This is a genomic window from Zhaonella formicivorans (assembly GCF_004353525.1).
GTDB lineage: Bacteria > Bacillota > DUOV01 > DUOV01 > Zhaonellaceae > Zhaonella > Zhaonella formicivorans.
In genome coordinates this window covers 1-57671 of record NZ_CP085524.1, presented here as the reverse complement: position 1 = coordinate 57671, position 57671 = coordinate 1, and the positions used below count along the sequence as shown (strand labels likewise).

The following is a 57671-nucleotide window of genomic DNA, read 5'->3' as shown; positions in this document are numbered from 1 at the left end:
GTTATGCGATGAAGCAACATCAGCCTTAGATCCGCAAACCACCGAGTCTATCCTGAAACTGCTGAGGAGCATCAACCAGCAGCTCAAGCTGACTATTGTAATCATTACTCACGAGATGTCGGTTATCAAGTCAATCTGCGACTCGGTAGCAGTGATTGCGGACGGTAAAATTGCTGAAACCGGGCCGGTTTTGGAGCTGTTTACCAATCCCAGAACTGCAACCGCCCGGGAATTCGTAAAAAGCATAATTAACACAGAAATTCCCGAAGTTGTGACCAAGCGGCAAAACGGTGAAAAAGCAAACAGCCAGTTAATCCGGATTTCCTTTATTGGCGATTCAGCAGGGGAACCGGTAATATCCAACCTGGTGCAAACCTTTAATATCAAAGCTAACATCCTTTATGGCAATATTGACCATATTAAGGATACAATTTTCGGCACCTTAACGGTGCAGCTTGCCGGCCAACCGGGGAATACCGCTCAGGCTATCTCCTACTTAAAGCAACAGGGGTTGAAAGTAGAGGTGTTAACCAATGATTGAATCTCTCATGCAGTATCTGGCCGATATCGGCCCTCAAGTAGCGGTTGCCTTTGTCCAAACGCTTCAGATGGTAATTTTGTCAGTCATTTTTTCCCATATTCTTGGCATACCGCTGGGGATCATTCTGGTAACAACCTCGCCGGGCCATATTCTGGAAAATAAATTTGTCAATCTGGTGCTAGGCGCTGTCATCAACGCAGCCCGCTCCCTGCCATTCATCATCTTGCTGGTAGCAATCATTCCATTTACGCGGGCAATTGTAGGCTCATCTATCGGCACCATGGGGGCAACTGTTCCACTGACGGTGGGAGCAATTCCATTTGTGGCCAGAATGGTGGAAACATCCCTGAAAGAAATTGAATGGGGTATTATTGAAGCAGCCCTGTCCATGGGGGCCACTCCATGGCAGATCATTACCAAAGTGCTGCTTCCGGAAGCAATGGCTTCGCTGATTCTAGGAGCTACAATTACCACCATCACTTTAATCGGTTATTCAGCCATGGCCGGTTTTGTAGGCGGAGGCGGTTTAGGGGATTTAGCCATGCGCTTCGGATATTACCGGCGTGAAGACGGCATCTTGCTGATCACAATTATCATCTTAATTGTAATGGTTCAACTGATTCAAATGTTGGGTGAAAGCCTCTCAGGCAAAGTAAATAAAAAATAAAAGAATTGTAAGGGGGAAAAACAAAGTGAAAAAAGCGTTGCTCATTATTTTAATCCTGGGTTTGTCTTTGGGTTTACTTGCTGGCTGCGGAGATAAGCAAGAAACAGTTAGCCAGGAAACAGAAAAGCAAGAAACAACTAAATTGGTGGTAGGAGCCACTCCTGTACCTCATGCTGAAATTCTGGAAAAAGCCAAAGAACTGTTGGCTGCAAAAGGCATTGAACTGGAGATCAAAGTTTTCACCGATTACGTAACGCCTAACACAGCCTTAGCCGATGGCAGTCTGGATGCCAACTTTTTCCAGCACGTGCCTTATTTAGAGGATTTCACCAAAGAAAACAAATTGGATTTGACACACACTGTAGCAGTACACTATGAACCAATGGGCCTATACTCCCAGAAGATTAAATCTCTGGACGAGCTGAAAGACGGGGATAAAATCGCCGTACCAAATGATGTAACCAACGAAGCCAGAGCGCTGCTGCTTTTACAGGATAACGGCATCTTGAAATTAAAGGATGCAAATAACCTGAAAGCCACAAAAAATGATATCGCCGAGTACACTGTGAAAGTAGAAATAGTGGAGTTGGAAGCAGCCCAGCTCACCAGGGCGTTGCCTGACGTAACCGCTGCCATAATTAACGGCAACTATGCAATCGACGCAGGCTTAAGCCCTGCTAAAGATGCTATCATCTCTGAAAGCAAAGATTCTTTAGCTGCTAAAACTTACGCTAACGTTGTTGCTATCCGCAAAGGCGACGAAAACCGGGAAGAAATCAAGGCTTTGAATGAAGTACTGACTTCCCCTGAAATTAAGCAATTTATCGAAGAAAAATACCAAGGCGCTGTAGTGCCTACTGCAGAGTAAAAAAATAAAAGACATCGGCGGGTTTCCGGCGATGTCTTTTATTTTTGCGATATGCTTTATAAAGCCCTGTAGCCGATATCCTTTCTGTAATGCATATCGGGAAAGTTGATTTTTTCTACAGCCCGGTAAGCTTTGGATAAAGCCTCCCGTACATCAGCACCTAAGGCAGTTACTCCCAGGACTCTTCCCCCTGATGTGACAACTTGGCCGTCTTTAATGGCAGTGCCTGCATGAAAAATTTGTACATCCGGATCCTGAATGCTTTCCAGCCCGGTGATGGACAATCCTTTCCGATAGCTGCCGGGATACCCACCCGAGGCGAGGACAACACAGGCTGCAGCTTCATCCCGCCAGGTAACGGAGGTTTCTGCCAGCCTCCCTTCCAGGATGGCTTCGATTATGTCGACTAAATCCGTCTCTAACCGCATTAAAACTGCCTGGGTTTCGGGGTCGCCGAAGCGGGCATTGAACTCCAGCACTTTTGGACCACCTGCAGTCAACATCAATCCGGCATAGATGACACCCTGATAAAATCTGTTTTCCCAGGTTAAACCTTCGATTACAGGCTGTAAAATAGTTTCTGTTATTTGTTTGTCTAACTCAGGGGTGTACATTTTGGGCGGCGAATAGGCCCCCATCCCTCCCGTATTAGGCCCCTGGTCACCGTCGTAAACCCTTTTATGGTCCTGCGCCCACACCATAGGCTTGACGGTTTTTCCATCGGTAAAAGCCATGACGCTGACTTCTTCTCCGACCAAAAACTCTTCAATCACCACTTTGGAACCGGCTACCCCCAAACTTAGCTCATTCATGAAGGAATCAACTGCCCGACAGGCTTCCTCCATGGTCATAGCTACAATTACCCCTTTACCGGCAGCCAGCCCATCAGCTTTCACCACGCATGGAACTCCGTTATCTCGGATGTAGAGTTTGGCCATTTCCGGCTCCTCAAAGACGCCGTATCTCGCCGTAGGAATATGGTACTTGTACATTAAATCTTTTGCCAGACCTTTACTTCCTTCGATGGCAGCAGCCCTGCCGGTGGGAGCAAAAATACGCAGGCCATGGGCTTGAAAAAGTTCAGCGATCCCTAAAACCAACGGAGCCTCTGGTCCCACCACGGTCAGGTCTATCTTCTGCTCCAGAGCAAAGCGGACCAATCCCTCTATATTTTCGGCAGCAATAGGGACACATTTCGCAGTTTGGCAGATCCCTCCGTTTCCAGGAGCACAGTAAATATTGGTTACTTTAGGGCTCTGGGCCAACTTCCAGACCAGCGCATGCTCCCTGCCACCGCCACCCACAACTAGTATTTTCATGTTAAACCTCCTTTGTTGTAATAGGCCACTGGCCGTCAGCCATCGGCTTTCAGCTCAAAAAATGAGTCAGGGGACGGTTCTCTGACTCACTATTCAAGCACTAATGAGTCAGAGAACCGTCCCCTGACTCATTAGTGCTTGAAGTGTCTCATGCCTGTAAAGGCCATGGCTATGCCGTGCTCGTTGCAGGCTGCAATTGATTCCTCATCCTTCACAGAGCCGCCGGGCTGAACTATAGCAGAGATACCGTACTTTGCTGCCAGGTCCACCGTGTCGCGGAAGGGGAAAAAAGCATCGGAGGCTAAAACTCCCCCCCTGGCTTTATCCCCGGCCTGCTCCAGCGCAATTTTCGCCGCTCCTACCCGGTTGGTTTGGCCAGGTCCGATACCCGTTGTAACTCCACCTTTAGCCGTAACAATGGCATTGGATTTAACGTGTTTCACCACTTTCCAGGCAAATTCCAAATCCTTAATTAAATCAGGAGAAGCTTTCTTCGTAGTTACCCACTTCCAGTCACCGGAATAAAGTTCTATATCTTTATCTTGGACTAAAAAGCCGCCGCTGACCTTTTTAATATCCAATTGTAACTCTCGTCCCTGTCCGGCTGGTACAGACATTACCCGCAGGTTAGGCTTCCCGCCTAAAATCTCCAGTGCCTCCGGAGTATAACCCGGTGCGGCAACAGCTTCTAAAAATGTTTTAATTAACTCACTGGCAGTGGGGCCGTCAACAATCCGGTTAAAACCCACAATACCTCCAAAAGCTGAAACAGGGTCGGCCTCATGAGCTTTTGTATAGGCCTCAGCCAATGTTGCCGCTATAGCCACACCGCAGGGGTTGGTATGCTTGATGATAGCGCATGCCGGTTCGCTAAACTCCTTAACTATATTCCATGCCGCCTCTAAATCCATGATATTGTTGAAAGACAGCTCTTTGCCCTGCAGCTGCTTGGCCGCAGCCAGCCCCGAGTTTTCTGTGCGGTAAAAAGCCGCATTTTGATGCGGGTTTTCCCCGTAGCGCAGGTCCTGAACTTTTTCGCCTGTTAAACTGAAAATGGGTGGGAATTTTTCGCAACCAATTAAATCTCCCAGATATTGGCTTATCATCAAGTCATATTCAGCGGTGTGCCGGAAAGCCTCATAGGCCAACTCCCGTCTTAAAGCCAGGGATACTTCTCCCTGCTCCCGCAGCTGGGATAAAACTTCGGGATACCTGGCCGGGTTAACGATGACAGTAACATATTCGTGGTTTTTGGCAGCAGCTCTGACCATGGCAGGGCCGCCGATGTCGATGTTTTCAATAGCTTCTTCTAATGTAACATCGGACCTCGCAATGGTCTCCTTAAAAGGATAGAGGTTGACTACTACAATATCAATAGGCTCAATTTCGTTTGTAGCCAATTGTTTCAAATGGTCCGGTGTGCGCTTGGCCAGGATTCCTCCGTGGATTTTGGGATGCAAAGTCTTCACTCTGCCTTCCAGTATTTCAGGAAAACCTGTAGCCTGGCTGACAGGAGTCACCGGTATATTGTGTTCCTGCAATGTTTTTGCTGTTCCTCCGGTGGAAAGAACCTGGTAACCCAAACTCACCAGTTCCCTGGCCAACTCTACAATTCCGGTCTTATCAGATACACTTAAAAGCGCGCGCATTTTATCACCTCCGCATTCTTAGCTGTCAGCCGTCTGCTGTCAGCTATTACTCTAGCTTAAGTATTTTTCAAAAAGATATTTAGCCACAATTCTTTTTACTACCAACTACCTACCAACAACCAGCAAATATTCAAGGCTGACGGCTGCAGGCTGATAGCTAATAGCTATTCTTCAACAAGCACTCTTCTCCCAATAACCCTTACCTTCCCCCGAGCAATCCACCGCACCACTTGGGGCAGCAGACGGTGCTCTTCTTCCAAAATCCGTCGGGCTAAACTGTCGGCATCATCATCCTGTTTCACAGGGACAACAGTTTGGGCGATTATGGGACCACCGTCCATACGTTCGTCAACAAAATGCACCGTACAGCCAGAATACTTCACTCCGTATTCCACTGCCTGGGCCTGGGCATTTAACCCCGGAAAAGCCGGCAAGAGCGAAGGGTGGATATTGATCACTCTCTCCGGAAAAGCGGCCAAAAAGGTTGAAGTCAAAAGGCGCATATATCCGGCCAGCACCACCAGCTCTACATTCCGGGCTTTCAACTTTTCTACCAGGGCCTGATCATAAGCGTCTTTGGAATTAAAGTTTTCGGGCGCCACATATTCCGCCGGAACGCCGAAATCCCCGGCCCTTAAAAGGGCCTGAGCTTCAGCCCTGTCGCTCAGCACCAGGACGATCTCAGCTCCTAAACTTCCGTCCCTAGCCGCCTCCAGTAGGGCCTGCAGATTGGAGCCCCTGCCAGAAACAAGCACACCTACCTTTAGCATCGGTACTCCATAACCCCGCTTCCGGCAACAATTTCACCGACGGGAAAGGCCTGCTCCCCTTGCTGCTCCAAAAAATGAATAACAGCTTGTTCCTGTTCTTCAGGGACCACCAGTACTATTCCGATGCCCATGTTAAAGGTGCGGTACATTTCTTCCGTACTAACATTGCCTAGTTCTTGAATTAAGGTAAAAATTGGCGGAATGGGCCAACTGCCCAGGCTTATTCTGGCATTCACTCCCCGGGGCAAAATGCGCGGAACATTCTCCGTCAGCCCTCCCCCTGTAATATGGGCCATACCCTTGATCTGGTACATTTCCAGTAACTTCAGCACTGGGCGGACGTATATTTTTGTAGGGGTTAAAAGTTCATCTCCCAAAGGGCGGCCTACACCCCGGACCACCTGGTCCAGTTTCAGTCCTCCCGCTTCCAAAAGCACCTTGCGGGCTAAAGAATACCCGTTGGAATGGAGGCCTGAGGAAGCTATGCCGATTATTTTGTCACCGCAGATTATATCTCTGCCATCAATTATTTTGCTCTTCTCAACAATACCTACGGCAAAGCCGGCCACATCGTACTCTTCTTCCGCGTAGAAACCAGGCATCTCCGCCGTTTCTCCCCCGATCAGGGCACAGCCGGCCTCCCGGCAGCCGCTGGCGATGCCGCCCACAATGTCCGCCACTTTTTCAGGAACAAGTTTTCCTACCGCCAGGTAGTCCAGAAAGAATAAGGGCTCCGCCCCTTGGACCAGAATATCGTTGACACACATGGCCACAGCATCGATCCCGATGGTGTCGTGTTTGTCCATCAGCATGGCTACCCTTAACTTTGTACCGACACCGTCAGTCCCCGCTACCAGCACAGGCTCCTGATATTTTCCTTTATTTAAGGCGAAGAAACCTCCAAAGCTGCCTAAATCACCCAATACCTCCGGACGCCACGTCTTTTTGACATGGCTCTTCATTAACTCCACAGCCTTATTGCCCGCTGCGATATCCACTCCGGCATCCTGATATGTCAGAGATTTCTTCTCCATCACGCCCGACCTCTTTCCAAAGCAAATTTTCCTTCAATATTTTCCGGTATCTCAATGGGATAGCGGCCATTAAAACAAGCCACACAGAAATTATCCTTGGAGCCGCGAGCTGCATTTAACATACCTTCCAAGCTTAGGTAGTACAGGCTGTCTGCTCCAATAAATTTCCTGATTTCTTCTAAATCGTGTTGGGCAGCAATCAATTCCGCCCGGGCTGAAGTATCAATACCGTAATAACACGGGTAAAGAATAGGCGGTGAGCTGATCAGGAGGTGCACTTCCTTCACCCCGGCTTCACGCAGCATCTGGACAATTTTCCTGGAAGTAGTACCCCGCACAATGGAGTCATCAACCAGTACCACCCGCTGTCCCTGCAAAACCTGGCGAATGGGGTTGAGCTTCAAGCGGACACCAATATCCCGCATTTTCTGCACAGGCTGGATAAAAGTCCTGCCTATGTAGCGGTTCTTCATCAATCCATCTTTAAAAGGAATCCCTGAACTTTCAGCATAACCAACTGCCGCAGCCGTACCCGAATCAGGGACAGCCACTACCATGTCTGCCTCAACTGCTTTTTCCCGGGCCAACTGCCTGCCCATTTCCCTGCGGACCTCATTCACTACTTCGCCGTCAATGACGCTGTCAGGGCGGGCCAGGTAAACCAATTCAAAAACACATAAGGCCCTGTCAGGGTGAGCTTTAGTCTGGACGGAGCGCGGCCCGTTATGGTCGATAACCACAATTTCGCCCGGCTCAATGTCCCGGAGGAAGACAGCTCCAATGGTATCAAGGGCACAGGACTCGGAAGCGATGACAAAAGCTTCTCCCAATTGGCCTAAGCACAGGGGGCGTACTCCAAAAGGGTCCCGCATGCCGATCAATTTGTCTTCTGTCATGATTACCAGAGAATATGCCCCTTTCAGGTCGATCATGCATTTCATCAAAGCCTCTTCAATGGTGTTTTGACCGTAACGGGCGATTAAATTGACTATCACTTCCGTATCTGAGGTAGACTGAAAAACAGAGCCTGTGGCGCCCAAAGAGTACCTGAGATCATTGGCATTAGTCAAATTCCCATTATGGGCCAAGGCGACCATTCCCCGCAGGTAGCGGAAAGACAGGGGCTGCGCATTGACCAAAGAAGTGGAACCGGTGGTAGAATAGCGCACATGACCGATGGCTATATGCCCTTTGAGCTTTGCCAGGTTCTCTTCATTAAAAACCTCAGCCACCAGGCCCATGTTCTTATGGACGTCGATATATTTACCGTCGGATACGGCGATTCCGGCGCTTTCCTGGCCGCGGTGCTGCAAAGCATAAAGACCGTAGTAGGTCAAGGTGGCTACCTCCAGGCCAGGTCCATAAATGCCAAACACTCCGCACTCCTCGCGGGGCTTGTCTTCTAAAAAGCAAGGCATTTAAGCCGCCCCCTTAACTTCGCAATCTCTGTAAGACTTCCGCATAGGCTTCTTCAACTTGGCCCAAATCCCTGCGGAAACGGTCCTTGTCCAGCTTCTCCTGAGTTTTAGTGTCCCAAAAACGGCAGGTATCCGGTGAAATCTCGTCGCCTAACAGCACTTGTCCCTGATAACGGCCAAATTCCAGTTTAAAATCCACCAAAGTAAGCCCGTAACCTGCTAAGTACTGACTTAGGAGTTGATTTACCTCCCAGGCAATTTTTTTAATTTGCTGCATCTCCTCATCAGTAGCTAAACCTAAAGTTGCAATATGATAATCATTAACCATGGGGTCTCCCAGCTCATCGGACTTATAGCAGAATTCCAGGACCGGTTTAGCCAAAACAGTCCCTTCCGGTAAGCCTAAACGCTTCGCCAGACTTCCGGCAGCAATATTTCTGGCAATTACCTCCACCGGAATGATGTCCAAGGCTTTAACCAGCATCTCCCGTTCGCCTAAGAGCTCCACAAAATGGGTGGGAATTCCCTGTCTTTCCAGATACTTGAAAAGGATGGCTGAAATCTGATTGTTATAGTAACCTTTTCCCTGGATAGTACCTCTTTTTTTACCGTCAAAAGCGGTGGCATCATCCTTGTACTCCACCCAGTACAGCCCCCCATTATCTGTCTTAAAAACTTTTTTGGCCTTTCCTTCGTACAACTGCTCAAGTTTTTGCACCACCGTTTTCTCCTCCTTTTAGTTTAAACCGGCCCGGTTAAAGATGTAATCTATATGCTTTAAGTGATAACTGTAGTCAAACAGGTCCTCTACTTCCTCCGGGGACAGCCTAGCCATTATATCCTGGTCAGCCAGGACCAGTTTTTTAAATTCAGTTTTAGTGCGCCAAGCTTCTAAGGCATTGCGTTGGACCCACTGGTAAGCAGTCTCGCGTAAAATCCCTTTATCCACCAGCGCCAGCAGCACCCGCTGTGAGAAAATCAGGCCCAATGTCTTTTCCAGGTTAGTCTGCATATTTTCTTTATGGATTACCAGGTTGTCCATGATCTCAATAAATTTAGCCAGCATATAGTCCAAAAGGATGGTGGAATCAGGCAGGATTACCCGTTCTACGGAAGAATGGGTGAGGTCCCGTTCATGCCAGAGGGCCACATTTTCCAGCCCAGCTAAGGCATTGCCCCGAAGCACCCGGGCCAATCCCGCCACCCTTTCAGCCGTAATAGGGTTCTTTTTATGAGGCATGGCCGAAGAACCTTTTTGTCCTTTGGCAAAGGCTTCTTCTGCTTCCAGGATTTCGGTCCGCTGCAGGTTGCGGATCTCTGTAGCAAATTTTTCCAAGGAACTGCCGATTACCGCCAAAGTAGATAAATAATAAGCGTGGCGGTCGCGCTGAATGACTTGGGTAGAGACCGGCGCCGGTTTTAAACCCAGCTTCTCACAGACATATTCTTCGACCTGCGGATCGATGTTGGCGAAGGTGCCCACCGCCCCGGAAATCTGTCCAACCCGGACATGCTCTTTGGCCGCTTTTAAACGTTCCAGAGACCTGTCCACTTCCGTTACCCACAAAGCCATCTTCAACCCAAAAGTTACCGGTTCGGCATGAACTCCATGGGTTCTTCCCATCATCAGGGTATATTTGTGTTCTTTAGCTAGCCTTACCAAAATTTCCCGCAGTTTTAAAAGTTTCTTTTCCAGGATATCTGCCGCTTCGCACAGCTGCAGACTTAAAGCAGTATCCAGAATATCGGAAGAAGTCATTCCCATGTGAATATATTTGGAAGCATCACCCACCTTTTCGGCTACTGCCGTTAAAAAGGCAATTACATCGTGCCTGGTAACTTCTTCGATTTCCGCAATCCGGTATAATTCAAAATCTGACTTTTCCTGAATGTCCCGCAAAGCATCAGCGGGGATTTTCCCCAGTTTGGCCTGGGCTTCGCAGGCCAGCACTTCGATTTTTAACCATTTCCTAAAGCGGCTCTCGTCACTCCAAACTTGACCCATCTCTTTCAGGGTATAACGCTCAATCATCACTTTACCTCCTACAAACCTGAATGCTTACTTAGTTATTATAAGCTATTCCCTGCCCTCCAAATAAGCTTTAATCCCTATGCGCTGCAGTTTTTCCGCCTTTTGCTGTACTTCCTCAGCCATCTTTTGTTTAAAAGCACGAAGTTTCTCTTGCAGTTCAGGATATTTTACGGCCAGAATCTGAGCCGCAAAAATCCCTGCATTCTTGGCGCCATCAATAGCCATGGTAGCCACTGGAATACCTTTGGGCATCTGCACAATGGAATATAAGGAGTCCATACCTCCCAAGGCTGCGGTGCGAATTGGGACCCCGATTACCGGTAAAGTGGTCAGTGCGGCAATAACCCCCGGTAAGTGGGCGGCAGCGCCCGCTCCGGCGATAATAACCTCCAGCCCCCGCTCCGCTGCACTCTCTGCGTACCGGGCTGTAACATGAGGAACACGGTGGGCTGAAGCTATAATCACTTCATACCCGATGCCGAATTGTTCCAAAACGTCGGCTGCCTCTTTCATAATTTTTAAGTCTGAATCACTGCCCATGACAATACCTACTTGGATATCTGCGGACATAATGAAATTCCTCCTCGTTCAGCTAATAGCTAATAGCCAACAGTCATCAGCTTTGAGCTTATTAAAATTAACCTTTAAAATAGTTTTTCCTGCAAATTATTTTTGTGTACAAATTTTCAGTTTCTGAATTAACAGTAATTAGTGAAAAGCCCAGTCGGGCAGGTTATAGCATAAGCTGAAACCTACCCGTCTGGGCTTTAATCCCTCCGGTGTAACGTGGCAACCACGCCTGTACCACTCGGACATGGACCTTTGAACGAGTCGTTAGTCGTTTGTCATTAGTCGTCAGTTTTTAAGCATTTTACTAAGGACTAACGACCAAGGACTAATGACTACGGAGGCGTAGCCTCCGTCTGCCCTAGGTATACTTTCGGCTTTTGGGACTTTGCAGATATTCTTCTCGCTTATCCTAATTTTAGCAGACATATTCCCGAGATGTCAACACATTTCACGAACATTTAAATAATGTTGGCATTCTTTTGTTCGTCTTTTTAGCTTAAACGTCATATCAACCGGATTCCGGACAGACGGGGTTGCAGTACCCGCACTTGCACCTTTTGTATTTCTTAACTATTCAAGCATTTTTAAAACTTAATTGTCGACAATATACAATGTTTGAAGTAAAATTAAAGAGTAGTATTATAATTTCAGGGGGGGCTATAGAGATGAATAATGAGAGTTTTAAACACAAAAGTTTAAGCTCCATTGTTGTTGAATATATCAGAAGCAAAATACTTTCAGGTGAATATAAAGAAGGGGATCATATCTTGGAAGCCGAAGTGGCTAAAGAGTTAGGTACCAGCCGGGCTCCCGTCCGTGAAGGAATAAAGGAGCTGGAAAACCAAGGATTAATAAAAACAATCCCCCGCAAAGGTAATTACGTTGTCAAATTAACAATGGATGATGTAAAGGAAGTCTTTGATATCAGGCTGCTCTTGGAAAACAGCGTGCTGGAAATCCTCATAAATGATAACAAATTAACCGAAGATGATTTCCAAGAGCTGGAACGTATCATCGACGACATGATCGCCATTTCCCAAGAGGAAAAAGACGAAATACACAAAATCCTGGGCATTAACAAAAAGGATATGGAGTTTCATAAATTCCTATGGCAAAAATCGGGCAGCGCCAGGCGTTTTAAAATCCTCTCCGATCTCTATTCTCAGCTGCAGATGGCTATGGTCATTGATACCAAATTGACAGGGAGCCTAATTAAAACTGCTAAGGATCATTATAACATTATTAAGTATTTACGGGAGAAAGATTTAGAAAATTGTAAGAAAGCGCTAAAAGAACATATTGTAATCTATAAGGATGAAGCGCAGGCGAAACGGCTACAAAACCCGCCGGCGTAATTGCCAAAATATAGAGCAGGTACTGGTTTACCTGCTCTTTTTATTTCTACATGCATATATTGCAACTTAGCCCAGGGAATGTTGTCCCCCATCAGTTTGTATAAAATTATCATTCACAAACAGAGCAGTAATAACAATGGCAATTAAACAAACCACCAGTGCAAACAGGTAGGTTATCTGCACACCTCCCAGTTGACCCAATATGCCTGCCAAGGCAGTTTGGATGATCATCCCTAAAGCAGCCGTCAGTTCCATAAAACCCATATCAAAACCACGGTAGCTTGGCGAAGCGGAATCCGCAATTAGTGCAACTGTCAGAGGGTACATGATCCCTGTTCCAATACCCCCTAATACAGCGGCAGCAGCAATAAGCCAGAACTGTCTAGCCATTAAAAACATGGCCGCAGCCAAAGCCGCCAGTGCAATCCCAGCCAGCAGCACCGGTTTGCATCCGATCCTGCCTGCTGACCAACCTGCCCCTACAAATGCAATCAGGCGACAGCACCAGAATAGGGCAAAAATCACCCCGATGCCCAGGTAAGAAACATTGTAATGGACAGCAACCAGCGATAACAACCCGGAAAGTGAGTAAAGAAATCCGGAGTAAGCAAATCCCACAAAACAAATAGGCCAAATCCTTTTAATTTCTTGCCAGGCAATGCTTCCCGTTTTTAATCTTTTATGGTATGCTGCTTGCTGCGCCACTTTATTTTCATTAAGAAACCACGAGACCAAAAAGAATGCCGCCAAAGACAGGAAAGGGTAAAAGGGAAAAACTGCTTTTAAATCTACATACTGCATTAAATATCCCCCCCAGAGATTCCCCAACGCCACACCTGTGCCGTAAGCGGCAGAAAACCTGCCAGCAGCTAAATTGCTATCTGCTGACGTAGTATTATCAGCTAAGAGGGCCCCTGCTACAGGCCAGAAAATCCCCCTGCTCATCCCTTCCAACGCCCTGAAAAGCATTAAAAGCCAGGCATTTGAAGCAAAGTAATAGCCGGCAGTTGCTGACATAGCTACCGCAGTGCTAAAAAGCAATAATCTTTTCCTCCCCAGGTGGTCCGACAATCTGCCGGCAATAATTGTCATCAAAGCATAAGCAAAAGCATAACCGGTCATGAAAAAGCCGATATAACTGTAGGAAGCGCCCAGCTTTTGTCCCAAAAGTGGAATAGCAGGGGCTGTTAAGCCCTCGCCTATGGACAACAAAAAAATAAGCAGTTCCAAAAGGCGAAGCGTTGAATTTGTACCAGTGCTTGCCTTAATCATTTTAAGCATCCTATTGTTCTTCCCATACAATTTTTTAAACGATTTTTTGCCGCGCAATTTCTATTCTTCTAAAAAAGCCACTGCCCGGACGGGAGAGCCGTCGGCTCCTTCAATCTTTAAAGGGAAGCAGTTGAAGATGAATTTCCGGTTAAGTAAATGCTCCAGGTTTTTTAGATTTTCAACAATGATAATATTTTGGCTCAAAAGCATTTTATGGATAGGAAGCATCGAGGCATCAACCGAATCTACTGAGATGGCGTCAATCCCCACTCCTTTAATCCTGAATTCCAACAAGAATTGAACCGCTTTTTCCGTCAGCACGGGAAAATCCTTGTAATATCCGGCATGCCCCCATTTATGGCTCCAGCCGGTGTAAAAGAGCACAAAATCCACCTGGGACAATTCCTCCCGGTATAGGAGTATCTGTTCCAAATTAATCTTCTGTCCCAGGGCTAAACCGGAACAATCAACGACAATGCCCTTACCTGTAAAATGCCCGATGGGGAACAAATCCACAGTCAGCCCACCCGGAAAAATGTGGGCTGGACTGTCCAGATGGGTGCCCGTATGAGTATACAACCTAAGGGCCATTTCCCTGAAGCCGTGTTCTTCCAAAGTGCAAGCGCTGGCAAAAAGCGGGGGTTCCGTACCGGGGTAAACCGGCATCCCTGGTGAAATAACATGAGTTAAATCAATTACCCTCATTAAACTATCCTCCCGCCAAAGGTTTGACAATTCGTACCCGGTCATTCTCTTGCAATTGCCGCGTAATGTAATCTCTCTGTAAAATTTGGACGTTATTAATCCAAATTGCCACACGGTTACTAAAACCCAGTTCCCGCAATAAATCAACAAGCAAAAAATTTTCGGGCACCGTTGTCTCCTGTTCATTTACATAGATTAACACTTTATCACCCGCACTTTTAAAGGCTTTTTGGCTAAATTATACACTACTTATCAAGGAGCCAGCCTAATGAGAGCTTTCTTAACGTTGCTTCTGTTGGATTGCCGGTTTCCGGATCCCACCCGGCAAACTGATAATAAGTGTTTAATGCAGTCGCAAATTTTTCCTTATCTACGCATACCCCTTTGGAAGGTCCGTCAGGTAGAGGAGTAAACATTCTCTCAGGCAGATAATCGTCCGCTTTGGTGAATCCTTCCCTGGCATTAAAATACCGCATCATGTTAATCCGGCGCTCGCCAACGCGCATTAATTCAAAGAGCGAAGTTTCCCAACCGATGCCATATTTGCACAAATCTATTAAATCCGACGGCCCGTAAAGTTCCCAACATGGGCCCCAGACAAATTGACATAGGCAGAGGGTATCCAAGATTGAAAAATAGCACTGGCTGTCAAAAGCAAAACGGACTTTTTCATCATCGAGTTCAAAGGTGTCTTCATATCCTTTCCAGGTACCAATTTGGGCTATCCAGCGTCTTTCCTGGCTGTCAGGGGGCATAGTCAGGAAAGAATCATGCTCGCTGGACTGATGGTCAGCTCCGAACGGATTTACAGCGTAAATTAGACCAACTGCCGGTTTAAACTGAGGCATGTGGGCCGGCAGTTCCTGGCCTTTTACAGACATGGTCATGCTCAGTGCGTCGCCACCGATTTTTTGGGCTGCCCGATAACTTCCTTCAGCCAACAAATCGCCGAAACCTTTCCGCTTAGCAATCATTTCCACAAGCTTTGGCACAACTTCACTATTGCCGAAGTTCAGTTCTAAACCACCGGTATCATTTTTATTAATCAGTCCTTTTTCATAACACTCCATAGCAAATGCAATTGTTGCACCACATGAAATTGTATCAAGACCGTACATATTGCATAATTGGTTTGCCAAAGCTACAGTTTCAAGGCTGGTAATTCCGCAATAGGAACCAAAAGTAGCACAAGTTTCGTATTCCGGTCCTCCATAGAAAGGATCCACTTTACCGGGTACTTCCACCACCCGTTTGCATCTTACCGCGCAGCCGTAACATGTATCGCGTTCAACCAGAATTGTATCGTACATAGTTGTACCTGTGATTTTCTCCGCACCCTCCGGGAACCAACCGGTAGTCCAGTTCTTGGTGGGCAAAAATCCTGCCTCGTGGAATCCCAGCAGATCTCCGTCTGTTCCATATTTACCTAAGCCGTCAACAGTCGGATTATTTTTCAGCCTTTCTAATATATTTTTTGTTAAAGTTGAAAAACCTTCTTTATCAAAGGGAGCAATTGGCTTTGCTTTTTTAACCGCTACCGCTTTTAGATTTTTCGAACCCATAACTGCACCGGTTCCGTTCCGCCCGTTGGCCCTGTTGGACATGTTGATAATACATGCATACTTCACTAATTTCTCTCCAGCCGGCCCTATTTGGGCAACCTCCAGACGGTCGTCACCAATTTCTTCTTTTATTAGTTTTTCAGCTTCCCCGGTTACTTTGCCCCAGAGATGTTCAGCAGGCCTTAGCTCCGCTTTTTCTCCGTCAATATAAAGATATACCGGTTTTTCTGCCTTCCCCCTAAATAGCACAGCATCCCAACCGTTAGCTTTGAGATGGACCGGGAAAAAACCACCGGCTTGGCTGTCTCCAATGGTCCCTGTTAAGGGGCTCTTTGTAGTAACGGTAACCCGGCTTATCCCGCTAATGGGCAGGCCTGTTAACGGTGACACAGAAAATACAAGCATATTATTCGGAGATAAAGGATCTACACCTGGCTCCATTTCCTGCAGCAATAAATAGACCCCTAATGCTGATCCGCCTGGGTAAAGGCGATATATTTCTCCCGGAAGAATTTTTGTGCCAATTCTTTGATTAGTAAGGTCAACATCTAGGATTCTCGCATCTGGGAACATGTGCAAAATCTCCCCTCAATTACACAATTATTTTTCAGACTTCCCTCAAAAAATAACCCTTGTGTCCGCTGCTCGGGATGACTTCGCCGACAGCGTTTAAACTATTCATTGTTTAACTTCTAGCGGCACGCGGCTCTCGCTTTATCCTACCGTTCCAGCGCTTCGTGAGTCCATGCTGCTCGGTCGGACAGAGGTCAGGGGACACACCCCTATGCAAGATTTATATTTGTTCGGGGAATGTCCCCAATTAATACTCTGCACAGAGCACTCTAAGGCTCGTCAAAAAGAGCAGCTACGACACAACGGGTTGAATTGCAAAACCGGAAAATAGTAAAGCGCAGGGGTAATTTACAATTACCCCTGGCTAACTAAACACAGTGTACAACTATTGCATTGCTTTTTCGGCTTCAATAACTTCTTGAGCTAATTTCTCCATAATGGCCTTACCTTTTTCGCCAACCATTTCAACATATTTATCTCTGGCTTTCATGCTTGCCTCCCTGAAAGCAGCAGTCTCTTCAGGTGTGAGCTCAACAATGGGAATATCGCTCTTGCTCTTGATTTTTTCCAGCGCTTTATCATTTAACTCCTGTTGAATATCAAAAGAATATTCTCTTAATTCTTCAACGGTGTCTAACACCATTTGCTGAATATCTTTGGGCAGAGAATTAAAGAACTGGGGATTTGTTGCGGTTGTTGTTACGTATAGGCTGTGATTTGAAAGTGTCAGATACTTTTGCACTTCATAAAACTTCATTTCTTCAATAGCAAACAGCGGGTTTTCCTGACCTTCGATCATGTTCAACTGCAAGCCACTGTATACTTCCATATAAGGCACAGGGGTCGGGTTGGCGCCATAAGCTTCGTATGCTGCTACGATCATTGGTGAGGGCATTGTTCTCATTTTAAAGCCTTTAAAATCTTCAGGCTTCTTCAGGGGCTTGCTGCTGGTCCAGTTCATAAACCCTTCAGTCCAGTAGGCTAGAACCTTAATATTCTTTTCCTCATACAGTTTTGAAAGGTCCTCATTTAAGGCCTTGCTTTCTTTCATAACTTTCTTATTGACTTCCATGTTGGGAGATAACAGGTAATGCAGAGAAAACAGCTGGTTTTCCGGAACTAATGTACCGGTATTACCAGGGGACACGATCGCAAACTCAATACCGCCGTTTTGCAGCAGTTCAGCTTGTTGGGTAGCATCACCCAACTGTCCTACCGGGTAAATTTCAATTTTTATTTTTCCGTTGGATTTCTTCTCAATGATCTCTTTAAATTTCTTAACATAGAGGTCTTGAACACTGCCGTCAATCTCTTCATGGGCAAATTTCCAAACATAAGTTTTACCCGCGTCGGCACTGCCGTTTCCGCCGGAAGATTGCCCGCTCTTACCGCCACAACCTACGAGTAAAGTGCCAATTAATAACATTGACGTCAACACCACTAAAATTTTTTTCATTTTCATACTTAAATCCCCCTTATTTTTTACGCAGCTTCCCAAAACTCCCATTGCCAGTTTCAACTTTTTGAGGAAATAGTACTTCTAAAAGCCGAGAAACCACCTCCTTTTTTAATTGACACTATAACATTTTAACAGCTTTTTTATTATTAGTACTTTGAAACATTTGCCTGCTGAAAAACAGCAACCCATACTTCATACTTATAAAGAATATTCACAACCAAGATACATCCGGGCGTAATTGCTTACGTCCTTTGCTACGCCGGCAATGTCTTCTTTATCAATTATTACCCGCTTAATAAGTTCGGCTATTTGCTTCATTTCCGCCTCTTTCATTCCCCGCCGGGTGACTTCCGCTGTCCCAATCCTAATTTCATTGTCCAGTTGACCAAAGTCGTCTGAGCAGAGGATATTAGCTTCTTCGAGCTGCAATGATACTTTCTTGCCACCGCCAAACTCGCGTACATCTACCAGAATAAGGTGAGTTTCAGAGTAACCTTTTCTTGCGCCTACAACCTTAAATCCACATTCTTCCATAGCTTTACCTAAAGCTTTGGAATTTTTGATAACCTGTTCCCCGTAAGCCCTGCCGAATTTTTTCATTTCCAACATGGCTACAGCTAAAGCAGGGAGACGGTTCAAATGGTGGCTGGTTACCAAAGCGGATGCTAAAGTATTGCCAATTTTTTCAAATAATTCAAGGTTCCTTGAAGCTATAAATCCACCCTGTGGACCGGGAAATGATTTATGGGTGCTGCCAAACATTACATCCACACCCTCGTCTAAAGGATTAGGAAACACTCCCCCGGCAATCAGGCCAGTCACATGGGATGAATCGTGGGCTAAAATGATCCCTTCTTGTTGGGCAATTGCCTTTACCTCTTTAATTGGCTCAGGAAATAACATGCCTGACCCGCCGAAGATGATCATTTTAGGCTTTTGCTCATGAATCATTTTAAGAAGATTATCTAAGTCAACCATGCGGTCTTCATCAAAAGGTATGGAGTCAACCCTGATGGTCTGGTTAAAATGTGACACTGTCCGCATAGGGCCAACCAAACCGTGACCCCAATCCTTTAAATGAATCTCAAAGACCAGGTCGCCAGGAGAAAGCAATCCTAAAACAGTAGCCACCCCGGCCATATGGCCTCCAATAGGTCTCAAGTCCACATATGTCGCTTTAAACACTTCGCCAACTAATTTCTGTGTGGCAATCTCAAACTCATGGATAAATTTGTTTCCCCGGTACTCTCTTTCTTCAGGCTTTAATGTTACATAGCAGCCGTAGCGGTTGCCAAAGTCCGAAGTCAAATAGTTACGGACAGTGGGGCTGGAGTAGTTTTCAGATGCTATTAGGTTCAAGCAACTTTCTCTGTAGGCTATGTGTTTTTGCAACAATTCGTCTATGTCTTTTATGCTCCAAATCATTTGTCACTCTCCCAGAACAACGTTTTATTGCATTTAATAATCGACTGTTACCTAAAAAGAATACAATATATAGATATCGGTCGATTGTCGACTTTTTTATATGACTAACTTCTCATTACACCGGAAACATCGGTGTCTTTCTAATCATTTAAGAAAGCTAAAGCGGTACGCACATGCAGCTCTACACCGGTGGCCAGGGTATCCTCATCAATGTTAAACCGGGGATGGTGGTGAGGATAATCGGTACCCTTCTCCTTATTGCCAGTGCCTACAAAGTAGTAGGCGCTGGGTACCCGGTGGGTGAATTCCGCAAAATCGTCACCTGCCATACAGAGATATGGTACAATTACACTTTCGCTGCCCAGAGTCTCTTTAACAGCTGTTCTTACCAGCTCCACCATCTTAGGATCATTCATTACAGACGGGTTGCTGGGGATATACTTCATCTCATACTCCGCTCTCATTGCTGCGCAGATACCCTTAATCACTCTTTCAAATTTTTCCTTGAGCAGCTCTTTATTCCTGACCTCATCTTCGTAGAGATACCTGATGGTGCCCCCCAGCTCTACTTTATCGGCTATAATGTTGCGACCCGTGCCACCCTGTATTTTCCCGAACATGATTAAGGTGGGGGTTAAAACACTGGACTCCCTGGTCTGCACGGTCTGCAAGCTCTGCACAATAGTAGCCGCTACTATAATCGGGTCCACAGCCGTTTGAGGTGAAGAGGTATGGCCTGCCTTACCGATAATTGCCAGCTCAAACTCTTCGTTAGCTGCCATGGTAGGACCGGCCACCAACCCTATTTTCCCGCTTTCAATAGGCGTCCATAGATGGAGTCCAAAGGCAGCATCCACACGGGGGTTTTCCAGAATACCCTCGTTGATCATGTCCAAAGCACCGGCAGTCTCCTCGTTGGGCTGAAATACAAACTTGATGTTTCCTTTTAGCTGATCCCTGCAGCGGGACAAGATTTTCGCCGCAACCAGCAGCATAGCGGTGTGACCGTCATGGCCGCAGGCGTGCATTTTACCCTCGTAAACTGATTTATAGGGAACGTCATTCATTTCAGTCTGGGCAAGGGCATCCATATCGGCACGCAGGAGCACCGTCCGGCCCTGTTCTCGTCCCCGCAGTAAGCCCACCACGCCTGTTTTGGCTACAGTCTTAACCTCCAACCCGCATTCCTCAAGATAATTTGCTACAATTTTAGAAGTCCTGTATTCCTCATACCCCAGTTCGGGATGCATATGAAAATCCTGTCTCAGCTTAATCAACTCATCGTTTAAAAGGGCAACTTCCTTTTTTATATCCATTACGGATGCCTCCAAACAATGTAACCAAAGCTTTAGAGTTTTTCTTAGACGAGATATTAACCTGATGGTTAATAATCTCAGCGCGCTAATATCACCTCATAACTACATCTCTTAAAAACAACGCAATTTGCGGGAAGAAAATCAGAAGAATATTCCCAAGCACAAATATGGCTATATATGGTGGAGCCTTTCTGATGACCTCAAAATAAGGCCTCTCAAATACGGCAACTGCTGTGAAAATATCACACCCGAAGGGCGGAGTGGAAGCCCCAATAGCTGCCTGCAAAGTGATAATTATCCCCAAGTGAATCGGGTCAATCCCTGCCTGCATTGCCAGCGGGAAGAAAATAGGGGTCAATACCAGTATGGCCACAATGGAATCGACGAACATGCATGCAATAAAATATGAAATTGTTACTGCAAACAATACAGTTAAGGCACTAGGGTTTGAACCAAGTAAATTGTCGGTCAAAAGCTGGGGAATCCGGGCAAATGTAATCACCCAGGAAAAAGCATTTCCGCCCGCTACCAGAATAAATACTGCCGAAGTTACCAAACCTGTTGACAAGGCAATCCTTGGAATATCTTTGACTGTTATTGACTTGTAGATAAACAGCTCAAGAATAAGGGCGTAAAGGACTGATACCGCTGCCGCCTCAGTGGGGCTGAAGAACCCGGTATAGATTCCGCCTAAGATGATTAGAGGGAAGCCAAAGGTATACAAAGCCCTTTTCGTTACCCTGAATCTTTCCCGCCAGCTGGCTTTTGGGATTACAGGAATATTTTCTCTCTTGGCCATGAACCAGTTATAGACTGCCAGGAATAATAATATTAACAACCCGGGACCAATTCCTGCTATAAAGAGTTCACTGACCGAAGAACCTGTTACCACGGCATACATCAACATAGCGATGCTGGGAGGTATAAGCAGCGCCAGTTCGGCAGCGTTGATGATCAATGCCATGACGTTACTGTCATGATAGCCGGCCTGCAGCATCCTTTGTCGCATAGGTTTGCCAATAGCAACCACCGTTGCCTGGCATGAACCGGAAATGGAGCCGAAAAAGGCACAGGCGGCAGAGGTAGTAATAGCAAGACCTCCGCGGATATGACCTACAAAAGCCTCCACAAAGTCCAGTAGCCGGTTAGCCGTCTGACCTACGCACATTAAATCGGCGGCAAAGATAAACATGGGCACTGCCAAGAGTACAAAAGGTTGCACGCCCGCAATCAGCTGCTGCGTTAAAAGTGCCGGATCAAGCTGGGGTATATAGAGCAGCATGACTATCAAAGGGGCTACAAGCATTGACATGAACATTGGGAAACCCAAGATGAGAAAAAACAACATAGTTGCAACCAGTGTTAAAACCATCCGCTTTCACCTCCGGCACTTTCAAATTTTCTCTGATCAGAAAGGTAAACGTCTTTTTCCCTGATATTTTTAATGAAGTTGCGGGCATACTGAATTCCGGCAGTAAAAAACCCCAGCGGTACAAAGATGAAGAAATATTCCATTGGAATTCTTAAGGCAGGCGATACCCTGCCTAGCATGGCTACTTTTTGTACATACTGCATCGCCAAATAAGCTAAATAAAACATGGAAACTGAAGTTAAACTGGAAATAACAAGCATAAATATCTTTTTGACCTTCAAAGGCACCAAATCGAAAACAGCTGACATGTTGATATGTCTTGCCTTTTTAGCACAGTAACTTATGCCCATGAAAGTATTGACAATGACCAGAAATTGCCCGACCTCTTCAGCAAAAGTCAGGCTGCTGTTTAAAACAGTCCTGAAAAAAACATTAACAATCAGGATTATTGCCATTAGGATAATAGAGGCGCTTAGCACAAACTCCTCAAACTGGTCAATAACCTTATCTATTTTTCTCATCGTGTTCCCCCCTCCGCAAATTGGTTAGAACCTGCTGCAGCAGTAAAACAATTAACAATTTAAAACAATTAACAATTTAAAACAATTAACAATTTATTTAACGAAAAGTTTTCTGGGGAAGTTCACAAACAGTTCACAGCCCTTTTCAGTTACCCTGAAAGGCTCACTGATCTCCACACCGTAATCGTCCTGCCAAATGCCAGGGATCATGTGGAAAGTCATATTTGGCTGTAATACTGTCTTGTCTCCAGGTCTCAAGCTTGCAGTATGCTCACCCCAGTCAGGAGGATAATTGAGCCCCATGGAGTACCCTATGCGGGAATCTTTGATAAAGCCGCTTTTCTCTATTGTTTTCTTCCAAACATGCTCAACCTCTTCACAGGTTACTCCCGGCTTAATAAAATCTATGGCAGCATTTATTCCTTCCACCACTACGTCAGCCAGTCTCATTACTTTTTCAGAAGGTTCACCGATGACAAGAGTTCTGGCCAACGGTGAATGATAACGCTTGTAACAGCCGGCCAGCTCCAGGATCACCGTATCCCCTTTTTTGTACCTTTCATCCGACCAGGTCAAGTGGGGTGTGGAAGTTTTTTCTCCTGAAGGCATCAATGGCACAATCGCCGGGTAGTCGCCGCCATACTCCTCCGTACCGCTTACCTGGGCATGATAGATTTTGGCTGCCACATCACATTCCCTTACTCCTGCATCAATAGCGTCAATGGCAATCTGCATTGTTTTTTCCACTATTCTGGCAGCTTTCTTCATGTATGCAATTTCGTTATCAGATTTAATTATTCTGACCCAGTTCACCAAGTTGGTTGCATCTTTTAACTTAGCATTGGGTAAACCCAAGTTTAACCTTTCGTAGCACTTGGCAGTAAAGTAATAAGCATCCATTTCCACACCGACTGTTTTATTTGCTTTACCTTTTTCTTTTAAAATGTCGGCAACGAAGTCCATGGGATGCTTAATCAAAGATTGTACATAATCATCGGTATATGCCCTGATATTACCTGAATGTAACCAGGTAGTCCTTTTAGCTCCGTTGGCATCCTGCCCACGGCCTACCCAAATGGGTTGCTCTTCATCGATCATTAAAATTACAAGCTGATGCACATAAAATGACCATCCGTCATAACCGGTAAGATAGTTCATGTTTGCCGGATCGGTGACCAGCAGCACCTCAATTCCCTGGGCATTCATCCTCTCTTTAACCTTGTTGATTCTTGCCTTGTACTCAGATAACTCAAATGGCAGCAACGTTTCTCACCCTTTCGTTTTTGTTTAGTTCTAAAACTTATAAGTATTACGGCGACGTTTCTCCGCCGTTAGTCGATTGTCGACTTACTTCCTTATTTCGACATGTCCACAAAAAATCCTTTTGCTTATGTTTGAAAATTTAAGATTTTTATAATCCAAATCCTAAGTCCCTAGTCCTCAGCAGCGACAAAAAGCCGCGTCCTTCGTCGTTATTCCCTAGTCCCCAGTTACGGTCTGCGACCGAGTCCTTAGTTGCATGAATGGCTTTTGTGAAAAAAGCCAACGGCTAATTGCTGAGAGCTGATGGCTGACAGCTGAAAGCTGAAAACTTACGACTAACGACGATGTAGCCTGCTGGCGACTGGGGACTGGTGACTAATAAAAGAATTTATCATAATTAAGTACTTGTTCTACTGGAAATATTTAATCCCTGCTTCAAATATCTTCTGGTCTTTTTCACCCGGAACATTGACTGCCACATTGGGACCAATTCTTTCCGAATGAGCCATTTTTCCTAAAATTCTACCGTCAGGACTGGTGATACCCTCTACAGCTTCCACTGAGCCATTGGGGTTAAACCGGATGTCGTAACTGGGGTTGCCGTCAAAATCAACATACTGGGTAGCAATTTGACCATTATAAATCAGCTCGGCAATTAGTTCTTTGCCGGCTACGAATCGGCCCTCACCATGGGACACGGCAACAGTATGCACATCCCCCAGCTTAACATTGTTAAACCATGGAGAAAGGGTGGATACAACTTTAGTTCTGACCATGCAGGAAATATGACGGCCTATTTTATTAAAAGTAAGAGTGGGGCTATCTGCTGTCAAATCCCGGATCTCTCCATAGGGAAGCAGCCCGAGTTTAATCAAAGCCTGAAAACCGTTACAAATTCCCAACATCAGCCCGTCTCTCTCTTTTAAGAATCTCATAACTTCTTCTTTGACCTTAGGGTTTCTAAAGACGGTGGCGATAAATTTTCCCGAGCCATCGGGCTCATCCCCGGCACTAAACCCTCCGGGCAGCATGATTATCTGAGAATTTTTGATTAATTTTGCCAGTTCCTCCAGGGATTGTTCAACCTGCGCCACCGTCAAATTCCTGAAGACAAGAGTTTCAACTATTCCCCCGGCTTTTTCAAAGGCCCGGGCAGATTCATACTCACAGTTGGTCCCTGGAAAGACAGGAAGCAAGATTCTGGGCTTTGCGATTTTCACAGCCGGTTTACGGGTATTTTTCTTCCCATATTCAATTAACTTCGGTTTGTCTGGTATAACTTCAGTTTTGGTAGGGAAGATTTTTTCCAGCGGTTTCTCCCATGCAGCATAAGCTTCATCAAGAGCAATCTCAATTCCATCAATAGCAATCTCCGCTTTCTCCTGGGTGAAACCTAACACTTTATATTCCACTTCACCAAATATTTCCGGCAAATCCTCAGTTGCCTCGATTTCCAAAATGATGGAGCCGTAGTCCGGTCTAAAGAGAGCTTTAGGGTCCATAAAATTTTCAAAAACCATGCCAATCCGGTTGCCAAAACTCATTTTACTTACAGCTTCAGCAATCCCGCCCATTTTTACAGTATGGGAGGCCAGAACTCTGCCGGCCTGAACCAGTTCATGGATTTTACTATAGTTTTTGCCCAAAGCTGTAAAATCGGGGAGTTCGTTTTCAGTTCTTGGTGCAGGAACCAAGACTACCTTGCTGCCTGCTTTTTTAAATTCCTGGGAGACAACGGTACGGACATCTACCGGGTTAACTGCAAAGGCTACCAACGTCGGTGGTACATTTAAATCCTTAAAAGTCCCGGACATGCTGTCCTTGCCGCCTATGGCCGGGATTCCTAATTTTTCTTGCGCATAATAAGCTCCCAAAAGGGCGCTGAAAGGTTTTCCCCATTTTACAGCATCTTTGCCCAGCTTTTCAAAATACTCCTGCAGGGTGAGCCGGATATTTTTATAGTCCCCGCCCAGAGCAACAACCTTAGCAACGGCCTCCACAACCGCGTATACCGCTCCATGGAAAGGGCTCCATTTGGAAAGTTTAGGATTAAAGCCATAAGTCATGATTGTGCCGGTTGTTGTCTCTCCGGAAAGTACCGGAATTTTAGCCACCATTCCTTCAGCAGGTGTGGCTTGATATTTTCCCCCAAAAGGCATCAGAACCGTCCCCGCGCCAACAGTGCTGTCAAAAATTTCAACCAGCCCTTTTTGGCTGCACACGTTTAAATCTTGTAAATTGGCCAGCCAAGCTCTTCTTAAATCTGGCAATTCTTTTTCCACAGCCGGAGACACATTTTTAAAGTAGTTTTCCTTTTCGGCAGGTTCTGTTACAACCACTTGGGCTCTTTGTTTTACACCGTTGGTATTTAAAAAATCGCGGCTCAGATCTACAATTAGCTTACCTCTCCAGTACATCCTGAGTCTCCGCTCAGCAATTACTTTGGCAACAGGAGTAGCTTCAAGGTTTTCCCTGCTTGCAAAGTCTATGAACTTTTGCACCTTTTCAGGGGCCAACACCACCGCCATTCTTTCCTGGGATTCGGAGATGGCCAGTTCGGTACCGTCCAAGCCTTCGTACTTTTTAGGTATGGCATCTAAATCAATTTCCAGTCCGTCGGCTAACTCCCCTATAGCCACAGCAACGCCACCAGCGCCAAAATCATTGCATTTTTTAATCATTGCGCTAGCCTTTGGATTTCTAAACAATCTTTGGATTTTCCTCTCTTCCGGGGGATTTCCTTTTTGCACCTGTGCTCCACAGGTGAAAATAGATTCTTCCGTATGTTCTTTGGAAGAACCGGTAGCGCCTCCGCAGCCATCCCGCCCGGTCCTGCCTCCCAAAAGGATTATTACATCACCTGGCTTTGGCTTTTCCCTTTTGACATTTTTTTTGGGTGCGGCAGCTATTACCGCGCCCACTTCCATTCTCTTGGCCACATAATCCTCGTGGTAAATTTCAGCAACCTGCCCGGTAGCAAGCCCCACTTGATTCCCGTAGGAGCTGAAACCGGCAGCTGCCCCTGTGGTTATTTTCCGCTGCGGCAATTTACCGGGAAGTGTATCCTCTACCTTAGCCCTGGGATCGCCGCTGCCGGTCACCCGCATAGCTTGATACACGTAAGCTCTCCCCGACAACGGGTCCCTGATGGCGCCGCCCAAACAGGTAGCAGCACCGCCAAAAGGTTCTATTTCCGTAGGATGGTTGTGGGTTTCGTTTTTGAACATTACCAGCCAATCCTCATTAACACCGTCTACATCTACGTTCACTACTATACTGCAGGCATTTACTTCATCCGACTCATCCAGATCTTGCAGCAGGCCTCTTTTTTTCAGCTCTTTCATTGCTATGACAGCGATATCCATCAGGCAGACATCTTTCTCGTTATCTCCATAGACGAATTCCCTGGACGCAAGATATTTCTCATACGCCTGCTCAATGGGCTTAGTAAAAACGCCTTTTTCTATGGATACACGGTCAATTTTGGTAAAAAATGTTGTATGGCGGCAGTGGTCCGACCAATAAGTATCAATGGCCTTGATTTCGGTCATGGTGGGATTTCTTTTTTCCACATCCCTGAAATAGGTTTGGCAAAACTTCAGGTCTTCCAGGCTCATGGCCAGTTCTAGGTCATCTAAGAATTTTTGTAATTCTTCAGGGGTCTTAGTAATAAAACCCTCAAAGACCTCTACCTCCTGTGGAAGCTCAACCCCCATTTCCAAAGTCTCCGGCTTTTCCAGAGCAGCCTCCCGGGATTCCAAGGGGTTGATCAGATACTCTTTAACCTTTGTTAATTCAGCATCCGATATTTGACCTTGCAGGATGATCACTTTGGCCGAAAGGACAATGGGCCGCTCCTTTTGGGTTAGGATCTGCACACACTGAGCGGCAGAATCAGCCCTCTGGTCGTATTGACCAGGCAAAAATTCCATGGCAAATACGCTGTCAGCTTCATTGAACTCCAATTTTTCATCGTAAACGCAGTCTACCGGTGGTTCGGCAAAAATTGTGTTACGGGCTTTTTCGTATTCTTCGTCAGTCAGGCCAACAAAATCATAACGGTTAACCACCCGTACTCCTGTAAGTCCCTTAATTCCAAGGTTTTCTTTCAGGTCCAAATAAATATTTCGGGCCTCACTATCGAAGCCTTTTTTCTTTTCTACGTAAATTCTTCTCACTTTAGCTGTCATTGTGGGACCCCCGCAATTTTATATTCTAGTTTGTTATGTTTACCGAAAAACAATCTGCTTAACAATTAAATTGTAGCATGCTATTATTAATAAGAATAGTTAATAATATTTATATTATTTATTAGGGGTGCTTATGTATGAGTATAAACTTTGAGCTTTATAAAGTATTTTATTACGTAGCCAAACATTTAAGCTTTTCAGAAGCGTCAAATCAGCTATACATCTCCCAGTCTGCCGTCAGCCAGGCAATTAAATCCCTGGAAGAAAACTTGGGATGCAAACTTTTTATGCGCCATACCAAGCAAGTTAAGTTAACTCAAGAAGGGGAAATACTGTTCAAGCATGTGGAGCAGGCCTTTAATTTTCTCAAGGCCGGGGAACGGAGTATAAGTGAAGTCCATTCTTTACAGCGTGGGGAAGTAAAAATAGGAGCCAGCGATACCATCTGCAAATACTTTTTACTGCCTAGTTTTAAAAAGTTCAATGAGCTCTACCCCAACATTACGATTCGTGTTACCAACAGGACTTCCCCCGCCTGTCTCGAATTGCTGCAAAAGGGTCTGGTAGATGTAAGCATCATTAATTTGCCAGAAAAAGAAACTTACAGAAATATAAGTTTTACAAAAATCAAAGCCATCCATGACGTATTTATTGCCGGAAAAAAGTTTGAATACTTGAAGCACAAGACGCTAAGCCTTAAAGATTTAGAAAAATATCCCTTGTTAATGCTGGAAAAACACAGTGTAACCAGAACATTCTTTGATAATTTTCTCAGGAAAAATAACGTCTTCATTACTCCCGAAATTGAGCTTGGCAGCGTTGATTTGCTGATTGAGATGGCGAAAATTGGCCTGGGGATTGCTTTTGTAAGCAAGGAATATATTGCGCGGGAACTGCAGAAGGAGGAGGTTTTTATCCTGAATCTTAAAGAGGAAGTACCTGAGAGATACTTGGGTATAGCAGCCAACGCCTCTATTCCTCTGCCTGCGGCGGCACAAAAGTTCGCAGAGCTGCTGGGACACAAATAACCCCGGGCAAACCGCCCGGGGTTTTAACTCCAAGAATTCCCTATGCAATCTCTTTAAAAATGTCTTCCTTGACGATCTTTCCTGCATCATTAAAGCTTAATCTCGTGATTTTGCAAACCTTCTTTACATCTTGAACTTTTTTAGCTTCCACAACTATGTATTTTTTGGAGTAATCATTAGTTTTGGCAGCTACGTCACGAATTATTTTCATTAAGGAGAAATTGTGATCAGGGTCCTTCAGGGTCAGCACTGCCGAATCCTTTTTACTGAATAATGCAGTCAACAATTCCTCATAATCCTTGTCTTTCAGGTCGCCCACCAGATAATAGTCGGCTTCTGCTTCGAGATCGGCAGGGATATTCTTGACTTGCTTAAGTTTTGCTTGCGCAGGGTTTATGCAAGTGACTAAATGGGACAACAAAATTAAAATACCATGGCCTTTATGTCCGGCGACCACGATGTTTTCCTTGTTTTCAATGCACTGCTCTAAAAACTCAGCCTGCTCCGGTGTAATAAAATCAGTGTTTGCCAGTTCTTGCAGCTTCTTACTCTTAATCATTATGGTATCTTCTCCTTTGCTTAACTCTAGTCACCACTAGCGCAACAGCGGCCAAAACATCGGACTTATTACAGTTATATTATACCATTTAATTACTGTAGTTATTATAACATTTAATTAAAAGTTCGGAAATTAAATTTTATTTATTTTTTTATTCCCACTCGATCGTTGCCGGTGGTTTGGAGGTTATATCGTAAGCAACCCGGTTGACATGCTTTACCTCGTTGACGATCCTGGAAGACATCTTTTCCAGGAGCTCGTAGGGGAGCCTGGCCCAATCGGCAGTCATGGCGTCATGGCTGGTTACAGCCCGAATAACAACCGTATAAGCGTAGGTCCTTTCATCCCCCATTACCCCTACGCTTCTCATGTTAGGCAAAACAGCAAAATACTGCCAAACCTCCTTGCCCAATCCAGCCGCTTGAATCTCTTCCCGCACAATGGCATCGGCTTCCCGTAGGATTTCCAGCTTCTCCTCTGTTATTTCGCCCAAAATGCGGATACCCAAGCCAGGTCCGGGGAAAGGCTGGCGCCAGACAATCCCAGGGGGTAATCCCAGTTCCTCTCCAACTGCCCTTACCTCATCTTTAAACAAGGAGCGCAGAGGCTCAATTAATTCAAAATGCATATCTTCCGGCAATCCGCCTACGTTGTGGTGGCTCTTAATGGTGGCCGCAGTCTCGGTACCGCTTTCGATGACATCGGAGTAAAGAGTTCCCTGTACCAGGTAGTCGATTTGCCCCAGCTTCCTGGCCTCTTCCTCAAAAACTCGGATAAATTCCTCGCCGATTATTTTTCTTTTTCTTTCCGGATCCTCAACACCTTGTAATTTATCCAGGAAGCGTTTAACGGCATCCACATAGATTAGGTTCAAACCGAACCGTCCCCGGAAAGTTTCCTGCACCTGTTCCGCTTCTCCTTTGCGCAAAAGACCGTGATTGACGAAAACACAAGTCAGCTGGTCGCCAATGGCTTTATGTACAAGAAGAGCAGCTACAGCCGAGTCCACCCCGCCGCTTAAAGCACAGAGGACCTTGCGATCGCCCACCTGGGCCCTGATTGTTTCCACTTCCTCCTGTATAAAAGAAGTCATGCTCCACTCGCCGGTACACTTGCAAACATCGTAGAGGAAATGCTTGAGCATATCCTGTCCATAGGGTGTATGCACCACTTCAGGATGGAATTGTACTCCGTATAATTTACGGTCACTATCGGCCATAGCCGAAACAGGGCTGTAGGCTGTTTTAGCCGTGACAATGAAACCGGGAGGGGGAATTTTGATATAATCGCCGTGGCTCATCCAGCACTGCTGTTCTTTTGGCAAACCCCGCATAAGGGGGTCTTCTGCAACAACCTCCAACCGGGTTTTCCCATATTCCCTGGCTTGAGCTTGCTCAACCTGGCCTCCCAAATCATGGGCCATCAGCTGCATACCGTAACATATACCCAGAATAGGAATGCCACTGGTATAAAGCTTTTGGTCAATGCGTGGGGCTCCTTTCCCGTAAACACTGGAGGGACCTCCGGAAAAGATTATTCCTTTTGGTTTTTTCTCCAGAATAGTCTCCAGTGGGGTAAAATAAGGAAGCATTTCACAGTAAACATTAGCCTCCCGCACCCTCCTGGCAATCAGCTGATTGTATTGTCCACCAAAATCTAAAACCAGCACCAGTTCCTCTTTTGCGTCATGCTTCATTCCTGATTCTCCTTCAATTGTTTTCGTAAGCTTCCGGTTTTAAAATGCAGACATCAGGAAGGTTGCGATACAGTTCAGCAAAATCCAAACCGTAACCTACCACGAAAGCATCGGGTATGGTAAAGCCTTTATAATCTACTCTGATATCTACTTTGCGCCGCTCAGGTTTGTCTAACAATGTGCAGATTTTTAAGCTGGCGGGCTTTCGGGCCTGCAGGTTTTCGATAAGATATTTCAGGGTCAGTCCGGTATCAATAATATCCTCCACAATTAGGACATTGCGCCCATTAATATTTGTTTCCAAATCTTTTAAAATCATGACGGCCCCCGATGAAGTTGTAGCGTCACCGTAGCTGGATACAGCCATAAAATCGATGGCTAAAGGATGGTCAATCTCCCGGATTAAATCAGCCATGAAAGGCAATGCTCCTTTTAATACACAGATGATCAATAAGTCTTTGCCCTCGTAATCCTTAGCTATTTGCGCGCCCAATTCTTTTGCCTTGGCCTTGATCTGCTCGCTGGTCACCAACACTTCCTGAATATTGTCTTTTAACGGATTAGTCAACTAAAATTCCTCCTATCAACATGCTTCCTTGCGGTAGTGCAGCTTAAAATATTTTTTGTTAACTCAAGGACTTTATACCCTGGTAATAACGTATTCAGCTAGATAGAACAAAACATAATTCGCTAATTTAACTTAAATTCCTGCAACTCCAAATAATTTTCGAATAATTTAATTGCTTTTTTATTAAATGTTCGACAGCGAAGGAAAAATTGCTTAGATAGAGCTGCTGAAATTACAATTTTTCCTTCTTTACAAAATTTAAATTTCAAGTTAATATTTATGCTATACATTTGTATAACTTGTACAAATGCGATGCAGGGGAACAGTAGGCAGTGGATGGCTACAGAGAGCCGATGGTTGGTGGAAATTGGCGCCCAAAGCTGTTGAATCCACCCTGAAGCAGGCGGGGAAATAACCCGTTCCGGCAGATGCCGTTATCAATCTGAGAGGTCATAATGTTTTTATGACAAAACAAGGTGGCACCACGTGAGCAAAGCTCCCGTCCTTGACATTGGTCAGGGCAGGAGCTTTTTTATTTTAAACTTTCCAAAACCATTTTTAAAGAGGTGAAAAACATGCAAAAAGAACCATTATTGATGACTCCTGGCCCCACTGTAGTGCCTCCCGCAGTATTGGCGAAACAAAGCCAAGCCATGATCCACCACCGGACACAGGAGTATGGGGAAATTTTCGCTGAGCTTAACCAAAACCTCCGGGATGTCTTCCAAACAAAAAACCTGGTTTTAACCTTTCCCGCTGCAGGCACAGGCGGCTTGGAAGCAGCCGTCGTCAACTTTTTTTCTCCCGGTGACAAGGTTCTGGTGATAAGTGTGGGAGTTTTTGGGGAACGCTTCGCTGCTATCGCCCAAGCCTTCGGTTTAAGTGTGGATAAACTGGCTATACCCTGGGGTGAAGCAGCAGACCCGGAAGCAATAGAAGCGCGCTTAAAAAGAATGGCATACAAAGGGGTATTTGTTACCCACAATGAAACTTCTACCGGAGTTGTTAACAATATTGCTGCCATTGGCAAAATTTTAGCAGATACCGATACGCTATTCGTGGTGGATGCAGTTAGCTCTTTAGGCTGCATTGACTTACGGACTGATGCCTGGAGAGTAGATGTTGCCATTACTGCCTCTCAAAAAGGCCTTATGGCCCCACCCGGGCTTGCTTTCTTAAGCATCAGTGACAAAGCCTGGGCCGCAGCAGAACGGGCTACCTGCCCACGTTTTTATTGGGACGTTTTCAGCGTAAGAAAGGCTATGGAAAAGAGTCCCCCTCAAAACCCTTATACCCCGGCCATATCCCTGGTACGTGGAGCTAATGAAGCGCTGCGGATGATCCTTGCAGAGGGATTACCCCAAGTCTTTGCACGTCACTACCGTTTAGCAGAAGCCACTCGTCGGGCAATAGAGGCCATGGGCCTGGAGCTTTTTGCAAAGGTTGGAGCAAGATCTGATTGCATAACCTCTATAGCAATGCCACCGGGTCTAAACGCAGAAAACATTGCAAAATTAATGGAGCTGCACTACGGAGTAATTGTTGCCGGCGGTCAGGAAAGCTTAAAGGGAAAAATCCTGCGCATCGGGCACATGGGGTATGTCAATGAACATAATATCCTCCAGGTAATTGCAGCTTTAGAACAATCATTAAAAGAGGAGAATTATCCTTTACGGCTGGGAACCGGTATAACAGCAGCTTTGGAATATTGGGGCCAAAACCAAGGCCTTTGATTAAAAATACAGTAATTACGAGGAGGAAAATCTATGAAGATCCTTGTCGCAGAACAGATTTCAGAAAAAGGAATTGAAATCTTACAACAAGGCGGCGCCCAGGTTGATGTGCGCCTGCAGCTTCCCCGTGAAGAGCTGCTGGCCATCATTAAAGATTATGATGCCATTATCGTGCGCAGCGTCACCAAGATTAACGAGGAATTTTATGAAAGGGCAAAAAATCTGAAAGTAGTTGGGCGCGCCGGCAACGGGGTGGACAATATTGAAATGGACGGCGCCACCAAAAGAGGAATTATAGTGGTCAATACTCCCGAAGCCAATATCATTTCGGCGGCAGAGCATACAGTTGGCCTGCTCATCAGTTCCTGCCGCAATATTCCTCAGGCCAACACCTGCCTGAAAAACCGGAAATGGGACCGCAGTAATTTTAAAGGAGTGGAGTTAAACGGCAAAACAGTAGGAATTGTAGGACTTGGCCGTATTGGTTCTTTAGTGGCTACCCGCCTTCAGTCATTCGGTATGCGGGTTATCGCCTATGATCCCTATATCACCGATGCCCGGTTCAAAAAATTTGGCGTAGAGAAAAAGGAAACCTTGAATGAATTAATCACAGAATCAGATTTTATCACCGTTCATACCCCAAAAACAGAAGAAACTTTTGGTATGATCAGCACAGAGCAGCTTAGCATTGCTAAAAAAGGAGTACGGGTAGTAAACTGCGCCAGGGGTGGTATCATCGACGAGGTAGCATTGGCGGAGGCCTTAAAACAAGGAATAGTTGCCAGCGCTGCCTTGGATGTTTTGGTAGATGAACCAAATACCACTTCACCTCTGCTTGATTTTGACAATGTAATAGTTACTCCTCATCTTGGGGCAGATACTATAGAAGCTCAGGATAACGTAAGTGTGACTGTTGCCCAGGAAGTGCTTAGCGCTCTGCGGGGGGATATGGTTCCCAACGCGGTAAACCTGCCTGCCCTCCGCCACCATGAGTTGGAGGTTTTAAAGCCCTATCTGCGTCTGGGTGAAACATTAGGCAAGCTCTACCATCAATTGGAAAGAGAACCCGTAAGCAAAATTGAGATTACATATAGCGGTGAAGTTACGGGATTAAAGATGTCAGTAATAACTCTGGCAGTACTCAAAGGCCTTTTTGAGCCCATCCTGAAAGAACGAGTAAACTATGTCAATGCCAGTTTCATTGCCGAACAGCGGGGAATTAGCATCACGGAAAGCACAGAAAGCGAAATAAAGAATTACACCAGCCTGGTTAAGTTAAAAGTAACCGCTGAAGACAAACTCTATACCTTTACAGGCACTCTTTTCGGCAAAGAGGAAATAAGAATAGTAGAAGTCTGCGGCTATGAGTTTGACATTAACCCCTCCGCATGCCTGCTGGTTGTAGAAAACATGGATAAACCTGGTATTATCGGACAGATAGGGACCTTACTTGGTGCCAGCAAGATAAATATTACCGCCATGCAATACAGCCGGAACCTAGAAACGAGACAAGCCATGATGATCTTGAGTATTGACGCACAAATTAGCAAAGAAGTGTTAGGGTTGATTCGCAGTATTGATGGCGTCATTGCCGCACGCATTGTAAAACTCTAAAAATAACTGTAACGTCTATGTCCTATCGTTCCCACTGTCTGAATTTAGAGCACCAGGGTGCTCTAATGATTCTATCAAACGTCTCTTCCAAGGACATAGACATTACACTAATTTACATGGCACTGCCGGTGCTAGAAAAGCATAGCACGTCTTCGGACGTGCTATTTTATGGGGGCTATCAATTTAATCTTAGCGTTGAAATCTTTTAGCTCAACCAGCATGCTCAAGCTATCGGAGGGCTTTGCCTTATTGTTCGCCTGTACTTCCGCTTTTACAAGCTTCTTACTTCCCTTATCAATCCAAAGCTTATATTTAAAATCCTGCCAGAAACGGGTTAAAAAATCATTGTTGATTCCCGGTGTACATTCCAATACATAGTACTTTTGCCTGTCATGTTTTTCGATGCCCAGGTACCGCAGGTTTTTGATACCGGTGAAATTAAAGCTGGACATAGGATTAATTTCAGCCATAAAGTACTCGGTTTCAAAAACCGGATTTTCCGGAACTACTACCCATTTGCCTGATACGCCGTCTTTTAAATAGGTAACATTGCCGATTTGGTAGACCTCAATCTGCTGCTCCTGCATTGTCCCCACAATATGAAAATCCTTGCCGTTGGCCTTTTCCCCGTCCAAATCACTTAATTCCACAGTCCGGCCATCTACCTGCATTTGCAATTTCACATGGTACCGGTAACTGTTTGCTCCAACAGTATTGGTCAGAGCCTCCTGCAAAAGCTTTTCGGGAACTATTTTCAAATTGGCGTTATAGTAATGATAACCTCCAAAGATAAAAACCAGCAGGACAATAACCGGCAAGACAAATTTGAAACGCGCCATAAACGACCCCGCCCTTCATAATCTCCTGAGCTATATTTACTAGGGTCGTTTGCTAAATATGCCTGCTGAGCTTTTGGAAGATTATGGCCTGCAAGTATAGTTCCAGGACTTTAATGTTTGGGAAACGGCAGCTAAATTTTCCGCAGGAATATCCTGGCCTAAAATACCTCCGGAGGTGCTTAGAATAAAACCACTACCAGGAGCTGCAGTTGTTAATACTTCTTCCGTTACCCTCGCTACCTCCTCCGCCGTGCTTTTATTCAACAAGCCTAAATCCAAGTTGCCCATCAGGCAAACTCGGGTACCATACTTGGATTTAATTTGCGCCAAGTCCATGCCCGCTTCCGGTTCCAAGGATTGCAGCCCATCTATGCCCAGTTCCACTAAATCCTCCAAAATGCTGTTCAAATTGCCGTCACTATGCAAAAAAACAGGTACGCCCAGCTTTTTGATTTTGGCCACTGCTGCTTTTAGAACAGGGAAAAATAAGGAACGCAAAACTTTGGGGGAAATAAATGTTCCTTGATTATATGCCATATCTTCCCCAATCATAATACCGTGGGCCCCCGCTTTGACACATAGCTCCGCTTGTTCAATCAAAAACTGCGCCCTTTTTTCCGCCAGTTCTTTAATGGGTGCAGGATTGCAAGCAGTAGCCATTAAAAACTCGTTAAAATCAAGCAAAGAGGCCACTCCTTGGAAAACGCCGTCCAGCAGGGCAAACAAAAAGAAGTCGGTGCTTTGGCTCCACTCCCCGATCCGGGAATAATCAAATTGGCCGGGTCTGGGGAAAACATAACTAGAAGCATGTTCCAGACCAGTTATCGCGGGACGCTGAAAAATCTTTTTTCCCCGTCGCCAGATGTAGGTACAACCCCAAGCATCGCAGAAAACTTCACCTTCTCTGATTTCCCTTTCCTTTTCCATCTGTTCCCCGGGAGGGATAGCTCGAATGTCCATCCCCAAATTTTCCATAACCTGAGCCTCTTCCTTAACCCCTACCTTCTCCGCTCCCGGAAGCAGTTTTTTAACTAAGCCTTTCTCCAGCCAAAATTCCCCCCAAGGAACACGGTCAATCTCTTGGTGGGCAATGGCAGCTAAAACCCGCTCGATGTGATTCATGCTGAACCCCCTCCTTCTTAAGCTATCAGCCATCAGCTGTCAGCTACCAGCTATTGCTAAGCTACAATATGAATAGATCTACTCATGGATCAATTCCAAAATTTGACCAACTGAATCATTCTTTGATATGCAAAATAACATGGATCCTCAGGAAAAGCTGAAGGCTAAATGCTGAAAGCTGATGGCTAAAGGCTAACTATTAGATCTGCCTGCTTTATTGCATAGCCCGTATTTCTGCAGTTTACGGTAGATGGTAGCCCTGCTGATTCCCAAAGCCTTGGCGGCCTTTTTTTTGCCCTCTTCTGACCAGCCATATCTTTCCAGAGCCTGTTCAATAGCGGCTTTTTCTATCTCCTCCAGGGTGGGAATCCTCTCCAGGCTTAAGCCTGTTGCTTCCAAAACAGTCCTCCTGCCGTCATCCTCTCGAATCCTGGCCGGCAAGCTGGATAAAGTAATATATGGAGATTCTTCAAGGTTAATGGCGTATTCCACTGAGTTAATCAGCTCCCTTACATTGCCTGGCCATGGGTACCGGGTACATGCTTTTAAAGATTCTTTGGTAAAACCCCGGATGTCTTTACCCAGAAGCCCGGCATACCGATGTAAATAATGGTTTAAAAGCAGGGGAATATCCTCAGGACGCTCGCGTAACGCAGGAATAAGCAAGGGAATGACACTCAACTGGTAATACAAGTCCTCCCGGAATTGTCCTTTGTTCACTTTTTCTTTAAGGTTACCGCTCACAGCGGCAATTACCCGTACATCTACCGGAATAGGCTGACTACCCCCAACTCGTTCTACCTGTTTTGTTTGTAAAACGGCCAGCAAACGTGCCTGGATGTAAAGGGAAATTTTATCAATTTCGTCTAAAAAAACAGTACCTCCGTTGGCCAGCTCAAATTGGCCTGGCCGCCCGCCCCGGCGCGCTCCGGGAAAAGCCCCTTCAACGTAGCCGAAAAGTTCCGTTTCCAACAAGGACTCCGGAATGGCGCCGCAATTAAAAACTATAAACGGCTTGTGGCTATGGGAACTGGCAGCATGAATAGCCCTGGCAAATACTTCCTTACCTGTCCCGCTTTCTCCGATAATCAATACAGTTGAATTGCTGGCAGCAATTTTTTGCGCTTCCTGTTTAACCTCAGTAAAATTTTTGCTGGTGCCAATGAGCTCTTCAAAAGTAATGGAGTGTTGTTTATGCGCAATTTCCCAAACAAATTTCTCCGTTTCACTGTAATCCCGGAAAGAAGCCACCGCGCCTACAATTCGTTGATCCACGGCTTTGATAGGTTGCGCAGTCGCCACCAGATGCAAGCGCCTTTTACCTAGATTTAAGAACACTTCTTTAGAGCTGTATCCTTTGCCGGTAGTAATTACCTCCATAAGCGGCAGCGCAGCTAAATAGTGCTTTAAAGGTTTACCAACCACTTGCTCCCGGGATAAACCAAGCATTTTTTCCGCTGAAGTGTTAAAATGGGTAATGGTACCCAGAGAATTTACGGCCAAAACGCCTTCATGCACTGAATCTACTACGGCAGCCAATTGGTTGGCCATAACCGTTTTTTCCGCAAACATTTCTATCTCCAATACTTTACTGCTAATCAAATCAGCCATCTGGCTTAAAAACTCTAAATGGGAGTGATAGTCGCTGGCCAAAATATTCTTTTGGGCTGCGTTAAAAGCGATCAATGTCATAGTGCCTATAATCTGATCCTCAGCGTGAATAGGGTAAACAATATATGCTTTGTAAAAGCAATCGCCGCTTAAGGGGCAAGTCTTGCAAATTTGATGAAAACCAGGATCGTGAATAAAAATCGGCCTGCCGCTTTGTAAAACGTGTTTATTCACCAGACCCCTGGGGAGTCTCATGCCCACATCCCCTTTCACCCGGCCCGTACCCGCTACCCTAACCAAATCAGTATCTATAATCTCTACCTCGATATGTAACACCGTAGCTATGGCTTCGGCTACCTTTTGCCCGATTTCCTGCACCTGTTTTAATCTTGACATGATGATCCCCCATTTATTGGGAATTAATGATTTTTGGTTGCCCCGAGCTGGAAATTTGAGCCTCACTAGTTGCTTTGTTATTTGCTATATACACTCCAAGCAAAATACCCAGGGCCCCAAAACCATGATATAAATGCAGCTTCTCTCCCAAGAACACAATAGACAATAAGGCAGAAGAAAGGGGAACGATGTTTTGGAAAGTTGAAACCCGGTTTGCCCCGATTTTATTGATCCCATCGTACCAGAGAATAAAAGCAATTGCCGTGGCACAAACAGCCAAAAACAACAGACTGAAAACGGTAACAGGTCGCAAGTGTCCTATTGTCCCGGATTTAAAATCAGGCAAGGCAAAAAAGCTTAAAAAAAGGCCTCCTAAACCACAGGCATAAGTTGTAGTTAAAAGCGAACTGCGCCGTTTGGTAGCAATTTTGCCTACGATGGTATAAAGGGACCAGGAAATTACCCCCAAAAAAATATAGATGTCACCGGTGTTAAAAGTTAAAGTTTGCAGGGCAGCTAACGAACCTTTGCTGATAATTGTTAAAACTCCTGCAAAAGAGATTGCAAGACCTATAACTTGATTCTTGCGCAATGGCTCTTTGATGAGCACCCAGGCCAGGACAGCGGTTATTGTAGGCCCAGCTGCCACCAACAGAGAGCCATTAATGGCCGAGGTTAAAAGAAGTCCTTTAAAAAAGAAAAGATTGTAAAGGAAAATTCCCGTGAAACCGGCCGCTGCTAAAATAGGCAGTTCTTTTACGTTGACCAATGCGTTTTTGCCTTCCTTCCACAGTAAGACCGGGATTAACACAATCGTTGCCAGAATAAACCGTATGCTGGCAGCCAGTGCCGGGGATAATTCCTGCACTACTACTTTGGCAGCTACAAAAGCCCCTCCCCAAAAAGTAGTACATAGAACTAAGGAGAGATAAGTTTTTAAGTTTTTCTGGGCCATATTTAAATCGCTTCTTTCTTTAAAAATCAAAAGCACCAACATTTATTTTAGCAGTATTCTTGACTTATTTACAGTAGAAAAGCATATCACCGCCTTTTTATAAAAAAAATAAAGCCGCCTCCCATCCCTTGCTTTAAGGATGATATAGCGGCTTCTTAAATAAAGTGCATTCTATTTAACGGCCGGGGTTATCCTCCTGGTTATTTCTGCCAGCTCTTTGGCAAATTCGGAAACCGGCCGGCCTTCAGCAATACCTTTTGCCACTTTTTTAATCCTGGCAACCGTGTCAGCATCGGTGGTAACGATAACTTTTTTAGCTCTTTTGTCGGCCTTTTTGATCCTGTTAATCACTTCCCGTTTAATGGCGTTAGTTTTGTCAGCCTCCAGATTGGCTTTGAGGTCCAACCCGACAATAACCGTATTCCGCGAAAGCACCACCGTTGCGGAATTAACACCTTCCACCTTAGCTGCCTCATCGGCCAACTTTTCAGCAATTCTATTCGCTTCCCTGGCGTCTGCAGGAAAAACACTTTCGGGCCTTGGGTTATTTTTTGGATTAACTTGATCCTGCGTATTAGGCGGGTTTGGAGGAGCCGGTCTTCTGGCCGGTGCACATCCTGCGAATAACATTGTAGACACAAAAGCAATCACTAAAAGGATAGTAGTGTACGGGCGCAATTTAACCATTTTTTCACCTCCTTTTTTATTAATAGAATTAACAATGCTGAAATCGTTATACCAACCAATAATTGCAAATATGACGCACTAGTTTTCAGTTTTCAGTTTTTAGTTTTCTTAAAGCCTTAAATTTAAAAAAAGTCCTCATTCGTGTTCTGAATGAGGACTTTAAAAACATCTTCTAATAAACTTTTTAACTTTGCTATTCGTTGCTTAAGCCAGTGCTTACATCATTGGCGGCATTCCGCCCATTCCGCCCATTGGAGGAGTCTCCGGCTTTTCTTCCGGGATATCAGCCACTATTGCTTCAGTGGTTAAAAGCATGGCAGCAATACTGGCTGCATTTTGTAAAGCTGAACGGGTGACTTTGGCCGGATCAACGATACCTGCAGCAATCATATTCTCGTATGCGCCGGTCAAGGCGTTGAAGCCAATGCCGGTCCCTGCCTCTTTTACTTTTTCCACTACGACTGAACCTTCGGCGCCGGCGTTGATGGCAATCTGACGAACAGGCTCTTCCAAAGCCTTTTTCACAATGTTTATGCCTGTCTTTTCGTCACCGGCTGCTTCGATTTTCTCAAGCGCCGGCAAAACATCAATTAACGCGGTGCCGCCGCCGGAGACAATCCCCTCTTCCACAGCAGCTCTTGTAGCAGCCAAAGCGTCTTCAATGCGCAATTTCTTCTCTTTCAGCTCGGTTTCTGTAGCAGCGCCTACCTGGATAACTGCAACACCGCCGGCCAGTTTGGCAAGACGCTCTTGTAGTTTTTCCTTATCAAAATCCGAAGTGGATTCCTCATATTGATGACGGATTTGAGCAACTCTTTTCTGAATAGCCTCGGCGGACCCTTTTCCTTCCACGATGGTGGTTTCTTCTTTAGAAACTCTAACCTGGCGGGCCTGCCCCAACATATCTAAGGTAACATTCTCCAATTTCAAGCCCACTTCTTCAGAAACAACTTGACCATTGGTGAGGATTGCTATGTCTTCCAACATGGCTTTGCGGCGATCGCCAAAACCAGGTGCTTTTACAGCCACGCAGGTAAAAGTGCCGCGAATCTTGTTAACAACCAGGGTAGCCAAAGCTTCGCCTTCAACATCCTCAGCAATAACCAGAAGAGGCTTGCCGGTCTGTACCACTTTCTCCAAAACAGGCAGCAGGTCTTGAATAGCAGAAATCTTTTTGTCAGTAATTAGAATGTATGGATCATTTAAAACTGCTTCCATTTTTTCCGCATCAGTTACCATGTAAGGAGAAATATAGCCGCGGTCAAACTGCATACCTTCCACTACATCCAAAGTTGTACCCACACCTTGGGATTCTTCCACGGTGATCACACCGTCTTTCCCAACTTTCTCCATGGCATCGGCAATCAGTTTACCGATTTCAGCATCATTAGCGGAAATAGAAGCAACCTGGGCGATAGCATCTTTGCTTTCAATAGGTTTAGCTATGGACTTTAACTCTTCAACAGCCGCATTTACAGCTTTTTCAATACCTTTTTTGATGATCATGGGATTAGCGCCCGCTGCTACGTTTTTCAAGCCCTCACGGATCATGGCCTGGGCTAAAACGGTAGCAGTAGTTGTTCCGTCACCGGCTACATCGTTGGTTTTGGTGGCAACCTCTTTAACCAGCTGTGCCCCCATATTTTCTATGGGATCCTTTATTTCAATCTCCCTGGCAATAGTCACACCATCGTTGGTGATCATAGGGGAACCGAATTTTTTCTCTAAAACTACATTACGCCCTTTGGGCCCAAGAGTAACCTTAACAGCTTCGGCCAGAGCGTTGACGCCTCTTTCCAGGGCATGTCTGGCTTCTTCAGTAAATACTATTTGTTTAGCCACAACTCTACCTCCTATGTATCATTTATTGTACGACAGCTAAAATATCGCGCTCACTTAAAATCAGATATTCTTCTCCCTCTAACTTAACTTCAGTTCCGGCATATTTGGAATAGATTACCCGGTCACCTACAGCAACTTCCGGGACTACTTTCTGGCCGTTTTCCAGGATTTTTCCTGAACCAACTGCCACAACCTCGCCTTGCTGGGGTTTTTCCTTGGCAGTATCAGGCAACACAATACCGCTCTTGGTTTTTTCCTCAGAAGCCAATACTTTAATGACAACTCTGTCTCCTAAGGGTTTAATGTTCATGAGCCAACCTCCTTACATAGATAACTTTTTATTGTTAGCACTCAATTTAACCGAGTGCTAATACACACTTATAATAATAGTTTGAGGTCTGGGAAAAAGGCAACACGCGCAATTGCGCAAAATTTAGCTTTATCGGCTCATAATATAGCTGATCTGCAAGATAGCTCCGGGTTGCTCCATTATGCGTACCCATCTGCCATAAAATCCATAAAGAGGAATCCATAGCCATACAGCATCAAATATTTCCAAAACCAGCAGCAAATATACACAGTATTAATGAGCCAAAGTTAAAAGCGGGCTCACGCCCGCTTATATCTTAAAGTAACTGGTTCAAAGGCACATACTCCAGTTCCAGGGAGTTTGCCACTGCCTCGTAGGTTACTTTGCCCCTGTAAACATTAACCCCTTTAGCCAGGCTTGCATCAGCCCGAATGGCATCCAAACCATAATCGGCCAATTTCAAAGCGTAAGGAAGAGTGCAATTGGTCAAAGCAAAGGTGGATGTCCGCGGCACTATACCCGGGATATTCGCAACAGCATAATGTACCACCCCATGCTTTACATACGTGGGGTTGGAGTGAGTTGTAACCCGGTCTATGGTCTCAATGCAGCCACCCTGGTCAATAGCCACATCAACAATAACCGACCCAGGCTGCATTTTTTGCACCATTTCTTCTGAAACTAAATGCGGTGCCCGTTTACCAGGTAAAAGCACGGCTCCAATCAACAAATCAGCTTTTTCTACAGCCTCAGCTATAGTATAGTAATTGGAAACAACAGTTTTCACTCTTCCGGCAAAAATATCATCCAAATAGCGCAATCTTTCCGGATTGATGTCGACAATAGTTACCTGCGCCCCTAAGCCAACAGCCATTTTGGCGGCATTCAGACCAACTACACCCCCGCCGATAATTACCACCTCGGCTGCAGGTACTCCTGGTACTCCTCCCAATAGTACCCCTTTCCCTCCATAAGCTTTCTCTAAAAATTGCGCCCCGATCTGCACCGACATTCTGCCTGCTACTTCACTCATCGGAGTTAAGAGAGGCAAAGAACCGTTAGGAAGCTGGATAGTCTCATAAGCGATCCCTGTGACCTCTTTCGCCAGCAAAGCAGCGGTCAGCTCTTTTTCCGGAGCTAAATGCAAATAGGTAAAAAGCAGTTGTCCCGGCTTAAAATAATCGTATTCCGGTGGCAGAGGTTCCTTTACTTTCATGATCATTTCAGCCCTGCGAAAAACTTCCTCCGGTGCTGCAACCAGCTCCGCGCCTGCTTCACTGTACTGGACGTCTGCAAAACCGCTTCCTTGTCCCGCCCCCATCTGCACCAGCACCTGGTGTCCCCGGCTGACCAAAGCCTTAGCCCCAGCTGGGGTCAGGGCAACCCTGTTTTCATTGTCCTTAATTTCTTTTGGCACACCAATAATCATTTGCTTAAACCTCCTTGCAAAGATGGGACACTCTTTAAGCAGTCCCCGTTACCATTTAGTAATAGCAAAAACGGTGCCAAAAGACTAATCGCTTTTGAACTTTAGTTTGAAAGGGGCTTACTTGCGGTTTATGCTGCAAGTGAATATTTTCTTGGTAACTTTAGTAACCACACTATAATAATTAATTCCTGCAAAGTCCATTTTGGTTACTAATGTTACCGGTGGTAACTTTTTAAACCGGTCTGCGCAGTTTCTTCAAAAGTGCTGAATGAGAAATCCCCAACGCCTTAGCAGCTTTTCTGATGGAGCCGTGCTTTTTAATCGCCTCTTTAATCAACTTAAGTTCAAATTCTTCTATAATAGCTTTTAAGGGCCTACCGACCGTAGGCAGCTCCAGTAAATTCTCTTTTTCAAAATCCAGGTTTTCAATATCAATTATGAGCCCGGGGGTCAGATTAACAGCCCTCTCTATTAAATTTTCCAATTCTCTGACGTTGCCGGGCCAGTCATAGTTCACGAGAAGGGCCAACGCACCCGGAGTAAGTGTCTTGGGAGTTTGCCCCGCGAGCCTTGCAAATTTGGCTAAAAAATGCTCTGCTAATAAAGGGATGTCGGCTCTGCGCTCCCGCAAAGGGGGCAATTTGATGGGTACCACATTTAACCGGTAAAACAAATCCTCTCTAAATTCGCCGGCCTTGACCATTTTTTCCAGGTCCCTATTAGTGGCGGCAATAATGCGCACGTCTACAGGAGTTTCGCTGTAAGCACCTACCCGCCTGATTTTCTTATCCTGCAGCGCCCTCAAGAGCTTAGCCTGGGTATTTAAAGAAAGATCGCCGATTTCATCGAGAAAAACAGTTCCCTTATCGGCAGCTTCCAGAAGACCTGGTTTACCTCCCTTTTTAGCGCCGGTAAAAGCGCCGTCCACATAGCCGAATAATTCACTTTCCAGAAGATTTTCAGGAAAAGCAGCACAATTTAAAGGCATAAAAGGAAAAACCGCTCTCTTGCTGGCTAAATGCAGTGCCCTGGCAAAGACCTCTTTACCTGTTCCGCTTTCTCCGGTTAATAATACTGTACAACTGCTGTTGGCAACTAACTTGGCACGAAAAACCGCCTTTTTTAGCGTCTCGCTTTCCCCTACAAGAGCATGAAAAGGATCGTTATCCCCCTTTGAGGACGGGCAGTATTTCACTTCCTCTACTTTTTGTATATTAGGAATAGGGGCCAAATCTAAAATCAGGTTCTTCTTCACCCGTTCATCATCGCATTCCAGTTCGAAATACATCAGGTTTGGTAAAACTTCAAGGGCTGTAATGCTTAAATTGTATTTGGCTATTACCTGACAGGCATCAAGTACCATGCCGGTACGGTCTTCAAATTCTATCCGCAGCCTAAAAGCACCCATTTCTTTTGCTCCTTATAGTTTTTGCAATTATTTCTTTTATGGAACGCCAATCTATGTACTTTATATTCGACGTTAAACACCATACACCTTCGTAAATGCTGTTTAACACTCACTTTTAGCTAAAAAACGTCACAAGCTAATCAAAAATTAAAGGTGCAACTTGTGCACCTTTAATTTATTGCTATTAGCTTAATTTTTGGCTACAGCTGCTTTCTCATTAGCATCCTTTTCCAAATTATCGTTCCAAAGGTACTCTCTTGTTTCAGCAACCAATACCCCGGAAAGCAAAAGCAATGAAATTAGGTTGGGCACAGCCATTAAGCCGTTAGCAATATCGGCAAAGCTCCATACTACCGGCAGGGTAGCTACAGAACCGATAAACACGAAGATAACCCATAACCACCTGTAGAGCATGGTAATTCGCTTGCCAAATAAATATTCGGCTGCTTTTTCCCCATAGTAAGCCCACCCTAGAATAGTGGAAAACACAAAAGTCAAAAGCCCAACGGTAAGCACGATGGGTCCGATTACCGGAATGTTGGTGAAGGCAGTTCTGGTTAAAGCTGCTCCGGAGAGTCCGGTTTGCCAAACGCCAGTATTAACCAGAACTATACCTGTTAATGCACAAACAACTACTGTATCCCAAAATGTTCCGGTTGAAGAGACCAGCGCCTGCCTGACGGGGTTTTTAGTTTGAGCGGCAGCAGCTACAATAGGAGCGCTGCCTAAGCCCGATTCATTGGAGAACAAACCTCTGGCGATACCGTAGCGCATAGCTTCCCTGATGCCGGCTCCCAAGAAACCGCCTACCGCTGCCTGCCCTGTGAAGGCGCTGGAAAAAATAAGGGAAATTGCTTGCGGAATAGTCTTCCAAGTCATAGCCAAAATAATCAGACACCCGAGCACATAAAAAATGGCCATAAAAGGTACTAAAGCCTCGGTCACCCTGGAAATGGATTTTATTCCTCCGATAATGACGATCGCGGTTAGAACCGCCATTACAACCCCTGTGATGTAGGGTGAAATATTGTATTCTGCCAGCATGGAAGAGATGGAGTTGGCCTGGACGGTGTTCCCAATGCCAAAAGCAGCAACTGCGGTCAGGGCCGCAAAGATGTAACCCAGCCATTTCATTTTCAGGCCACGATCGAGAACGTACATCGGCCCCCCGGCCATCTGCCCATCCGATGTTTTAATTCTGTACTTAACTGCCAGCAGCGCTTCAGCGTATTTGGTGGCAATACCGAATACCCCCGTCAACCAAGTCCAAAGCACTGCGCCGGGGCCCCCAGCGGCAATAGCTGTGGCAACTCCTACAATGTTACCGGTACCGATTGTGGCAGCGAGGGCAGTTGTCAGGGCGCCAAATTGGCTTACGTCCCCTTGCCCTTCGCCGGAGCGGGTCAAAGAAAGTTTGATAGCTTTACCAATGTATCTCTGGATAAACCTGAGCTTGAAGGTTAAATATACATGAGTCCCAAAAAGCAAAACAATCAGTGGCACTCCCCAAACAAAGTTGGCCAAGTCACCTAAAAATTTTTCTAAACCTTGCATTGCAAACCTCCTGTAAATTTTTCGTTTTTTTACCTAACCTCTGAGAAAAGCAAGCAAAAACCATCCCCCCTTCAAAACTTATTATAAGTCTAAACATTGCTAATATTTGAATATTAGCAAGAATCATACCACAGCCTTACCGGTTTACCTTACCATTTTCTCAAGGGTTATTAATTATAACTCCCTAAAATACGGCTATTTTGTTCGCTTTAAAAACCATCCCAAGAAAAAATCAGCCAGATCCAATCCATTTGTGTGGTTATCTTTTTTTACCTCTAGTAACTTTTATCACCGTTATAGCATGGGCTTCTATTGCAAATATTCTTCCACATACTATAACATATATATTCGCTCATTTTATTATTCGAAGATGGGAGTGTATAAGGCTGGCCTTAATCTTGGAGATATTCTTTTTGCAATACGGACAAAGCCACAGCCCACCTTCCGCGGCTGAGTAAGATATTCTTTTGCAGTAGGGGCACTTTTTTCTTAGCATTATTTACCACGTCCCAAACTATTTTTATACATTATTTTTACGTTTTTTCACTGTAAAATCCCGTGAATCGTGTCACAAGACAAGCTAATTTTGCGACAAAAACCCCAACAAAGCAAGGCGCCCTTTAAAAGCGACCTTGCTTTGTTTCAATGTAGCAAATTACATTGTTTGAAAAGGACAAAAAGAAAACCCAGCTGCAATGCTAGGTTTAAAAGTCCTAAGAGCACATGTTTCTATTTGCATGACCAATCTATTCCTTCCTTGCACATTCGCCTGCCCTTCCTTTTAAGATATCCATGCCATGGGATAGCGCCGGCATAATGGCCCGAAGACATTCCCGCACCGCTTTGGGGCTTCCCGGCAAGTTAACAATCAAAGTCTGCTTTCTAATCCCGGCAGTAGCGCGGGAAAGCATAGCCTTGGGAGTAATTTTCAAGCTTTCCAGACGCATCACTTCCCCTAAACCGGGAACATGACGGTCAATTACGGCCATGGTAGCTTCGGGAGTAACATCCCTAGGGGAAAAACCGGTCCCTCCGGTAGTAAAGATAAGGTCCACACCTTTAACATCACAGAATTCAATCATTGCTGCTTCCAGCAAATTTTGTTCATCAGGTACGATAGTGTACTCAACCACTTCGCCTAAGTGGCTTACTTCCTCCCGGATAACGGGAGCACTTAAGTCCTCCCGTTCACCCCTGGAGCCTTTGTCGCTGGCGGTGATAATCCCTATTTTAAACACTGGGAATCACCTCAATTGTATCTCCTACGGAGACAGTCCCCCCTTTAACAATGGCTACAAAAATGCCCTCCTTGGGCATGACACAATCCCCTGCCTGGTAGTAAATAGCGCAGCGGGTGTGGCATTCCTTGCCGATTTGGGTAACTTCGGCTATGGCCTCGGGTCCTATTTGCAGTATAGTGCCCACAGGCAGACTGACCAGGTCAATTCCCTCAGTTGTCAGGTTTTCCGCAAAATCTCCCGGACCTACGTTTAAACCCTTCTGCCGCATTTTCTCAATGCTCTCCATAGCTAACAGGCTTACCTGCCTGTGCCAGTCTCCTGCATGGGCATCGCCTACTATGCCATGGTTGACCTTTAGTTCCGCCGATCCCACGTTTTTCTTGCGCATGCCTTTTTTTTCACTGGTACATACAGCAATTATTTTTCCCATGATACTTCCCCCTCCCTACGGAAATCACCGCTTTTTCCCCCGGCCTTGCTAATTAGACGGATATCGCCAATAACCATCCCTTTATCTACGGCTTTACACATATCGTAAATGGCCAATGCCGCAGCAGCAACCGCCGTCAAAGCTTCCATTTCCACCCCGGTTTTACCGGTAGTTTTGACAGTTGCCTCAATCTCAATAGCGCTTGCTGCTTCGTCAACCCTAAATTCCACCCCGGCCCCCGTGAGCATCAGCGGGTGGCACATTGGTATCAGCTCCGGAGTTTTCTTGGCTGCCATAATTCCGGCTATTCTGGCTACAGCCAGCACATCGCCTTTGGGTACTTGTCCGCTGGTGATTAAAGCCAATGTTTCCCGTGCCATGGAGATTTTTCCTCTGGCCACCGCAACCCTGGCTGCTTCATTTTTGGCGCTGACATCCACCATCCTGGCTGCGCCTTTCTCATCAAGATGCGTTAGCTCTGCCACTCTTTACCCTCCTATCTGGGACATAATCCGTTCCTGCTTGCCCCAGCCCTCTAACTGCATGCTGTGTTCCTTGGGTTTGCAAGAGATTACCTGCCTGAAAATTTGCCGTATTTCCTCCGCTGTCGCGCCGCTTCGCAAAGGCTCCCGCAGATCAAATTCCAGGCTTTTTTGCAGGCAAGGACGAAGTCTGCCGTCTGCTGTCAACCTCAAACGATTGCAAGCATGACAAAAATGTTCGCTGAGGGCGCCGATAAAACCTACCGTGCCTTTAGCGCCGGGGATCTGGAAATACTTAGCAGGACCGCTGCCTTTGACATTCAGCACAGGGCTTAGCCGGTACTTGGCTTCTACCAGCTTCTTAATTTCTTTAGCCGGCAGGTAAGTTGATAAAGCATGTCCTGCGCTTTCCCCAATGGGCATCAGCTCAATGAACCTGACGTGAAGCGGTAAACCCAAGGTCAATTGGACAAAATCCAGAACTTCGTGGTCATTGGCGCCTTTAATTACGACTACATTCAGTTTTACAGGCTCAAGCCTTTCGGCTAAAGCAGCCTCGATGCCCTGGTGGACCTGGCTGATATCACCCCAGCGGGTGATCTGCCTGTATGTTTTCGCATTCAGGGTATCAAGACTGATGTTGACTCTGCATAGACCTGCTGCTTTCAGTTCACGGGCGTACCGGGTCAGCAAAACGCCGTTGGTTGTAAGGGAAACATCACTTATTCCCGGAATAGCCGTTAACCGTTTCACCAAAGTAGGCAGTCCTTTTCTTACCAATGGTTCCCCGCCGGTCAGCCTGATTTTACTGATGCCTAACGGAGCAACCGCTTCCACCAGTCGTGCTATTTCTTCCAAAGTAAGCATTTCCTCATGGGACTTGAGCTGCACCCCTTCTTCCGGCATACAGTAAGTACAGCGCAGATTGCAGCGGTCAGTTACGGAAATCCGCAGGTATTCAATTTGACGGTTGAAACGGTCTTGCATAGCTCTCTCCTCCTTGACAGCCTTCAGCCATCAACTGTCAGCTATCAGTCATTTCCAACGATTTTGCAAGTCATGAATTGTGAGCAAGAAGTTTTAATAAAGATTCAACATAACTGCATATTGACTAACAATCTATTCTTTCGCCAAAAGCTAAAGGCTGGTGGCTGCCAGCCAAGAATCTGCTACCTGCATGCCGATGTCCACACGATTTTCCCTGAATCGCTTAAATCATATCCGCCCATACCGGCGACTCTCCGCCTAAATTCTTCCGAGAAAAGTGCCTGCTTTAAGCTGTCAAGAAGGGCCGACTCCCAGAATTTCCTGGGAACACAGAGATCATACCGCTCTTTAGTCAAAGGAATAAAATCTAAATCGAAAGCCTTAGCTGCCGCAGCCACACCCATTCCAGCATCGGCGCTGCCGGCCGCTACAGCTGCTGCAACCGCCAAATGGGTATATTCCTCCCGAGCATAACCCAGGAGTTGCGTTGGCTGGATATGCTGTTTTTTTAGCAAATAGTCCAAAAGAATTCTGGTCCCTGAACCAGGTTGGCGATTAATAAACTGCAATTTCCGTTCCGCCACATCTGCCAAGCCCCTTATCCCTTTTGGGTTGCCCCGGGGGACCAGTAAACCCTGTTCCCGGTGGACCAAGTTCACCAGAACCAGTTCTTCCTGGGGCAAATAACGCTCTAAGTAGCTGACGTTATATTCGCCGGTAATTTCGTCCAAAAGGTGCATTCCCGCCAGATGGGCTTCACCCCGTTTTAAAGCCATTATCCCGCCTAAACTGCCCACATTGGCTGAAGCCAAACGATAACCCGGTGAAAGCTTCTGCAGTTCATTGGCCAGGATGTCCAGCGCAAGATCATGGCTGCCCATGGCTACCACAGTGCGCTCAATTATTTTTCTGGGCCTTAAAAGCTCCACTTCCACTTCTTGGCCTGCGTGGAAACCTTCGCATAAGGCCGGTATCCGCAAAATGGCATCGGCCTTGATCAGGGAAGTTATTACTCCCGCTCCCCTGGAAACCGGCGTAACCATTAATTTGTTTCCGACTTGTCCCAGTGTAACCCGCACAAATTCTTCCACACCCAACGGGGAAGTTGTTTTGCGGGTAAGAGTGGCAAAAACCTTTTCCCGCTCCTGAGGAACGAGATTCAACTTAGCGTAAATTAGTGGCTTGGCCAACAGTTCAAAAGTCAAGACTGCTGAAACCGGATAGCCTGGAATTCCGATCACCGGCTTTTCATGGACAATTCCTAACATAGCCGGTTTACCCGGTTTAATCGCCAAACCGTGGGTAAAAAGTTCGCCCAGTTCACTGATAACTGCATGAGTAAAATCTTCACGTCCGGCAGAAGAGCCGGCATTGATAATCACCAGATCCGCTTCCTGAACCGCTCTTTTTAGTGCAGCCTTTAAAGCGTCGTATCCATCAGCAATAACCGGAAAGTAAATAGGCTCTCCGCCCCACTCTTGCACTAAAGCGCCAAGAACTTTGCTGTTATACTCCACGATGTCGCCCGGCTTCAACGCCGTCCCAGGCTGCACCAACTCCGTTCCTGTAGGAATAAGCACCACCTTGGGTTTGGGGTGGACCAGAATTTCCGTAACCCCCCCAGCCAGGCAGCCCCCGATGTCATAAGGCCGTACAGCAAAATTTGCCGGTAAAATCATCTCTGTTGCCACCAGATCTTCCCCGATAGGACGTACATGCTGCCAGGGTGAAGCGGCACTGATGATCTCCACTGTCCCATCACCTGGATAATGAAGGTCTTCAGCCATAATCACGGCATCGCACCCCGGTGGCAAAGGATCGCCGGTATCCACTTCAAAAGCCTCGCTACCCAGCAGCAGTCTAAGGGGGGCGGTATCCGAAGCGCCGTATGTGTTTTCTGCTTTGACCGCCACTCCGTCCATGGCTGCAGCCGGGTAATGGGGGGAAGATACCTTTGCAAAAACAGGTTCCGCCGTCACCCTGCCGAGAGCCTCTTCCACGGGTACTAACTGGGGCTCTCCGGGAACAAGTAATTGCCGTTCGTTCAGCTTTTGTAAAAAATTATTCAGCGCCTCTTGCCAAGGCTCGTTATTTAAATATAACCTGCGTTTAGTCATAAGCTCTCTCCCACACTCAAAGCTTCGCAGTCATTCGTCGTTAGTAATACCCAAGGTTAAGTCGTTAGTCATTAGTCGTTAGATTTAGCTATTCTTATAAGCTTTAAAGTTGCACTTCTTGGTCCCTAAGGACTAATGACTACGACTAATGACTCGGCGTAAGCCGCAGCTAACGGCCAACAACTAAGGACGGACTGCTGTAGCAAGCCGATACCGGCTTGCTACAGCAGCCTTACCTCTACTGTTTCCCCGGTCACAAGGCCTTCTCGGTCCGCAGGAATTATAAGTTCGCCGTCAGCCCGCACCAGGGTAGAAATTAAACCCGATTTGCCGAGTACCGGCTCGGCCCACAGCTCTCCTTCTTTCTGTAGCAGCTTCACCCTAATATGATCTTGCCTGCCGGTGGCCGAAGCCAGATTACGGGCCAGCCGGGCATGAACCACAGGCACTATACTTGAATCGTAAGAACCGTAATACAATAAAGGATGTACTAAAAGCCCGTAGACAACCATAGCCGATACGGGATGGCCTGGCAAGCCAAAAATAAGTTTGCCGTCGGCCGCGGCAACTACAGTCGGTTTTCCAGGTTTGACCGGTATGCCGTGGAGCAGCAGACCGGGTTCACCTAACCGGCTTAAAGCCTCCACTGTAAAATCCCTGGTGCCAACGGAACTGCCGCCGGATAAAAGGACCAAGTCATTTTCCCGCACAGCCCGGTCGATTTTTTCTGCTAGCTCTGTCAAATTATCCCGTACAATTCCGTAAAGAACCGGCTCAGCACCGCTCTTCTTGACTAAACCGAAGAGCGTGTAGGAATTTATGTCCCGCACCTGGCCCGGAGACGGCAGTTCTCCAGGTGGCACTACTTCATTCCCTGTAGAAATTATTCCTACTCTATAAGGCTTAAATACTTCAACCTCCAGAATACCCAAGCTGGACAACAGTCCCAGGTCCTGAGGGCGCAGCCTGTGGTTTGCTGCAAAAACTAGCGTACCTGCTTGCACATCTTCGCCCCGCCGAATAAGATTTTCTCCGGGAGAAACAGGCCTATTTACCGCCACCTCGTGACTGCCGAATTCTTCAGTATATTCAACCATTACTACCGCATCAGCGCCATCCGGCAGCATTCCACCGGTGGGAATTGCCATAGCCTGTCCTTGCTGTAATTCTCCCATAGGTTTTTGTCCCATCATTATTTGTCCCGTAATTCTGAGATATGCCGGCAGTGCTTCAGTGGCGCCGTAAGTATCGGAAGCTTTCACCGCATAACCGTCTACCGTTGAACGTGTAAAGCCAGGTACATCCTCGGGGGCCATAAGATGCTCGGCTAATTCCCTATCCAAAGCCTTAGCCAAACTAACCCGTTCTTTAGCCCGGGTAACATGCCAATGGTTCAATATGCTAGCCTTAGCCTGTGCAATTGAAGTCAGCTTAAATAATTCCTCCAATGCATACACCTCTCTGGATTAAGCGTTAAAAACACCCCAGCTCACAGGCTTTAATTTTGATTTTTAACTCGTTAGCCGCTTCCCCTACCTGCCGTACCGGTACCCGCAGTTCTTCTGCTATTTGCCTGGCGGCAGTACAGGAAATTTTGCCCTCTTTAGCTGTCTCCTTTAACGCCTGAACCAATTTAGGATTTAAATCGGCCATTTTCTTAGCCCTCCTTATCAATTAAAGGGAATAATTGCCAGTCGTCAACATTAGCCAAAAACCTATATAAAAAAGACACCCTAGGGTGCCTTTTTTACAACTTCACGTTAAGTAATAGCACTCCTTTCCAAAACGGGAGGTAGTGAGGGTTTCCCCGCACACCTTTAACCACTGCAGTGGTAAGGGTTAGCAACCATAGTTTTAACCGTAGGTTGTCTAACTCGGAGGTAAATATACTCTTTTCCTAGGTTAATTATAGCTGATTTGTTGTGGATAAGCAAAAAAATTTATCTCACTTTTATTATATAATTCTCGGTTTTCGCCTAATTTCCTTCCAATCAATCCTTACCGGCACCTTTTTAGCAAGATATGCATAGATTAGCATAAGAGGAATTTAGGAGGTTAATTTTAATGACTGTAGGTATAGCTTTCGGAGGCGGAGGGCTGCGCGGCGCAGCCCATATCGGTATCCTGCAGGAACTTCTTGATAATAACATTGCCCCTGGCCTGATAGCAGGTACAAGCGCTGGAAGCATTGTAGGCAGCTTCTTTGCCGTAGGCATACGGCCTAAACAGATGATCAATTTATTGAGCATATTGCCTAGGCTAGGGATTAAAGATCTGGAAAAAGCCCTGGAGCCGCCCCAGGCCAGCGTCCAGGCAGTCGGGTGGCTGCCATCCCTGCCAATGGGTATAATCAACAGCAAGTATTTGGAGACTATCTTCAGCAAAATTTTAGGCAATAAAAAATTCGATCAGCTCCTGATACCACTTGCCATTGTGGCAGCTGATCTTTATAACGGTGAAACAGTTATTTACTGCTCTAAAAAACAGCGCTTACAACTGCCGGCAAATAGCAATTTTGCCGTTGAAACTGATGCCTACGTGCATGAAGCAGTAACCGCCAGTTGTGCCATTCCCGGCATTTTTACCCCGAAAACCATCGGCAAAAGAACCTTGGTGGACGGTGGCTTGGTGGACAATGTCCCGGCAGATGTGGTAAGAGCAATGGGGGCCGATGTTGTCATTGGCGTTGACCTGGGGTTTGGTGTTTATCAAGGTACTCCATTTAAACATGTGGTTGACGTGCTTTTGCAAACCTATGACATTATGGGACAGCGCATTGTAGATATTGTAACCCGCCAGTACGCAGACTTAACAATCAAACCGACCACAGGCAGTGCTGCTCTCTATGATTTTCAAAAAATCCCCAAGCTCATTGAAGCGGGAAAAAAAGAAGCCAGAAAAATGATGCCGGAAATCAATAAGGTAATTAAAAAGAATTAACGGATTTGCCGTTAAATTTGGTTGATCTATTTCAAGACAGGCTTAAACAAGAGCACCTGATTATTTTTTGCGAAATTTCTCCAGAATCTCCATTTTGCTATTTCTGTGCTTTTTTTCGGTTAATATTTGATTAGTTTCGTAAAAGCTCTGTAATTGCCTGGCTATCCTTTTTTCGGAATGCTTATCGGTCATAATAATCACCTCCAGTAATATTCTTACCTGAACTGCGATTACTATCCAACCATATCCTAAGTTCAACTGGTCCTTTGGAAAAAAAAGAACTTTGGTTGTAGGATTAACAAACCTGTTACAGTTAATAATAAACTTGGAGGTGATAAACATGCAACAACACATTCACTGCAGTGTCAGCAACTGCCATTACTGGGCTTCAGGGAATATGTGCCATGCCAATGAAATCCTGGTCACTTCGGATTCCATAGGTTCTACCATGCCTGATAGCTTTGACGCTCATCAAGCGGCAAATATGAATGCCACACCGGTAGGTACCTGTATGGAAACCTGCTGCAAGTCATTTGTGGCAAAAAACTCCAAGGAAGTCAAAACGGACGGCATCAAAAAACAATAAATTTAAGGCGACAGTCTCCAGAGCTGTCGCCTAATTTTTGTTCGAGTAAGCTTGTGAGAGTGATGTATTATTTTCCAGGAAAGCAATTAACGTATCGAAGGACTGTGCTACCTGGTAAATCCGTTTATCGGCCCCGGCCGTAGTTACATATTTAAATAGCCTTCCTTCTTCAGCATTATGAATAATGGGTGTAGCATTATAAAGTCTGTTTTCCGTAAACAGAGTTTTGGTGCTGGGAGTAATTTCATACATATTAAGCCCCAAAGAAGGGGGATAGCTGGCATATTTGATATTGCCGGCAGTATCTGTAATTGACACCTGATCAACCTCCAAAGCATCGGCAATTTTTTGCAAATGCTGTTGGGTTAACTGCTCAGGAGGCAAATTCTCAGTCAACTTCTTAAACTCCAATACTTTCTCCACCATGTTGCGTTCCATAACTTCCCGGGCGATGTTCTGCTTGGAGCTTTCAGCAGCCGCGCTTAATTGCTGCAATGCCATAGTGCTTTCGGCAACAGCGGCATTTTGCTCTTCTGTAGCTGCCGCCACCTGCTGAGCTGCTTCCGCAGTTTGTTCGGCAATCCTTTGGGTTTCAACCGTAGTTTGCAGCACCTGCCCAGTAATTTCTGCTGTATCCGTTATCGCCTGATTCATGGCATTAATCTTAATTTCCGACTCCTGAAAAGAGGCCAGAATATGTTCCAGCGCCTGACTTGATTCTCCTGATATATCAACACCTTCAACAATCAAAGCAGTAACTTCATTAAAAGCTTCACTAACCACCACTATCTCTTTCTGGATTTCCTGGATGATCTTATTAATTTCCGATGCCGCAGCATTTGACTCCTCGGCTAATTTTCGCACTTCATCAGAAACCACAGCAAATCCGCGACCGTGCTCCCCAGCCCTGGCAGCCTCAATAGCCGCATTTAGAGCAAGAAGGTTGGTTTGACCGGCTATGCTGGTAATGATCGCGCTGAAATCGCCTATTTTCTTAGATCTGGTAAAAAGCTCATTTATTTTTTCTCCTGCTTGCTGGGCTTTAATTTTGATCTGCTGCATTTTTCCCATGGCTTTATCTACAGCTACACTACCGTTTTTAGCAACCTCCATGGAGCTTACAGCGGACTTAACCGTTTCGGCAGCCAAATTCCGTGCTTGATCAATGCTCTCGCCCATCTTCCTAATATAGCCTGCCGTTTTCTGCAAATGCTCAGTTTGGGTAAAGATTTGTTCAGCAATCTCCTGTGTCTTGAGAGAAATCTGTTCCGAAGCTTTGCTTGCTTCTTCTATGGCTGTTTTTATCTGCTGACAAGTATCAGCTACTTGAACTGCATCCTTCATTGCGCCGCTAAATATATTTCTGATATGGGCGGTAATCGCCTGCATTGTTTGGCCTAAGGGATGCCCTGCTATTTGGGGATTAATTTTAAGCAGTAGGTTACCTTGGGCAAGTTTTTGCATATAGTCTTGCAGGCAGCTGATTGCTTTTGCCTCGCGTGAAAAAAACTCAAAAACAGCCAAAGCCCCAATAGTTTCCAGGAGGATTAACAATGTAATCCCGGTCCAGTTAGCAAGTCCGACTGTTTGGGCAACCAGTACAGATACAGCTGAAACAGCAGCAATCGTCAGAATTAACAGTATTCTTTGTTTCAT

At 45.8% G+C, this 57671-nt stretch carries 50 protein-coding genes, 1 riboswitch and 1 other annotated feature (1 of these 52 running past the window's edge); of the genes, 9 read left to right on the top strand and 41 right to left on the bottom strand.

Features of this window, described 5'->3' with window-relative positions; all coding sequences use genetic code 11:
* The 3 genes in view from EYS13_RS00245 to EYS13_RS00235 are tightly spaced (at most 25 nt apart) and all read left to right on the top strand, a layout consistent with a single transcriptional unit that may run on beyond the window.
* A protein-coding gene (locus tag EYS13_RS00245) for a methionine ABC transporter ATP-binding protein (protein WP_227764826.1) crosses the window boundary here: on the top strand, nucleotides 1-541 show its 3' portion. 488 nt of this gene lie to the left of the window's left edge; only the last 541 of its 1029 coding nucleotides appear in the window; its start codon lies beyond the left edge, outside the window; the stop codon is at nucleotides 539-541.
* Nucleotides 534-1208, top strand: coding sequence for a methionine ABC transporter permease MetI (locus tag EYS13_RS00240; RefSeq protein ID WP_227764825.1), 675 nt, complete (start codon nucleotides 534-536; stop codon nucleotides 1206-1208). Before EYS13_RS00245 ends, EYS13_RS00240 begins: the two co-directional genes overlap by 8 nt.
* A gap of 25 nt (nucleotides 1209-1233) precedes the next feature.
* The gene (locus tag EYS13_RS00235; RefSeq protein WP_227764822.1) at nucleotides 1234-2076 is read left to right on the top strand and encodes a MetQ/NlpA family ABC transporter substrate-binding protein; all 843 of its coding nucleotides are present in this window, start codon (nucleotides 1234-1236) and stop codon (nucleotides 2074-2076) included.
* A gap of 56 nt (nucleotides 2077-2132) precedes the next feature.
* Here EYS13_RS00235 and purD read toward each other — a convergent pair whose 3' ends face one another.
* The 8 genes from purD to purE form a co-directional block, all read right to left on the bottom strand.
* Nucleotides 2133-3395 (bottom strand): phosphoribosylamine--glycine ligase, encoded by a 1263-nt coding sequence (purD, locus tag EYS13_RS00230; RefSeq protein ID WP_227764821.1) that lies wholly within the window; start codon nucleotides 3393-3395, stop codon nucleotides 2133-2135.
* A 131-nt stretch (nucleotides 3396-3526) separates the two neighbouring features.
* Nucleotides 3527-5044 carry a bifunctional phosphoribosylaminoimidazolecarboxamide formyltransferase/IMP cyclohydrolase gene (gene purH, locus EYS13_RS00225; RefSeq protein WP_227764819.1) on the bottom strand — a complete coding sequence of 506 codons (1518 nt, stop codon included), beginning with the start codon at nucleotides 5042-5044 and terminating at the stop codon, nucleotides 3527-3529.
* Nucleotides 5045-5208: 164 nt separating this feature from the next.
* Entirely contained in the window at nucleotides 5209-5814 is a 606-nt protein-coding gene (gene purN / locus EYS13_RS00220) for a phosphoribosylglycinamide formyltransferase (protein ID WP_227764818.1), read from the bottom strand.
* Nucleotides 5808-6848 (bottom strand): phosphoribosylformylglycinamidine cyclo-ligase, encoded by a 1041-nt coding sequence (purM, locus tag EYS13_RS00215; RefSeq protein ID WP_227764815.1) that lies wholly within the window; start codon nucleotides 6846-6848, stop codon nucleotides 5808-5810. The genes purN and purM overlap by 7 nt, the downstream gene beginning before the upstream one ends.
* A complete protein-coding gene (purF, locus tag EYS13_RS00210; protein ID WP_227764813.1) occupies nucleotides 6848-8266 on the bottom strand; it encodes an amidophosphoribosyltransferase in 1419 nt (472 codons plus the stop codon). The genes purM and purF overlap by 1 nt, the downstream gene beginning before the upstream one ends.
* A 13-nt stretch (nucleotides 8267-8279) precedes the next feature.
* Complete coding sequence (gene purC, locus EYS13_RS00205; protein WP_227767727.1) at nucleotides 8280-8984, bottom strand: phosphoribosylaminoimidazolesuccinocarboxamide synthase; 705 nt, start codon at nucleotides 8982-8984, stop codon at nucleotides 8280-8282.
* An 18-nt stretch (nucleotides 8985-9002) separates the two neighbouring features.
* Nucleotides 9003-10298, bottom strand: coding sequence for an adenylosuccinate lyase (gene purB, locus EYS13_RS00200; RefSeq protein ID WP_227764811.1), 1296 nt, complete (start codon nucleotides 10296-10298; stop codon nucleotides 9003-9005).
* A 45-nt stretch (nucleotides 10299-10343) separates the two neighbouring features.
* The gene (purE, locus tag EYS13_RS00195; RefSeq protein WP_227764810.1) at nucleotides 10344-10868 is read right to left on the bottom strand and encodes a 5-(carboxyamino)imidazole ribonucleotide mutase; all 525 of its coding nucleotides are present in this window, start codon (nucleotides 10866-10868) and stop codon (nucleotides 10344-10346) included.
* A 665-nt stretch (nucleotides 10869-11533) separates the two neighbouring features.
* Between purE and EYS13_RS00190 the strand changes: the two genes are divergently transcribed.
* Nucleotides 11534-12223, top strand: coding sequence for a GntR family transcriptional regulator (locus tag EYS13_RS00190; protein ID WP_227764807.1), 690 nt, complete (start codon nucleotides 11534-11536; stop codon nucleotides 12221-12223).
* Between the two features lie 66 nt (nucleotides 12224-12289).
* Here the strand turns inward: EYS13_RS00190 and EYS13_RS00185 are convergent, their stop codons facing one another.
* The 11 genes from EYS13_RS00185 to EYS13_RS00135 form a co-directional block, all read right to left on the bottom strand.
* Nucleotides 12290-13495 (bottom strand): MFS transporter, encoded by a 1206-nt coding sequence (locus tag EYS13_RS00185; protein WP_227764805.1) that lies wholly within the window; start codon nucleotides 13493-13495, stop codon nucleotides 12290-12292.
* Between the two features lie 60 nt (nucleotides 13496-13555).
* Nucleotides 13556-14200: a cyclase family protein gene (locus tag EYS13_RS00180; protein WP_227764803.1), complete on the bottom strand. Its 645-nt coding sequence runs from the start codon at nucleotides 14198-14200 to the stop codon at nucleotides 13556-13558.
* Nucleotides 14201-14204: 4 nt separating this feature from the next.
* Complete coding sequence (gene thiS, locus EYS13_RS00175; protein WP_227764801.1) at nucleotides 14205-14402, bottom strand: sulfur carrier protein ThiS; 198 nt, start codon at nucleotides 14400-14402, stop codon at nucleotides 14205-14207.
* Nucleotides 14403-14445: 43 nt separating this feature from the next.
* A complete protein-coding gene (locus EYS13_RS00170) occupies nucleotides 14446-16335 on the bottom strand; it encodes an aldehyde ferredoxin oxidoreductase family protein (protein WP_227764800.1) in 1890 nt (629 codons plus the stop codon).
* Nucleotides 16336-16720: 385 nt separating this feature from the next.
* Entirely contained in the window at nucleotides 16721-17797 is a 1077-nt protein-coding gene (locus tag EYS13_RS00165; protein ID WP_227764797.1) for a TRAP transporter substrate-binding protein, read from the bottom strand.
* 195 nt (nucleotides 17798-17992) lie between these two features.
* A complete protein-coding gene (locus tag EYS13_RS00160) occupies nucleotides 17993-19219 on the bottom strand; it encodes a serine hydroxymethyltransferase (protein ID WP_227764795.1) in 1227 nt (408 codons plus the stop codon).
* A gap of 140 nt (nucleotides 19220-19359) precedes the next feature.
* Nucleotides 19360-20535, bottom strand: a complete 1176-nt coding sequence (locus EYS13_RS00155; RefSeq protein WP_227764793.1) for a M20 metallopeptidase family protein — start codon at nucleotides 20533-20535, stop codon at nucleotides 19360-19362.
* 91 nt (nucleotides 20536-20626) lie between these two features.
* A complete protein-coding gene (locus tag EYS13_RS00150; protein WP_227764791.1) occupies nucleotides 20627-21907 on the bottom strand; it encodes a TRAP transporter large permease in 1281 nt (426 codons plus the stop codon).
* Nucleotides 21898-22428: a TRAP transporter small permease gene (locus tag EYS13_RS00145; RefSeq protein WP_227764789.1), complete on the bottom strand. Its 531-nt coding sequence runs from the start codon at nucleotides 22426-22428 to the stop codon at nucleotides 21898-21900. The genes EYS13_RS00150 and EYS13_RS00145 overlap by 10 nt, the downstream gene beginning before the upstream one ends.
* 93 nt (nucleotides 22429-22521) lie before the next feature.
* Nucleotides 22522-23691: a M24 family metallopeptidase gene (locus EYS13_RS00140; RefSeq protein ID WP_227764787.1), complete on the bottom strand. Its 1170-nt coding sequence runs from the start codon at nucleotides 23689-23691 to the stop codon at nucleotides 22522-22524.
* Nucleotides 23692-24101: 410 nt separating this feature from the next.
* On the bottom strand, nucleotides 24102-27881 hold the full coding sequence (locus tag EYS13_RS00135; protein WP_227764785.1) for a phosphoribosylformylglycinamidine synthase: 3780 nt from the start codon (nucleotides 27879-27881) through the stop codon (nucleotides 24102-24104).
* Between the two features lie 137 nt (nucleotides 27882-28018).
* Between EYS13_RS00135 and EYS13_RS00130 the strand changes: the two genes are divergently transcribed.
* On the top strand, nucleotides 28019-28909 hold the full coding sequence (locus tag EYS13_RS00130) for a LysR family transcriptional regulator (RefSeq protein WP_227764783.1): 891 nt from the start codon (nucleotides 28019-28021) through the stop codon (nucleotides 28907-28909).
* Between the two features lie 40 nt (nucleotides 28910-28949).
* Here EYS13_RS00130 and EYS13_RS00125 read toward each other — a convergent pair whose 3' ends face one another.
* From EYS13_RS00125 to hpt, 3 genes are all read right to left on the bottom strand, one after another.
* Nucleotides 28950-29468 carry a hypothetical protein gene (locus EYS13_RS00125; protein WP_227764781.1) on the bottom strand — a complete coding sequence of 173 codons (519 nt, stop codon included), beginning with the start codon at nucleotides 29466-29468 and terminating at the stop codon, nucleotides 28950-28952.
* 151 nt (nucleotides 29469-29619) lie between these two features.
* On the bottom strand, nucleotides 29620-31164 hold the full coding sequence (guaA, locus tag EYS13_RS00120; protein WP_227764780.1) for a glutamine-hydrolyzing GMP synthase: 1545 nt from the start codon (nucleotides 31162-31164) through the stop codon (nucleotides 29620-29622).
* A gap of 13 nt (nucleotides 31165-31177) precedes the next feature.
* Complete coding sequence (hpt, locus tag EYS13_RS00115; protein WP_227764778.1) at nucleotides 31178-31732, bottom strand: hypoxanthine phosphoribosyltransferase; 555 nt, start codon at nucleotides 31730-31732, stop codon at nucleotides 31178-31180.
* Between the two features lie 303 nt (nucleotides 31733-32035).
* Nucleotides 32036-32242 (top strand) — a binding site (T-box leader).
* Between the two features lie 65 nt (nucleotides 32243-32307).
* Here hpt and EYS13_RS00110 point away from each other — a divergent pair.
* On the top strand, nucleotides 32308-33465 hold the full coding sequence (locus EYS13_RS00110; RefSeq protein ID WP_227764776.1) for a pyridoxal-phosphate-dependent aminotransferase family protein: 1158 nt from the start codon (nucleotides 32308-32310) through the stop codon (nucleotides 33463-33465).
* 33 nt (nucleotides 33466-33498) lie between these two features.
* Nucleotides 33499-35079, top strand: coding sequence for a phosphoglycerate dehydrogenase (serA, locus tag EYS13_RS00105; protein WP_227764774.1), 1581 nt, complete (start codon nucleotides 33499-33501; stop codon nucleotides 35077-35079).
* 161 nt (nucleotides 35080-35240) lie between these two features.
* Here the strand turns inward: serA and EYS13_RS00100 are convergent, their stop codons facing one another.
* The 17 genes from EYS13_RS00100 to EYS13_RS00020 all read right to left on the bottom strand — a co-directional run bounded on the left by EYS13_RS00100 (nucleotide 35241) and on the right by EYS13_RS00020 (nucleotide 54142).
* The gene (locus EYS13_RS00100) at nucleotides 35241-35918 is read right to left on the bottom strand and encodes a hypothetical protein (RefSeq protein ID WP_227764773.1); all 678 of its coding nucleotides are present in this window, start codon (nucleotides 35916-35918) and stop codon (nucleotides 35241-35243) included.
* A gap of 81 nt (nucleotides 35919-35999) precedes the next feature.
* On the bottom strand, nucleotides 36000-37040 hold the full coding sequence (locus tag EYS13_RS00095; RefSeq protein ID WP_227764771.1) for a uroporphyrinogen decarboxylase family protein: 1041 nt from the start codon (nucleotides 37038-37040) through the stop codon (nucleotides 36000-36002).
* A gap of 192 nt (nucleotides 37041-37232) precedes the next feature.
* Nucleotides 37233-39047, bottom strand: coding sequence for a sigma-54-dependent Fis family transcriptional regulator (locus EYS13_RS00090; RefSeq protein ID WP_227764769.1), 1815 nt, complete (start codon nucleotides 39045-39047; stop codon nucleotides 37233-37235).
* Nucleotides 39048-39060: 13 nt separating this feature from the next.
* Nucleotides 39061-40002 (bottom strand): DMT family transporter, encoded by a 942-nt coding sequence (locus tag EYS13_RS00085; RefSeq protein WP_227764767.1) that lies wholly within the window; start codon nucleotides 40000-40002, stop codon nucleotides 39061-39063.
* 171 nt (nucleotides 40003-40173) lie between these two features.
* A complete protein-coding gene (locus EYS13_RS00080; protein ID WP_227764764.1) occupies nucleotides 40174-40689 on the bottom strand; it encodes a YhcN/YlaJ family sporulation lipoprotein in 516 nt (171 codons plus the stop codon).
* A 216-nt stretch (nucleotides 40690-40905) separates the two neighbouring features.
* A complete protein-coding gene (gene groL / locus EYS13_RS00075; protein ID WP_227764762.1) occupies nucleotides 40906-42531 on the bottom strand; it encodes a chaperonin GroEL in 1626 nt (541 codons plus the stop codon).
* A 22-nt stretch (nucleotides 42532-42553) separates the two neighbouring features.
* Nucleotides 42554-42841, bottom strand: coding sequence for a co-chaperone GroES (gene groES / locus EYS13_RS00070; RefSeq protein WP_227764761.1), 288 nt, complete (start codon nucleotides 42839-42841; stop codon nucleotides 42554-42556).
* Nucleotides 42842-43157: 316 nt separating this feature from the next.
* On the bottom strand, nucleotides 43158-44270 hold the full coding sequence (ald, locus tag EYS13_RS00065; RefSeq protein ID WP_227764758.1) for an alanine dehydrogenase: 1113 nt from the start codon (nucleotides 44268-44270) through the stop codon (nucleotides 43158-43160).
* A gap of 232 nt (nucleotides 44271-44502) precedes the next feature.
* On the bottom strand, nucleotides 44503-45678 hold the full coding sequence (locus EYS13_RS00060; protein WP_227764757.1) for a sigma 54-interacting transcriptional regulator: 1176 nt from the start codon (nucleotides 45676-45678) through the stop codon (nucleotides 44503-44505).
* A 189-nt stretch (nucleotides 45679-45867) separates the two neighbouring features.
* A complete protein-coding gene (locus EYS13_RS00055) occupies nucleotides 45868-47232 on the bottom strand; it encodes an alanine/glycine:cation symporter family protein (RefSeq protein WP_227764754.1) in 1365 nt (454 codons plus the stop codon).
* Between the two features lie 746 nt (nucleotides 47233-47978).
* Nucleotides 47979-48470 carry a molybdopterin adenylyltransferase gene (gene mog, locus EYS13_RS00050; RefSeq protein WP_227764752.1) on the bottom strand — a complete coding sequence of 164 codons (492 nt, stop codon included), beginning with the start codon at nucleotides 48468-48470 and terminating at the stop codon, nucleotides 47979-47981.
* A complete protein-coding gene (locus tag EYS13_RS00045; protein ID WP_227764750.1) occupies nucleotides 48463-48903 on the bottom strand; it encodes an MOSC domain-containing protein in 441 nt (146 codons plus the stop codon). Before EYS13_RS00045 ends, mog begins: the two co-directional genes overlap by 8 nt.
* Nucleotides 48891-49388 (bottom strand): cyclic pyranopterin monophosphate synthase MoaC, encoded by a 498-nt coding sequence (gene moaC / locus EYS13_RS00040; protein WP_227764748.1) that lies wholly within the window; start codon nucleotides 49386-49388, stop codon nucleotides 48891-48893. The genes EYS13_RS00045 and moaC overlap by 13 nt, the downstream gene beginning before the upstream one ends.
* Nucleotides 49389-49391: 3 nt before the next feature.
* Complete coding sequence (gene moaA / locus EYS13_RS00035) at nucleotides 49392-50372, bottom strand: GTP 3',8-cyclase MoaA (protein ID WP_227764746.1); 981 nt, start codon at nucleotides 50370-50372, stop codon at nucleotides 49392-49394.
* Between the two features lie 182 nt (nucleotides 50373-50554).
* The gene (locus EYS13_RS00030) at nucleotides 50555-52489 is read right to left on the bottom strand and encodes a molybdopterin biosynthesis protein (protein ID WP_227764745.1); all 1935 of its coding nucleotides are present in this window, start codon (nucleotides 52487-52489) and stop codon (nucleotides 50555-50557) included.
* Nucleotides 52490-52710: 221 nt separating this feature from the next.
* Complete coding sequence (locus tag EYS13_RS00025; protein ID WP_423055289.1) at nucleotides 52711-53946, bottom strand: molybdopterin molybdotransferase MoeA; 1236 nt, start codon at nucleotides 53944-53946, stop codon at nucleotides 52711-52713.
* Between the two features lie 16 nt (nucleotides 53947-53962).
* On the bottom strand, nucleotides 53963-54142 hold the full coding sequence (locus tag EYS13_RS00020) for a hypothetical protein (RefSeq protein WP_227764742.1): 180 nt from the start codon (nucleotides 54140-54142) through the stop codon (nucleotides 53963-53965).
* A 104-nt stretch (nucleotides 54143-54246) separates the two neighbouring features.
* Nucleotides 54247-54382: riboswitch (molybdenum cofactor riboswitch) on the bottom strand.
* A gap of 171 nt (nucleotides 54383-54553) precedes the next feature.
* Between EYS13_RS00020 and EYS13_RS00015 the strand changes: the two genes are divergently transcribed.
* Complete coding sequence (locus tag EYS13_RS00015; protein ID WP_227764740.1) at nucleotides 54554-55429, top strand: patatin-like phospholipase family protein; 876 nt, start codon at nucleotides 54554-54556, stop codon at nucleotides 55427-55429.
* Between the two features lie 60 nt (nucleotides 55430-55489).
* Here the strand turns inward: EYS13_RS00015 and EYS13_RS16140 are convergent, their stop codons facing one another.
* Nucleotides 55490-55621 carry a hypothetical protein gene (locus EYS13_RS16140; RefSeq protein ID WP_265332395.1) on the bottom strand — a complete coding sequence of 44 codons (132 nt, stop codon included), beginning with the start codon at nucleotides 55619-55621 and terminating at the stop codon, nucleotides 55490-55492.
* Nucleotides 55622-55769: 148 nt separating this feature from the next.
* On the opposite strand from EYS13_RS16140, the gene EYS13_RS00010 reads away from it, so the two are divergent.
* Entirely contained in the window at nucleotides 55770-56015 is a 246-nt protein-coding gene (locus tag EYS13_RS00010; protein WP_227764738.1) for a DUF1540 domain-containing protein, read from the top strand.
* A gap of 30 nt (nucleotides 56016-56045) precedes the next feature.
* Here the strand turns inward: EYS13_RS00010 and EYS13_RS00005 are convergent, their stop codons facing one another.
* Nucleotides 56046-57671: a methyl-accepting chemotaxis protein gene (locus EYS13_RS00005; RefSeq protein ID WP_227764736.1), complete on the bottom strand. Its 1626-nt coding sequence runs from the start codon at nucleotides 57669-57671 to the stop codon at nucleotides 56046-56048.

Coding starts and splice junctions, on each gene's coding strand:
- EYS13_RS00145 (WP_227764789.1), bottom strand. CDS start 22,428: ATGAGAAAAATAGATAAGGTTATTGACCAGTTTGAGGAGTTTGTGCTA.
- purH (WP_227764819.1), bottom strand. CDS start 5,044: ATGCGCGCGCTTTTAAGTGTATCTGATAAGACCGGAATTGTAGAGTTG.
- groES (WP_227764761.1), bottom strand. CDS start 42,841: ATGAACATTAAACCCTTAGGAGACAGAGTTGTCATTAAAGTATTGGCT.
- EYS13_RS00180 (WP_227764803.1), bottom strand. CDS start 14,200: ATGAGGGTAATTGATTTAACTCATGTTATTTCACCAGGGATGCCGGTT.
- EYS13_RS00090 (WP_227764769.1), bottom strand. CDS start 39,047: ATGTCAAGATTAAAACAGGTGCAGGAAATCGGGCAAAAGGTAGCCGAA.
- moaA (WP_227764746.1), bottom strand. CDS start 50,372: ATGCAAGACCGTTTCAACCGTCAAATTGAATACCTGCGGATTTCCGTA.
- EYS13_RS00160 (WP_227764795.1), bottom strand. CDS start 19,219: ATGATTTGGAGCATAAAAGACATAGACGAATTGTTGCAAAAACACATA.
- EYS13_RS00155 (WP_227764793.1), bottom strand. CDS start 20,535: ATGGATATAAAAAAGGAAGTTGCCCTTTTAAACGATGAGTTGATTAAG.
- purE (WP_227764810.1), bottom strand. CDS start 10,868: ATGTCCGCAGATATCCAAGTAGGTATTGTCATGGGCAGTGATTCAGAC.
- EYS13_RS00055 (WP_227764754.1), bottom strand. CDS start 47,232: ATGCAAGGTTTAGAAAAATTTTTAGGTGACTTGGCCAACTTTGTTTGG.
- EYS13_RS00030 (WP_227764745.1), bottom strand. CDS start 52,489: ATGACTAAACGCAGGTTATATTTAAATAACGAGCCTTGGCAAGAGGCG.
- purM (WP_227764815.1), bottom strand. CDS start 6,848: ATGGAGAAGAAATCTCTGACATATCAGGATGCCGGAGTGGATATCGCA.
- EYS13_RS00095 (WP_227764771.1), bottom strand. CDS start 37,040: ATGAATCACATCGAGCGGGTTTTAGCTGCCATTGCCCACCAAGAGATT.
- EYS13_RS00005 (WP_227764736.1), bottom strand. CDS start 57,671: ATGAAACAAAGAATACTGTTAATTCTGACGATTGCTGCTGTTTCAGCT.
- purF (WP_227764813.1), bottom strand. CDS start 8,266: ATGCCTTGCTTTTTAGAAGACAAGCCCCGCGAGGAGTGCGGAGTGTTT.
- EYS13_RS00190 (WP_227764807.1), top strand. CDS start 11,534: ATGAATAATGAGAGTTTTAAACACAAAAGTTTAAGCTCCATTGTTGTT.
- EYS13_RS00100 (WP_227764773.1), bottom strand. CDS start 35,918: ATGGCGCGTTTCAAATTTGTCTTGCCGGTTATTGTCCTGCTGGTTTTT.
- EYS13_RS00240 (WP_227764825.1), top strand. CDS start 534: ATGATTGAATCTCTCATGCAGTATCTGGCCGATATCGGCCCTCAAGTA.
- EYS13_RS00150 (WP_227764791.1), bottom strand. CDS start 21,907: ATGGTTTTAACACTGGTTGCAACTATGTTGTTTTTTCTCATCTTGGGT.
- EYS13_RS00170 (WP_227764800.1), bottom strand. CDS start 16,335: ATGTTCCCAGATGCGAGAATCCTAGATGTTGACCTTACTAATCAAAGA.
- EYS13_RS00080 (WP_227764764.1), bottom strand. CDS start 40,689: ATGGTTAAATTGCGCCCGTACACTACTATCCTTTTAGTGATTGCTTTT.
- EYS13_RS00110 (WP_227764776.1), top strand. CDS start 32,308: ATGCAAAAAGAACCATTATTGATGACTCCTGGCCCCACTGTAGTGCCT.
- EYS13_RS00010 (WP_227764738.1), top strand. CDS start 55,770: ATGCAACAACACATTCACTGCAGTGTCAGCAACTGCCATTACTGGGCT.
- EYS13_RS00125 (WP_227764781.1), bottom strand. CDS start 29,468: ATGATTAAGAGTAAGAAGCTGCAAGAACTGGCAAACACTGATTTTATT.
- EYS13_RS00085 (WP_227764767.1), bottom strand. CDS start 40,002: ATGGCCCAGAAAAACTTAAAAACTTATCTCTCCTTAGTTCTATGTACT.
- EYS13_RS00045 (WP_227764750.1), bottom strand. CDS start 48,903: ATGGGAAAAATAATTGCTGTATGTACCAGTGAAAAAAAAGGCATGCGC.
- purD (WP_227764821.1), bottom strand. CDS start 3,395: ATGAAAATACTAGTTGTGGGTGGCGGTGGCAGGGAGCATGCGCTGGTC.
- EYS13_RS00130 (WP_227764783.1), top strand. CDS start 28,019: ATGAGTATAAACTTTGAGCTTTATAAAGTATTTTATTACGTAGCCAAA.
- serA (WP_227764774.1), top strand. CDS start 33,499: ATGAAGATCCTTGTCGCAGAACAGATTTCAGAAAAAGGAATTGAAATC.
- EYS13_RS16140 (WP_265332395.1), bottom strand. CDS start 55,621: ATGACCGATAAGCATTCCGAAAAAAGGATAGCCAGGCAATTACAGAGC.
- EYS13_RS00015 (WP_227764740.1), top strand. CDS start 54,554: ATGACTGTAGGTATAGCTTTCGGAGGCGGAGGGCTGCGCGGCGCAGCC.
- ald (WP_227764758.1), bottom strand. CDS start 44,270: ATGATTATTGGTGTGCCAAAAGAAATTAAGGACAATGAAAACAGGGTT.
- purN (WP_227764818.1), bottom strand. CDS start 5,814: ATGCTAAAGGTAGGTGTGCTTGTTTCTGGCAGGGGCTCCAATCTGCAG.
- EYS13_RS00060 (WP_227764757.1), bottom strand. CDS start 45,678: ATGGGTGCTTTTAGGCTGCGGATAGAATTTGAAGACCGTACCGGCATG.
- EYS13_RS00165 (WP_227764797.1), bottom strand. CDS start 17,797: ATGAAAATGAAAAAAATTTTAGTGGTGTTGACGTCAATGTTATTAATT.
- EYS13_RS00135 (WP_227764785.1), bottom strand. CDS start 27,881: ATGACAGCTAAAGTGAGAAGAATTTACGTAGAAAAGAAAAAAGGCTTC.
- guaA (WP_227764780.1), bottom strand. CDS start 31,164: ATGAAGCATGACGCAAAAGAGGAACTGGTGCTGGTTTTAGATTTTGGT.
- purB (WP_227764811.1), bottom strand. CDS start 10,298: ATGATTGAGCGTTATACCCTGAAAGAGATGGGTCAAGTTTGGAGTGAC.
- EYS13_RS00185 (WP_227764805.1), bottom strand. CDS start 13,495: ATGATTAAGGCAAGCACTGGTACAAATTCAACGCTTCGCCTTTTGGAA.
- EYS13_RS00020 (WP_227764742.1), bottom strand. CDS start 54,142: ATGGCCGATTTAAATCCTAAATTGGTTCAGGCGTTAAAGGAGACAGCT.